The 57,671-nt window shown below is 69.7% G+C and carries 48 protein-coding genes (1 of these 48 running past the window's edge); 33 read left to right on the top strand and 15 right to left on the bottom strand.

Translation table 11 applies throughout. The annotated features are described in order from the left end of the window. Positions 1-533: 533 nt before the first annotated feature. Positions 534-1,874, bottom strand: coding sequence for an aminotransferase-like domain-containing protein (locus tag HPO96_RS13465; protein ID WP_171673778.1), 1,341 nt, complete (start codon positions 1,872-1,874; stop codon positions 534-536). Between the two features lie 66 nt (positions 1,875-1,940). On the opposite strand from HPO96_RS13465, the gene HPO96_RS13470 reads away from it, so the two are divergent. Then, complete coding sequence (locus tag HPO96_RS13470) at positions 1,941-3,134, top strand: MFS transporter (protein ID WP_337796626.1); 1,194 nt, start codon at positions 1,941-1,943, stop codon at positions 3,132-3,134. Then, on the top strand, positions 3,109-3,591 hold the full coding sequence (locus HPO96_RS13475; protein WP_171673780.1) for a GNAT family N-acetyltransferase: 483 nt from the start codon (positions 3,109-3,111) through the stop codon (positions 3,589-3,591). The genes HPO96_RS13470 and HPO96_RS13475 overlap by 26 nt, the downstream gene beginning before the upstream one ends. A 689-nt stretch (positions 3,592-4,280) precedes the next feature. Here HPO96_RS13475 and HPO96_RS13480 read toward each other — a convergent pair. Beyond that, positions 4,281-4,904, bottom strand: coding sequence for a hypothetical protein (locus HPO96_RS13480; protein ID WP_171673781.1), 624 nt, complete (start codon positions 4,902-4,904; stop codon positions 4,281-4,283). After that, the gene (locus HPO96_RS13485; protein WP_171673782.1) at positions 4,897-6,819 is read right to left on the bottom strand and encodes an acyl-CoA dehydrogenase family protein; all 1,923 of its coding nucleotides are present in this window, start codon (positions 6,817-6,819) and stop codon (positions 4,897-4,899) included. The genes HPO96_RS13480 and HPO96_RS13485 overlap by 8 nt, the downstream gene beginning before the upstream one ends. 110 nt (positions 6,820-6,929) lie before the next feature. Between HPO96_RS13485 and HPO96_RS13490 the strand changes: the two genes are divergently transcribed. The 12 genes from HPO96_RS13490 (at position 6,930) to HPO96_RS13545 (ending at position 22,206) form a co-directional block, all read left to right on the top strand. After that, positions 6,930-7,325, top strand: coding sequence for a TOBE domain-containing protein (locus HPO96_RS13490; protein WP_171673783.1), 396 nt, complete (start codon positions 6,930-6,932; stop codon positions 7,323-7,325). Further along, positions 7,325-8,098, top strand: a complete 774-nt coding sequence (gene modA / locus HPO96_RS13495; RefSeq protein ID WP_171673784.1) for a molybdate ABC transporter substrate-binding protein — start codon at positions 7,325-7,327, stop codon at positions 8,096-8,098. Before HPO96_RS13490 ends, modA begins: the two co-directional genes overlap by 1 nt. Before the next feature lie 38 nt (positions 8,099-8,136). Continuing rightward, entirely contained in the window at positions 8,137-8,901 is a 765-nt protein-coding gene (gene modB, locus HPO96_RS13500; RefSeq protein WP_337796627.1) for a molybdate ABC transporter permease subunit, read from the top strand. Beyond that, positions 8,898-9,959: an ABC transporter ATP-binding protein gene (locus HPO96_RS13505; protein ID WP_171673786.1), complete on the top strand. Its 1,062-nt coding sequence runs from the start codon at positions 8,898-8,900 to the stop codon at positions 9,957-9,959. The genes modB and HPO96_RS13505 overlap by 4 nt, the downstream gene beginning before the upstream one ends. Before the next feature lie 57 nt (positions 9,960-10,016). Next, a complete protein-coding gene (locus tag HPO96_RS13510) occupies positions 10,017-10,514 on the top strand; it encodes a hypothetical protein (protein WP_171673787.1) in 498 nt (165 codons plus the stop codon). Between the two features lie 36 nt (positions 10,515-10,550). Further along, entirely contained in the window at positions 10,551-12,545 is a 1,995-nt protein-coding gene (gene ligA / locus HPO96_RS13515) for an NAD-dependent DNA ligase LigA (RefSeq protein ID WP_171673788.1), read from the top strand. Positions 12,546-12,630: 85 nt separating this feature from the next. Further along, positions 12,631-13,665 (top strand): hypothetical protein, encoded by a 1,035-nt coding sequence (locus HPO96_RS13520; RefSeq protein WP_171673789.1) that lies wholly within the window; start codon positions 12,631-12,633, stop codon positions 13,663-13,665. Positions 13,666-13,919: 254 nt separating this feature from the next. Then, positions 13,920-16,505, top strand: a complete 2,586-nt coding sequence (gene lanKC / locus HPO96_RS13525; protein WP_171673790.1) for a class III lanthionine synthetase LanKC — start codon at positions 13,920-13,922, stop codon at positions 16,503-16,505. 3 nt (positions 16,506-16,508) lie between these two features. Next, positions 16,509-16,643 carry a SapB/AmfS family lanthipeptide gene (locus HPO96_RS13530; RefSeq protein WP_171673791.1) on the top strand — a complete coding sequence of 45 codons (135 nt, stop codon included), beginning with the start codon at positions 16,509-16,511 and terminating at the stop codon, positions 16,641-16,643. A 103-nt stretch (positions 16,644-16,746) separates the two neighbouring features. Continuing rightward, complete coding sequence (locus HPO96_RS13535; RefSeq protein WP_171673792.1) at positions 16,747-18,690, top strand: prolyl oligopeptidase family serine peptidase; 1,944 nt, start codon at positions 16,747-16,749, stop codon at positions 18,688-18,690. After that, on the top strand, positions 18,687-20,339 hold the full coding sequence (locus HPO96_RS13540; protein WP_171673793.1) for an ABC transporter ATP-binding protein: 1,653 nt from the start codon (positions 18,687-18,689) through the stop codon (positions 20,337-20,339). Before HPO96_RS13535 ends, HPO96_RS13540 begins: the two co-directional genes overlap by 4 nt. Positions 20,340-20,400: 61 nt before the next feature. Continuing rightward, positions 20,401-22,206 carry an ATP-binding cassette domain-containing protein gene (locus HPO96_RS13545; RefSeq protein ID WP_171673794.1) on the top strand — a complete coding sequence of 602 codons (1,806 nt, stop codon included), beginning with the start codon at positions 20,401-20,403 and terminating at the stop codon, positions 22,204-22,206. 83 nt (positions 22,207-22,289) lie between these two features. Here HPO96_RS13545 and HPO96_RS13550 read toward each other — a convergent pair whose 3' ends face one another. After that, positions 22,290-22,889 (bottom strand): response regulator transcription factor, encoded by a 600-nt coding sequence (locus HPO96_RS13550; protein ID WP_337796628.1) that lies wholly within the window; start codon positions 22,887-22,889, stop codon positions 22,290-22,292. A gap of 475 nt (positions 22,890-23,364) precedes the next feature. On the opposite strand from HPO96_RS13550, the gene HPO96_RS13555 reads away from it, so the two are divergent. Further along, positions 23,365-23,955: a transglycosylase family protein gene (locus HPO96_RS13555; protein ID WP_337796629.1), complete on the top strand. Its 591-nt coding sequence runs from the start codon at positions 23,365-23,367 to the stop codon at positions 23,953-23,955. An 87-nt stretch (positions 23,956-24,042) separates the two neighbouring features. Here HPO96_RS13555 and HPO96_RS13560 read toward each other — a convergent pair whose 3' ends face one another. Genes HPO96_RS13560 through HPO96_RS13570 form a run of 3 tightly spaced genes read right to left on the bottom strand, consistent with a single transcriptional unit; the run spans position 24,043 to position 25,943 of the window. Next, on the bottom strand, positions 24,043-24,687 hold the full coding sequence (locus tag HPO96_RS13560; protein ID WP_337796630.1) for a class I SAM-dependent methyltransferase: 645 nt from the start codon (positions 24,685-24,687) through the stop codon (positions 24,043-24,045). 10 nt (positions 24,688-24,697) lie between these two features. Continuing rightward, the gene (locus tag HPO96_RS13565) at positions 24,698-25,333 is read right to left on the bottom strand and encodes a Pr6Pr family membrane protein (protein WP_171673797.1); all 636 of its coding nucleotides are present in this window, start codon (positions 25,331-25,333) and stop codon (positions 24,698-24,700) included. Between the two features lie 40 nt (positions 25,334-25,373). After that, positions 25,374-25,943 (bottom strand): 2TM domain-containing protein, encoded by a 570-nt coding sequence (locus HPO96_RS13570; RefSeq protein ID WP_171673798.1) that lies wholly within the window; start codon positions 25,941-25,943, stop codon positions 25,374-25,376. A 76-nt stretch (positions 25,944-26,019) separates the two neighbouring features. Between HPO96_RS13570 and HPO96_RS13575 the strand changes: the two genes are divergently transcribed. Genes HPO96_RS13575 through HPO96_RS13585 form a run of 3 tightly spaced genes read left to right on the top strand, consistent with a single transcriptional unit; the run spans position 26,020 to position 29,366 of the window. Beyond that, positions 26,020-26,694, top strand: coding sequence for a TetR/AcrR family transcriptional regulator (locus tag HPO96_RS13575; RefSeq protein ID WP_171673799.1), 675 nt, complete (start codon positions 26,020-26,022; stop codon positions 26,692-26,694). Between the two features lie 30 nt (positions 26,695-26,724). Then, positions 26,725-27,237 carry a DEAD/DEAH box helicase family protein gene (locus tag HPO96_RS13580; protein WP_171673800.1) on the top strand — a complete coding sequence of 171 codons (513 nt, stop codon included), beginning with the start codon at positions 26,725-26,727 and terminating at the stop codon, positions 27,235-27,237. A 35-nt stretch (positions 27,238-27,272) separates the two neighbouring features. Next, positions 27,273-29,366, top strand: a complete 2,094-nt coding sequence (locus tag HPO96_RS13585) for a molybdopterin-dependent oxidoreductase (protein WP_171673801.1) — start codon at positions 27,273-27,275, stop codon at positions 29,364-29,366. Positions 29,367-29,416: 50 nt separating this feature from the next. On the opposite strand, the gene HPO96_RS13590 is transcribed toward HPO96_RS13585, so the two are convergent. Continuing rightward, entirely contained in the window at positions 29,417-30,487 is a 1,071-nt protein-coding gene (locus tag HPO96_RS13590; protein WP_171673802.1) for a substrate-binding domain-containing protein, read from the bottom strand. 294 nt (positions 30,488-30,781) lie between these two features. On the opposite strand from HPO96_RS13590, the gene HPO96_RS13595 reads away from it, so the two are divergent. From HPO96_RS13595 to HPO96_RS13625, 7 genes are all read left to right on the top strand, one after another. Next, positions 30,782-31,531: a sugar phosphate isomerase/epimerase family protein gene (locus HPO96_RS13595; RefSeq protein WP_171673803.1), complete on the top strand. Its 750-nt coding sequence runs from the start codon at positions 30,782-30,784 to the stop codon at positions 31,529-31,531. Continuing rightward, a complete protein-coding gene (locus HPO96_RS13600) occupies positions 31,528-32,622 on the top strand; it encodes a Gfo/Idh/MocA family protein (RefSeq protein ID WP_171673804.1) in 1,095 nt (364 codons plus the stop codon). The genes HPO96_RS13595 and HPO96_RS13600 overlap by 4 nt, the downstream gene beginning before the upstream one ends. Further along, positions 32,619-33,230, top strand: coding sequence for a GDSL-type esterase/lipase family protein (locus tag HPO96_RS13605; RefSeq protein ID WP_171673805.1), 612 nt, complete (start codon positions 32,619-32,621; stop codon positions 33,228-33,230). Before HPO96_RS13600 ends, HPO96_RS13605 begins: the two co-directional genes overlap by 4 nt. A 76-nt stretch (positions 33,231-33,306) precedes the next feature. Continuing rightward, positions 33,307-35,739, top strand: a complete 2,433-nt coding sequence (locus HPO96_RS13610; RefSeq protein WP_238355122.1) for a glycoside hydrolase family 2 protein — start codon at positions 33,307-33,309, stop codon at positions 35,737-35,739. Positions 35,740-35,974: 235 nt separating this feature from the next. After that, positions 35,975-36,649: a polysaccharide deacetylase family protein gene (locus tag HPO96_RS13615; RefSeq protein WP_171673806.1), complete on the top strand. Its 675-nt coding sequence runs from the start codon at positions 35,975-35,977 to the stop codon at positions 36,647-36,649. A gap of 39 nt (positions 36,650-36,688) precedes the next feature. Continuing rightward, positions 36,689-37,105 (top strand): hypothetical protein, encoded by a 417-nt coding sequence (locus HPO96_RS13620; RefSeq protein WP_238355123.1) that lies wholly within the window; start codon positions 36,689-36,691, stop codon positions 37,103-37,105. After that, the gene (locus HPO96_RS13625) at positions 37,105-38,325 is read left to right on the top strand and encodes a glutathionylspermidine synthase family protein (protein WP_171673808.1); all 1,221 of its coding nucleotides are present in this window, start codon (positions 37,105-37,107) and stop codon (positions 38,323-38,325) included. Before HPO96_RS13620 ends, HPO96_RS13625 begins: the two co-directional genes overlap by 1 nt. 166 nt (positions 38,326-38,491) lie before the next feature. Here HPO96_RS13625 and HPO96_RS13630 read toward each other — a convergent pair whose 3' ends face one another. Together HPO96_RS13630 and HPO96_RS13635 are read right to left on the bottom strand one after the other, a co-directional pair. After that, entirely contained in the window at positions 38,492-39,955 is a 1,464-nt protein-coding gene (locus HPO96_RS13630; RefSeq protein ID WP_171673809.1) for an NAD-dependent succinate-semialdehyde dehydrogenase, read from the bottom strand. A gap of 20 nt (positions 39,956-39,975) precedes the next feature. Continuing rightward, positions 39,976-41,049, bottom strand: a complete 1,074-nt coding sequence (locus HPO96_RS13635; RefSeq protein WP_171673810.1) for an MsnO8 family LLM class oxidoreductase — start codon at positions 41,047-41,049, stop codon at positions 39,976-39,978. Positions 41,050-41,468: 419 nt separating this feature from the next. On the opposite strand from HPO96_RS13635, the gene HPO96_RS13640 reads away from it, so the two are divergent. The 5 genes from HPO96_RS13640 (at position 41,469) to HPO96_RS13660 (ending at position 49,145) form a co-directional block, all read left to right on the top strand. Continuing rightward, positions 41,469-44,363 (top strand): type 2 lanthipeptide synthetase LanM, encoded by a 2,895-nt coding sequence (locus HPO96_RS13640; RefSeq protein WP_171673811.1) that lies wholly within the window; start codon positions 41,469-41,471, stop codon positions 44,361-44,363. A gap of 23 nt (positions 44,364-44,386) precedes the next feature. Beyond that, positions 44,387-44,587: a hypothetical protein gene (locus tag HPO96_RS13645; protein WP_171673812.1), complete on the top strand. Its 201-nt coding sequence runs from the start codon at positions 44,387-44,389 to the stop codon at positions 44,585-44,587. A gap of 17 nt (positions 44,588-44,604) precedes the next feature. After that, the gene (locus HPO96_RS13650; protein WP_171673813.1) at positions 44,605-44,796 is read left to right on the top strand and encodes a hypothetical protein; all 192 of its coding nucleotides are present in this window, start codon (positions 44,605-44,607) and stop codon (positions 44,794-44,796) included. A 94-nt stretch (positions 44,797-44,890) separates the two neighbouring features. Beyond that, the gene (locus HPO96_RS13655) at positions 44,891-47,815 is read left to right on the top strand and encodes an AAA family ATPase (RefSeq protein WP_171673814.1); all 2,925 of its coding nucleotides are present in this window, start codon (positions 44,891-44,893) and stop codon (positions 47,813-47,815) included. Positions 47,816-47,894: 79 nt separating this feature from the next. Further along, on the top strand, positions 47,895-49,145 hold the full coding sequence (locus HPO96_RS13660; protein WP_171673815.1) for an ROK family protein: 1,251 nt from the start codon (positions 47,895-47,897) through the stop codon (positions 49,143-49,145). On the opposite strand, the gene HPO96_RS13665 is transcribed toward HPO96_RS13660, so the two are convergent. Beyond that, complete coding sequence (locus HPO96_RS13665) at positions 49,138-49,866, bottom strand: alpha/beta fold hydrolase (RefSeq protein ID WP_171673816.1); 729 nt, start codon at positions 49,864-49,866, stop codon at positions 49,138-49,140. The two genes, HPO96_RS13660 and HPO96_RS13665, sit on opposite strands and share 8 nt — an antisense overlap. Continuing rightward, complete coding sequence (locus HPO96_RS13670) at positions 49,863-50,549, bottom strand: DUF998 domain-containing protein (RefSeq protein WP_171673817.1); 687 nt, start codon at positions 50,547-50,549, stop codon at positions 49,863-49,865. The genes HPO96_RS13665 and HPO96_RS13670 overlap by 4 nt, the downstream gene beginning before the upstream one ends. A gap of 109 nt (positions 50,550-50,658) precedes the next feature. Here HPO96_RS13670 and lysX point away from each other — a divergent pair, with 109 nt between their 5' ends. The 3 genes from lysX (at position 50,659) to HPO96_RS13685 (ending at position 55,898) form a co-directional block, all read left to right on the top strand. Next, positions 50,659-54,018, top strand: coding sequence for a bifunctional lysylphosphatidylglycerol synthetase/lysine--tRNA ligase LysX (gene lysX, locus HPO96_RS13675; protein WP_171673818.1), 3,360 nt, complete (start codon positions 50,659-50,661; stop codon positions 54,016-54,018). Positions 54,019-54,214: 196 nt separating this feature from the next. Then, positions 54,215-55,009 (top strand): hypothetical protein, encoded by a 795-nt coding sequence (locus tag HPO96_RS13680; RefSeq protein WP_171673819.1) that lies wholly within the window; start codon positions 54,215-54,217, stop codon positions 55,007-55,009. A 61-nt stretch (positions 55,010-55,070) separates the two neighbouring features. Continuing rightward, entirely contained in the window at positions 55,071-55,898 is an 828-nt protein-coding gene (locus HPO96_RS13685; protein ID WP_171673820.1) for an alpha/beta fold hydrolase, read from the top strand. Between the two features lie 4 nt (positions 55,899-55,902). Here HPO96_RS13685 and HPO96_RS13690 read toward each other — a convergent pair whose 3' ends face one another. The 3 genes in view from HPO96_RS13690 to HPO96_RS13700 are tightly spaced (at most 29 nt apart) and all read right to left on the bottom strand, a layout consistent with a single transcriptional unit that may run on beyond the window. Continuing rightward, entirely contained in the window at positions 55,903-56,337 is a 435-nt protein-coding gene (locus HPO96_RS13690) for a PIN domain-containing protein (RefSeq protein ID WP_171673821.1), read from the bottom strand. Further along, positions 56,337-56,570 carry a ribbon-helix-helix domain-containing protein gene (locus HPO96_RS13695; protein WP_171673822.1) on the bottom strand — a complete coding sequence of 78 codons (234 nt, stop codon included), beginning with the start codon at positions 56,568-56,570 and terminating at the stop codon, positions 56,337-56,339. The genes HPO96_RS13690 and HPO96_RS13695 overlap by 1 nt, the downstream gene beginning before the upstream one ends. A gap of 29 nt (positions 56,571-56,599) precedes the next feature. Further along, positions 56,600-57,671 carry the 3' portion of an L-serine ammonia-lyase gene (locus HPO96_RS13700; protein ID WP_171673823.1) on the bottom strand. The gene runs 302 nt beyond the window's last position, so the window shows 1,072 of its 1,374 coding nt (coding positions 303-1,374); the start codon falls outside the window, past its right edge — the gene reads right to left on this strand; its stop codon occupies positions 56,600-56,602.

Raw genomic sequence — 57,671 nt, forward strand, 5'->3', positions numbered from 1 at the left:
GTCACACCCGCGCCCGCACAAGAAACGCCGGCCGCGCCCGGTGTCGGTCGCCACCTCACTGGCGACCGGCACCGCATACGGCGCAGCCGGCGTCCTGCTGTTGCCCCGAGAGGGCAGTCGGCCCGAACAGCAGAGCGCGGTCGCAGGTCCCCAGTCACACCCGCGCCCGCACAAGAAACGCCGGCCGCGCCCGGTGTCGGTCGCCACCTCACTGGCGACCGGCACCGCATACGGCGCAGCCGGCGTCCTGCTGTTGCCCCGAGAGGGCAGTCGGCCCGAAGGAGGGCGGTCACCGTCTCATTCCGTAACCGGCAGGGGAGGTGCAGTCCGGTCGCGGACGGGAGTACAGCGATCCACCTGGAGCCTTTGTCAGCGACCCGTCCGTCGCCGACAACTGAACGTTGTCATGGGAGCACAGGGCGAGGCCATGATCGGCATCAAACATTTGCATTGCCTTTGAACAAGGCAACGCTGAGTACTTCTCCAACTACACAGCGTCGATAAGTTGCCTGCCGCAACAACTAGCCAAGTGGTCAGAGATTCCCAGCGGCCAGCGCAGCGGTCAATGCTGCCAGGGCTTGGCTCCACGCGTGCTGCGGCGGCGCGCCGTACCCGAGTACGAGCGCCGGCGGCAGCCCCGCACCGAAGCGCGACAACCCGTACGTGACGATATCGTGCGCGCCCAGCAGCTCCAGCGCCGAGCCCTCGTCCACAGTCGGCAGATCAAGCGTGAGCTGAAGCCCGGCGGCGATCCCGCGGACGGAGTGGTTGCCCAGAGCACGGATGAGGTCGTCCCGCCGCCGCCGATAGCGCAGCCGAGCGGCCCGCACATGCCGGTCGTACGCCCCGGAGTCGATCAACGCGGCGAGCGCCATCTGACTCAGCGAGTCACTGTGCCGATCACTCCACGTCTTCTCCTCGATCACCGCGTCCACCAGCCGCGGCGGCAGCACGAGCCACGCGAGCCGGAGTCCAGGCGCCAGCGTCTTACTGGCCGACCCGGCGTAGGCGACGACATCCGGCGCCAACCCTTGTAACGCACCGATCGGCTGCCGGTCGTACCGAAACTCACCGTCGTAGTCGTCCTCGAGAACGAACCCGCCACTCGCCCGCGCCCAAGCCAACACCTCGGTACGCCGATGCGGCGCCAACGGCACCCCGGTCGGAAACTGATGCGCCGGCGTCAACACCACGCCCGCGGCGTCACCCAACTCCCCAACCATCGCCCCACAAGCATCAACCGGAATCGCCCGCGCCTCCAGCCCAGCCCGCTGCAACTGCCGCGGAATGGCCGGCTGCCCAGGATGTTCATGCCCGAACGACGTCGCCCCCAACCTCGCCATCGCCCCCGCGACCAATGCCGAAGCCTGCCGAAACCCACTACACAGCACGATGTTCTCGGGTTGCGCCTGCACCCCACGCGCCCGATACAAGTACCCAGCGAGCACCTGCCGCGCGTACGCCGGACCCCGCGGCTCGTCGTACTGCAACGCCTCCGCGCGCCGCGACCCGAGCACCCGACGCACCGCCGCATTCCACGCCGGAACCGGGAAGCTCGAAATATCCGGCCGCCCCGGCCGCAGGTCGTGCACCACAGCCGCCTCGCCAACCCCGCCGGACGCCGGAGCCGCGGCCGGTGCGACCGCCGCCGTTCGCGTACCCGCGCCGCGCTCGCTGCTGAGGTACCCCTCCAGCACCAGCTGGCTGTAGACCTCGGCGACCGTGTTGCGCGCAACGCCGAGGTCGATCGCCAAGGCCCGCGAGGACGGCAGCCGCGTGCCCACCGGGAGCTCCCGGATCGCGGTCCGCAGTGCTCGCTCCACCCCGGCGCGGACTCCGCGACTGCGGTCGACGATCAGATGCAGTTCCGACATGGCCCACAATTCTAGGCGATACTTGGACCAAATCTCCGGGTCAAGTCGCGACTAGCGTTGACACACGTGAAGTACTCGACCTTGCTCCTGCTCGCTCTCGTCGGCCGCTGCGGGCTCGGCCTGACGGCGGGCCTGTCGGTGCTCTATCTGACCCAAGTCATCGGCCTGCCCGTCGCCGCCGTCGGCATCACGCTGACCGCCGCGGCCGCGGTCGCCGTCGTGGGCAGCATTTGGCTCGGTCATCTGGCCGACCGGCTCGGCGCTCGCGAGGTCTTTGCCGCGATGGCCGGCCTCCAGGCCCTCGCGACCGCCGGCACTCTGCTCGTACACGACCTCGCGGCGTACGCCGTCGTCGCGCTCACCCTCGCCTTGGCCGACCTCGGCTACCGCAGCGCGTACGGCGCGGTCGTGTTCGCCGTGGTCGAACCTGCCGAGCGACTCCCGATCCGGGCCAAGGCGCGGGTCGCCTCGAACGTCGGTTTCGCGGGCGGCGCCGGACTCGCGGGGCTCGCACTGGCCTCCGGCGCACCGATGGCGTACCGGATCGGGCTGATCGGTAGTGCGCTGCTGATCGCGGCTGCCGGTCTCCTCACATTCCGGCTGCCGCGGGTAGCCCGCGTTCACAGCCGGGCAGCCGGGCCGTGGGCGGTCCTGCGCGATCGTCCGTTCGTCAGCTTCGTCGGGCTGGACGGCGTCCTCAACATCCACAACTCGATGATCAAAGTCGGCATCCCGCTGTGGATGGTCACCCGCACCGACGCCCCGCACTGGCTCGTCTCGGTCATGCTGATCGTGAACAGCGCGGTCGTCATCGTCTTCCAGGTTCGCCTGAGCCGCGGCACCGACCACCTCGCCGGCGCTGCCCGCGCAGGCCGCCGCTCGGGCCTCCTGCTCAGCCTCGCCTGCGTCATCCTCGCCTGCACCACTCAAACCTCAGCCGCACTCACCATCGCGCTACTCCTCGCGGCAACGCTCTTCCACGTCGTCGGCGAGATCCTCGAGTCAGCCAGCGGCTGGGGTATCAGCTTCGCCCTCGCCCCACCCGGCCAAGTCGGCCAATACCAGGGCGCCCAAGCCATGGGCCGCGGCCTGGGCGACCTCATCGGCCCGGTCCTGATCACCACCGTGGCCCTCCCCCTAGGCCCCCTCGGCTGGCTACTCACCGCCGCCTTCTTCGCCCTCGCAGCCCTCCTCATTCCCGTCGTCCTACGCCCCGCACAAGGAGCCGCCACCCATGAACTCGCAGCCGCACGACTCTGACCACCAGATCGAGTTCCGTCCGGCCCTCGCGGACGAGACCGACCAGATACTCGAGTTCTGGGCCCGATCGGCCGAGGACGCCGACCGCCCGGCCGACACCCCCGCCGCCGTCCGCCGCCTCATCCTCCGCGATCCCGACGCCCTCGTCCTCGCTCTCGACGGCCCCGAGATCGTCGGCTCGATCATCGCCGGCTGGGACGGCTGGCGCTGCCACCTCTACCGCCTCGCCATCGCCCCCACCCACCGCCGCCGCGGTATCGCCGCCGCCCTCATCGCCGAAGCCCAGCACCGCCTCACCACCCTCGGCGGCACCCGAGCCGACGCCATGGTCCTCGACACCAACACCGAAGCCCACCCCACCTGGACCGCCGCCGGCTACACCCTCCAACCCACCTGGTCCCGCTGGACCAAACCCCTGCCCCCACCCCCCACCGCCCCAGGCGCCGCAATCTGGTAACCCCTCCCCAAGCACCACCCACGCGGACTCCCTGGCGTGAAGCGGCAACTGCGGCTGCGCCCACGCACCAGGTGTGAAGCCGAGCCAGGCGGTCGGCACGCCACACAACTGGAAGCAGACGGAGCCCGCCCGCCGGAGCGGACGACGCCGGCTACTGGGCTGTACAAGTAGGCGCAGGTGAACTGCCCGCGTACGGGGTGGAGCACCCCGGTTGCAGTGGGTGGACGCAGGTGGGACCGCCCGTGCGCTGGGAGGTGGGAGGCACCGGGTGGCGGGCTACCCGGACGAACGGGCAGCGCGGGCAGGGGTCGGTGGGACGGACGCGCAACTACCCGCTCACGGGGGTAGAGCACACCGGTTGTTGCAGCGGGTGGGCGCAGGTGGGACCGCCCGTGCGCTTGGAAGTGCACGGGGTGGGGGCAGCGGGTGGCGGGCTAACCGGACAAAGGGGCGGCGTGGGCTGGCCGCGCATCGGCGGGCAGGCGCGACGCCGAGTGGTTAGCAGCCGGACGAAGGGCTGTCAGGGATGGGGCTGGACGTGCGATTGGCCGCGCATCGGAGGGCGGGCGCGACGCGGGGTGGTTAGCAGCCGGGCGGAGGGGTGTTGGGGGTGGGGCTGGATGTGGGGTTGCCCGCGCATTGGGGTGCGCGGGCGGGGTGCGGCGGTTGGAGTGCGGGGGTGGGGTGGGTTAGTAGGGGTAGGTGTCGTCTCGGCGGGTGGGGTCCAGGTCCCAGAGGGAGAATTCGACGATTTTGTGGGATTCTTCGCCGCCGGCGGGGATGAGGCCGAACTGGTCGTAGTCCTTGGAGCCGAGGCCGTCGAGGTAGCAGAGGAGTTCGAAGGCGGACTGGGCGTCTTCGATGTCGTCGACGACTTCGTCGTTCTGGGCTTCGTGGGCCCGGGAGCGGACGTAGGCGATGAAGGCGTCGGGGTCGGTGACGACGTAGTCGTAGCGGGCCTGGTAGCTGAGGCGGACGCCGTCCTCGGGGAGGAGGGACTCCTCGAGCTCGAGGTCGTCGATGCTGCCGCCCTCGACGAGCTCGCGGTAGTCCTCGGGGTCGTCGAAGTCGTCGGGGCCGAGGGGGAGATCGTCCAGCTCGTCGGGATCGTAGGAGTCGATGCCGAGGAAGATGTCACCCCAGCCGCGCTCGTTGACGGCGTCGGCCAGGACGCGGGACTGGACCCGGACGTTCTCGATCGCGCTGGTGGCGCGCAGGTCGTGCAGGTCCAGAGCGTCGGCCTGCTCCAGCAGCACCCGGGCGAGTTCGCGGGCGGCGTCGGCTGCCGAGGCGGGTTCGATCGGCTCACTCATGCTGTGACCGTACAACCATGGGCACCTCGACCGCCGCGCCCGGTACGCCGAACGCGTCCACGAGCTCGACCGCGACCGGACGGACGACGGCGCACAGCTCGTTCACCAGGGCGGTGATCGCCTTCGACCGGCCCGGGGACAACCGGCCGTGCTCCAGGTACCAGGCCCGCTCACCCTCGATCGTGGCGAGCGCGTGCAGGTCGTAGACATCCTTCAGCACCTGCTGGATCTCCTCCGGCGCGGACTCGACCGCCGCCTGGAACGCTTCGAGGACGACGCGGTCCACATGCGCGCGCCCAGCCGCGATCACGTGATCCTGACAGCGGTTGAACACGTCGAACGCATCGTCCCCCGCGTCGATCCCCGCTTTCAGCCGGCGCGCGACACCGGACAGCATGTGCTGCTCGCGGAACCGCAGCAAACCCGAGTGGTACGCGTCGTCGCGCAGCCCCGCATCGGGGTCGGCGGCGTCGTTCCGATTCGGTACGGCGTCGCGCAGCCGCTCGATCAACGGGCGCAGCGCCGCCTTCTCGACGGCGACCTCGACCGCCTGCGCCGCGATGAACCGGGCCGTCCCGAGCGGGTCGAGTTTGCCGAAGGACTCGCGGTAGTCGGTCAGCAGCCCCTTCGCCACCAGCTGCAACAGGACGGTGTTGTCCCCCTCGAAGGTGGTGAAGACATCGGTATCGGCCTTCAGCGTGGCCAGCCGGTTCTCCGCGAGGTAGCCCGCACCGCCGCAGGCCTCGCGACACATCTGGATGGTCTCGGTCGCATGCCACGTCCCAAGGGCTTTGGTGCCGGCCGCCTGCGCCTCCAGCGCCCGCTGGTCGTGCTCGCTGCTGCGATCCGCGCTGACCCGGACGAACTCGTCGACCAGCGCACCCTGCGCGAAGTGCATCGCATACGTCCGCGCGAGCAGTGGCAGCAACCGGCGCTGATGCATCCGGTAGTCGAGCAGCACCGTCTCCTCGGCGGAGCCCGGCGCGCCGAACTGCCGCCGCTCCGCGCCGTACTTGATCGCGATCGCGAGCGCCACCTTGCTCGCGTTGATTGCCGCGCCGCCGACCGACACCCGGCCCTGCACCAGCGTGCCGAGCATGGTGAAGAAGCGCCGGTCCGGATTCTCGATCGCACTGAAATAGTTGCCCTCGGCATCAACCTGGGCATACCGGTCGAGCAGCGCCGACCGCGGCACCCGCACCTGGTCGAAGACGATCCGCCCGTTGTCCACCCCGTTCAGCCCGAGTTTCGGCCCGCAGTCCGACAGCGTCACCCCCGGCAACGCCTCCCCGCTCTCATCACGGATCGGGACCAGCAGACAGTGCACCCCGTGCCGCTCGCCGCCGACCACGAGCTGCGCGAAGACCGCCGCCAGCCGGCCATGTTGCGCGGCGTTGCCGATGTAGTCCTTCCGGGCGGCCGCATCCGGCGTGTGGACGACGAACTCCCCCGTCGCGACGTCGTACGTCGCGGTCGTGCCGAGGGCTTGGACATTCGAGCCGTGGCCGGTCTCGGTCATCGCGAAACAGCCGAGCAACCGGCCGCTGATCGCATCGGCCAGATACTCCTCGTGATGCCGCTCGGTGCCCAGATGCAGGATCGCGCCCGCGAACAACCCGAACTGCACCCCGGCCTTCACCATCAGCGAGAGGTCGCCGAACGCGAGCGTCTCGAACCCGGCGATGAAACCGCCGAGATCCCCACCGCCGCCGTACTCCTTGGGGAAGCCGCGGGCCGGATGCCCCTCGGCCGTGATCGCGCGCAACATCTCCAGCACGCTCTCCCGGTACTCCGCGCGCGGCTGCCGCACGGCGAACTCGAACAGCTCCGCGTTCGCCGCCAGGCCGGCGCGCACGACGTCGCGGGCCTGCTTGTGCGGCCCGTCCAGATAGTCCCGAATCCCCGATGCGCTCATACCTTCAACATATGCGGATTCACCCGCACTGTCTGTGACGGATTACGGCTTGTGGACAACCTGAGACAGACCTGGTCAACACCCGCACTTGCGGCGATATTCTGTCGACCGTGCCGAATTTGCGGATCAGTGAAGCGGCAGCGCTCCTCGGCGTCAGCGATGACACCGTCCGGCGCTGGATCGATCAGGGCCGGTTGGACGCCGTCCAGGACGGCGGCCGGATGGCGGTCGAGGGTCGCGCGCTGGCCGAACTCGCCCAGCAGCTGGCGGAGTCGCCGGAGCCGGGCAACACCACCGCGGCCTCGGCGCGGAACCGGATGCGCGGGATCGTCACCCGCGTCGTCAAGGACGGCGTGATGGCCCAGGTCGAGATGCAGGCCGGCCCGTTCCGGGTCGTGTCGCTGCTGAGCCGTGAGGCCGCCGACGAGCTCGGCCTGGAGCCGGGCGTCGTCGCGGTCGCCTCGATCAAGTCCACCCATGTCGTCGTCGAGATCCCGGAGGCCTGATGTTCCGCCGTACCGCGCTCGCCACGCTGGCCGCCGTCGCCACGCTGACCCTGGTCAGCTGCGGCAACGACCAGCCGGCCGCCTCGAACAACCCGAGTACGCCGACGCTCAGCGGGACGGTCACCGTCTTCGCGGCCGCGTCGCTGACCGGCTCGTTCACCCAACTGGGCAAGGACTTCGAAGCCGCGAACCCAGGCGCCAAGGTCGTGTTCAACTTCGCCGGCAGCTCGGCGCTCGCCCAGCAGATCAACCAGGGCGCCCCGGCCGACGTGTTCGCCTCCGCGGCGCCGAAGAACATGGACCAGGTGACCGACAAGGGCACCCCGACCACCTTCGCGCAGAACACGCTGGAGATCGCGGTGCCGAAGGGCAACCCGGGCAACATCACCGGCCTGAAGGACTTCACCGACCAGAACAAGAAGATCGCCCTTTGCGCCGCGCAGGTGCCTTGTGGCGCCGCAGCGGAGAAGGTCTTCAAGGCCGTCAGCCTCACCCCACAGCCCGACAGCCTGGAGCAGGACGTGAAGGCCGCGCTGACCAAGGTCAGCCTCGGCGAGGTCGACGCGGCCCTCGTTTACAAGACCGACGTGCTGGCCGCGAAGGACAAGGTCGACGGCATCGAGTTTCCCGAGGCGGACATGGCGATCAACGAGTACCCGATCGCCACGCTGACCAAGGGCGCCAACGCGGCCGGCGCGAAGGCCTTCGTCGACTACGTCCTGTCCGACAAGGGCAAGGCCGTCCTCACCGCCGCAGGTTTCGCCGCACCGTGAGCCGCCGGAGCAGGAGTACCACCGGGCGGTTGCCCCTGGTGCTCCTGCTGCCTGCCCTCCTCGGTCTGGCCTTCCTGCTCGTCCCACTGATCGGCCTGCTCGCCAAAGCGCCGTGGTCGACACTGCCGAGCAGACTGTTCAGCGCCGAGGTCTGGACGGCGCTCAGGCTGTCTCTGGTCTGTGCAACCGTCGCCACCCTCATCTGCCTACTCCTAGGCATTCCGCTGGCCTGGCTATTGGCCAGAGGCAACCTTCCTGGCCGAGGCCTACTGAGAGCGCTGGTGACAGTGCCGTTGGTGCTGCCCCCAGTAGTAGGTGGCGTCGCGCTGCTTCTGGTGCTCGGACGGCGCGGTTTGATCGGCCAGCACCTCGATGCCTGGTTCGGCATCTCACTACCGTTCACCACCGCCGGAGTGATCGTCGCCGAAGCCTTCGTCGCAATGCCGTTCCTGGTCATCTCCGTGGAAGGCGCACTGCGTGCCGCAGACCCGCGCTTCGAGGAGGCCGCCGCAACACTCGGCGCCAGTCGTTGGCTGACCTTCCGTCGCGTGACACTGCCGTCGATCGCGCCCGGCGTGGTGGCAGGCGCCGTACTGTGCTGGGCCCGCGCGCTGGGCGAGTTCGGCGCGACCATCACCTTCGCCGGCAACTTCCCCGGCCGGACGACAACCATGCCGCTCGCCGTCTACCTGGCTCTGGAGACCGACCCGGACGTCGCCGTCGTCCTGAGCATCGTGCTGCTGCTGGTCTCCGTCGTCGTACTGGCGTCGCTGCGCGAGCGCTGGCTGAGTGGGCTGCGATGACTCTGTACGCCGACCTCCAGGTGACCCGAGGCACCTTCGAACTCGACATCGACCTCACCATCGCCCCCGGCGAGGTGGTCGCTCTCCTCGGCCCCAACGGTGCCGGCAAGACCACCGCACTGCGCGCCATCGCCGGCCTCCTCCCCCTTAACGCCGGTCGCATCAGCCTGGACGACGACCGGTGGGACGAACCGCCGAAGACCTTCCGGACGCCGGACCGGCGTCCGATCGGCGTCGTCTTCCAGGACTACCTGCTCTTCGACCACCTCTCCTGTCTGGAGAACGTCGCTTTCGGACTCCGCGCCCGCGGCATCGACAAACACCTGGCCCGGACCGAGGCCGCCCGCTGGCTCGAGACCGTCGGCCTCGCCGAGTACGGACGCCGTCGCCCACGCTCGCTCTCCGGCGGCCAAGCCCAGCGGGTCGCCCTGGCGCGCGCGCTCGCGACCAGCCCCGACGTACTGCTCCTCGACGAGCCACTCGCCGCCCTGGACGCCAGTACGACGCTCCACGTGCGCGCCGAGCTCGGACAGCACCTCCAGCGGTTCACCGGCCGCACACTGCTCGTCACCCACGACCCACTCGACGCCATGGTGCTCGCCGACCGCCTCGTCATCATCGAGGCCGGTCGCATCGTCCAGGACGGCGCTCCGGCCGAGATCGCCCGTAGACCGCGCACCGAGTACGTCGCGCAACTCGTCGGCCTCAATCTGTACCGCGGCACCGCCACGGGCACCCGCGTCGCCCTCAGCGACGGCGGCACCATCACCCTGGCCGAACCAGCCGACGGCCCGGTCCACGTCGCCTTCCCACCCATTGCGGTCAGCCTCTACCCGGAGCCGCCGTCCGGCAGCCCCCGCAATACCTGGCCGGCCACCGTCACCGGAATCGAGCAGCACGCCCACACCGTCCGGCTGACCCTGGACGCCGCGCCGTCCGGTCCATCGACACTCCTCGCCGATATCACCCCCGCCGCTCTGGCCGATCTGCACCCCACACCGGGTCAGCTCCTGCACGCCACCCTCAAAGCCACCGAAGTCACCAGTTACCCCACCTGACTGCAACAACCTGCAAGTCGCCTTGCCGTGACCCTCTGTATATGGCTGGATGCATCTGTGAAGACACTGGGGGCGATTGTGCTGGCGGTCGGCTGTGTGACCGCCTGCTCATGGGGTGACGGTCCACTGCAGGTCGGCGACGGGCACATGACGGTCTGCCAGCCGCAGGCCGCGAAGAACGTCGACGCGACACTCGGCAACGACGTCATCACCAACACCGGTAAAGAAGCGATGGTGATCAAGAAGGTCAGCACAGTGGAGGCCATCGGCCTCAAGCTGGCCGATGCGGTCATCATGCCGATCCACGAGCAAACCCTGGTCGGAGTGGCGGGCAGCTGGCCACCGAAGCAGGCAGCCGGTTGGGGCGCCCAGCAGCCGGCCGTCGGGTACAGCGTGCCGCCGAAGAGCGAGATGAACCTGGTCGTGCACCTCGTCCGCGACCAGGCCGTCACCGAGGCGAGCCTCAAGGCGCTGCGCGTCGAGTACACCATCGGTCACCGTTCGTATCAGCTGGAAACCAACACCACGCTGAATCTGCGGCCGAGGTGCTCCTAGCCCGGAAATGTCCCCTACGGGCGGTAGCGTCTGCTTGTGGATGTTGGGGAGCGGATTCAAGAGCTGGCGGGGCGGATCGTCGAGTGGCGCGACTCCTACTACCGGGGTGAGCCGGTGGTGGCGGACGCGGAGTACGACGCCGTCGAGGACGAACTGCGCGAGCTGATCGCGGCGCACCCGGAGCTGACCCCAGTGCCGAACCCGCTGGACGCGGTCGGCGCCCCGGCGGTGCTGCACGCGCCGATCCGGCACTCCCGGCCGATGCTGTCGCTGGAGAAGGCCACCAAGCCCGAACAGGTGGAGGCCTTCTTCGCGCGCTTCCCCGGCCAGCCGGTCGTGGTGATGCCGAAGCTGGATGGGCTGTCGCTGGCGCTGGTCTACGAAGACGGTCGCTTCGCCCGGGCGATCACCCGTGGCGACGGAACCACCGGTGACGACGTGACGCCGCTGGTGCGCGCGCTGGCGGACGGCGTCCCCCAGAAACTGGATGCCCCCGGCCGAGTCGAGGTGCGCGGTGAGGCGGTCATGCTGCGCTCGACCTTCGCCGCCTACAACGAGGCCCACCCGGACAAGCCGCTGATCAACCCGCGCAACGCCGCTGCGGGCACACTGCGCGCCAAAGACCCGGCAACGGTCGCCGAACGGCGGCTGCAGTTCCTGGCCTTCGATCTGCAGACCGACCCGGACAGCACCGAGTCCGACCTGGAGCAGGGTCTCCAGGCCCTCGGCTTCACCGCAGCCGACATGCGGCACTGTGACGACGCCGCAGCGGCCCAAGAGGTCATCACAGCAATCGAGCAGCAGCGCAACGACCTCGACTACGACCTCGACGGCGCCGTGCTGCGGTTGGCGGATCGCGACGCGTTCGCCGCCGCGGGCACCCGCTCCAGCTCGCCGCGCGGCGCTCTGGCGTTCAAGTTCGCCGCCGAGGAGAAGACGACGATCCTGGCGGACGTCGTCTGGGACGTGGGCAAAACCGGCAAGATCGCCCCGGTCGCCTGGCTGGAGCCGGTGTTCGTCGGCGGTACGACGGTCACCCGCGCCACGCTGTCGAACCAGGAGGTGATCCGGGCTCGCGACGTCAAGATCGGTGACACCGTACTGGTCCGCCGCGCCGGTGATGTGATCCCGTTCGTCGCCGGAGTGCTCGACGCGTCCCGGCGTACCGGCGAAGAGCGCGACATCGTGCCGCCGACGCACTGCCCGTCCTGCAACGAGCCGCTGACCGAGCAGGGCAACAGCCGCGAGCTGTTCTGCACCAACGTCGCCTGCCCGGCGCAGACCGTCCGCCGACTCATCCACTGGGCCTCCCGGGCCGCCGCGGACATCGACGCGGTCGGCGGCGTCTGGATCGAGCGGCTCGCCGAGGCCGGCATCCTCGAACACCCGTCGGACTTCTACGGTCTGACCAAGGAGCGGCTGCTCGAGTTCGACCGGATCGGCGAGGTCTCCGCGACCCGCATGATCGAGTCGATCGACACCAGCCGCCAGGTCGGGCTCCGCCGCGCGCTGATCGGGCTCGCCATCCCGATGGCCTCCGAAGGCACCGCCAGCAGGCTCTGCCGGGCCGGCTTCGGCTCGCTGGAGGCCGTCCTGGAGTCAGGTGTGGACGGCGTCGTCGCAGTCGACGACATCGGCCCCAAGGTCGCCGCCTCCCTGATCGAGCACCTCACCCGCCTCGAACCCGAGCTGGAGCGCCTGCGGGCCGCAGGTGTCTCCCTCGACGTCCGCGAGGAAGACCTGCCCCCCGTCGTCGCAGCGGGTGCGCCGTTGGCCGGCAAGACGGTAGTGGTGACCGGCTCGATCAGCGACCCGCGGACCGGTGAGAAGGTCGCGCGTCCGGTCTTCCAGCGGCTCTGCGAGAAGGCCGGCGCGACGATCGCGTCGTCCGTCTCCGCGAGTACCGACATGCTCATCACCGGCGCGGATGTCGGCGCCGCGAAGATCACCAAGGCCGAGAAGCTCGAAGTGGCCGTGGTGGACCAGTCCGAGATCTGGTCCCAGCTGTTCGAAGCGGGGGTCACTCCCTAACGCTTGCGCCTGGATCGAACAGATTGCCGCCCACCCAGTCGAACGATCAGGCTCGACGCACTGTCGAACTGATCGGGGTGGATTTGTGCGCAAGACAGCAGTTCTGATCGCATTCGGGCTCGCAGCAACGACGCTGAGCGTTCCAGTGCATGCGGCTGCCAAACCGGCCGCGGATTGTGTGGCAACCGTCCTGCCGTTCCCACCGGGGATGCCCACCGGCAGCCGCACGGATGTGACCAAGGCCGACGACACGGGCCGGTACGTCGTCGGCCGCGTGCTCTCGGACGAGGGCACCTGGCCGGTGCTCTGGGCGGACGGCGTCGCCCGGCTCCTCGAGGACGCACCAGGATCGGACGCCAGCGTCGTCGACGTGAACAGCAGCGGCACAGTGCTCGGAGTGAGCCTGGCCAAGGACGGTACGACGCTGCCGTGGGTGTTCGCCAACGGCGTCTACAAAGAACTGGTCCAGCCGGACTACATGGGCGGTACGACCAGCCCTACGGCCATCAACAACCGGGGTGACGTCGTCGGCGCCGGTATGAGCACAGTCACCGATGCGCCCGCGTCCCTGCTCTGGCCGGCCGGCGGCCCGGCGCGGGTGCTGTACACGCCGGACGACGAGCCGTCGTTCGTCACCGATATCAACGACGCCGGTGTGGTGATCGGATCGACCAAGATCATCATCAACGGCAGGGACTACGACATCGGCATCCGCTGGACGGACTGGACCCAGGAGGGCGAGCGCGTCTACGGCCAGGACAAGAGCATCAGCCAGCTCACCGAGATCCGCGGCAACTACACCGGCGGCAACCAACGATCTCTGGACACCGGACTCTTCGGCGGTCTCATCTGGGACGACCTGCGGGAGCGATTCCACTCGGTCCCCACCGCCACCGGCGTGCTCAACAACAGTGGTGACGCCGTCGCGAGCACCGACGAGGGCGAGGACGTCGTGGTCGCCTTCGACGGGACCAAGCGCTGGGTGTTCCCGGAGCGCACCCGGATCGCGACGCTGATGGATCGCACCCGCGCGCTCGGCCCGCAGGCGGCCGGGACCAACGGCGGATTCAACGCCGAACGAGCCGTGCTCTGGCACGGTTGTAACGACGCGATGCGCTGACGCAAACGAATGAATCCACTGCTACGAGGCAGGTAAGGCGAAGTTACGGCTTGTGACGTCACTGCGACGGATTGACATCATGTCTCAGCCTGATTCGCGCTCAGAACGCTCGAAAACGTAACGAAGAGTGTTTACTTACCCACTCGTAGTATGTGGATTCTTCACACCAGAGTGATGACATCGTGCACTACGCCGCCCTCTCCCGAGGCCCCCAAGATGTTCCGGGGCAACCACGGAAGGGGGGTCGAACAGTTATGCGTGACGATGCGCAGAGTTACGAGTTTTACTGCCTGGCGGATCGGACGTTCTACGACACTCCGACCAACCGTGGCGCCGACCATCCCGACTTCGAGCCGGCCACCCGGCCGGTGCCGGCAGGCTGGCAGCACGCCCCCGGCGAGACCTGGATGCACTACGCGCCGGAGGGGCTGCAGCTGCCGCAGCAGGGCTGGAAGATCCACGTTTCGGCCCGCCTCGCGGATGTCGAGCGAACGCTGGAGACCGTCTGGGCGTACTGCGTCCCGCGCGGGATCGCGTTCAAGTTCCTCCGCAACGAGGCCGTCCTGGTGATGGCCAACTCCAAGGCCGCCCCGCGCGGCTCCAGCGGCAAGCTGGTCACGATCTACCCGGCCGACGAGGCCCAGCTGGAGCTCGTGCTCAAGGAGCTCGACGACCTGCTCGACGACGTCCGCGGGCCGTACATCCTGAGCGACCTGCGCTACGGCGAGGGCGCGCTCTTCGTCCGGTACGGCGCTTTCGTCAGCCGCTTCTGCCTGTCGCCGACCGGTGAGCGGGTGCTCGCGCTGGAGGACGACCACGGCCAGCTCGTCCCGGACCACCGCGGCCCGACGTTCAGCATGCCGCCGTGGGTGGCGCTGCCGACGTTCCTGCAACCGCATCTGGACGCGCGGAACGCCGTCACCACCAACGACCTGGCGTACTCGATCGAGAGCGTCATCCAGTTCTCCAACGGCGGCGGCGTGTACCTCGGCCACCACAACGAGACCGGCGATCGCGTCGTCCTCAAGGAGGGCCGGCCGCATGCCGGGCTGGACATCTCCGGCCGCGACGCCGTGGCCCGGATCGCCCACGAACACGAGATCCTCGAGCGCCTGCAGGGCCTCGACGTGGTCCCGAAGACCTACGAGCATCTCGAGCTCGGCGAGCACCACTTCCTCGTCCAGGAGCACATCGACTCGGTGTCGCTGCAGCGCGAGCTGGTGAGCCGCTATCCGCTCAGCCGTCCCGACGCGACCGAGGCCGACCGGGCCGCGTTCGCCGAATGGGCGACGCAGGCCGTCGAGCAGGTGACGAAGGCGGTCGGCCAGTTGCACGACCGCGGCGTCGTCTTCTGCGACCTGCATCCGGACAACGTCCTCCTGGACGCCGACGGCCGGATGGTGCTGATCGACTTCGAGGTCGCGACGCTCGCGAAGGACAAGGCGCGCTCCACCCTCGCCCATCCCGGGTACGCCGCACCGGCGGACCGCCAAGGGGTCGAGGTCGACCGCTACGCGCTCGCGTGCATCACGCTCGGCGTCTACGCGCCGCAGACGACCATCCTGCTGAACTTCCATCCCGGTAAGGCGTTCCAGCTTGCCGACATGATCACCGAAACCTTCCCGGTGCCGAGGGCAACGATCGACGCGGCGGTTCGCACGGTCGTCGGGCCCGAGGTGACGAGCGATCCGGAGCTGGCCGAGCTGGCCCTGCCCGGCAAGGCCGAGTGGGCCGATGTCCGCGCCGCGCTGACCAAGGCGATCACCGCCTCGGCAACGCCGGAGCGCACCGACCGGCTCTTCCCCGGCGACATCGCGCAGTTCCGCTCCGGCGGTGGTATCAACCTCGCGACCGGCGCCGCCGGCGTCCTGTACGCGCTGGCCAAGACCGATGCGGGCCGCTTTCCGGAGTACGAGGAGTGGCTGCGCAAGCAGAGCCTCGACACCGAGGCCGGCCCCGGCCTGTACGACGGTCTGCACGGCGTCGCCCACGTGCTCGACGAGCTCGGCCACCGGCAGGACGCGCTCGACCTCGTCGACCGCACACTCGCCGACGACTGGAGCACCCGTGAGCTCGGGTTGCACTCCGGTCTGTCCGGCATCGGTCTGAGCCTGCTGCATTTCGACACCGAGCCCGCCCTGCGGGCCCAGGCGGTCCGGGTCCTCGACCTGGTCGCCGAGCGGCTCGGCGATATCGACGACGTCCCGGAGCTCAGCGGCGGGCAGTTCCCGCGGGCCGGGCTGATGTACGGCTCCTCCGGCCCGGCGCTGCTCTTCCTGGAGGCCTTCGAGCGGCTCGGCGACACCGGCCTGCTCGACCTGGCCGAGATCGCCATCCGGCAGGACCTGCGGCGCTGTACGCCGACGCCGGAGGGGATGATCCAGGTCAACCAGGGCTGGCGGACGCTGCCGTACCTCGAAGAGGGCTCGGCCGGTATCGCCCTGGCGCTGCAGCGCTACCTGCGGCACCGGCCGAACGACGAGCTGGCCGCGATCCTCGCGCAGCTCGAGCGGGTCGCCCACTGTTCCTTCTACGTCCAGCCCGGCCTGTTCATGGGGCGCGCCGGTCTGCTCCTCACCGCCGCGGCACTCGGCGCGGAGCAGGCAACGGTCGACGACCTGGTGTACGGCCTCGGCTGGCACGCGATGCCGTACGCCGGCGGTCTCGCGTTTCCCGGTCAGCAGCTGCTCCGGCTGTCGATGGACCTGTCGACCGGATCAGCCGGCGTCCTGCTGGCCCTGGGATCGGCGCTGCACACAGCGCCCGCATCCCTCCCGTTCCTCGGACCTCCCCAGTGGTCCGAGTCTTCATCCCGACTATTCGCACCGAAGGAGGTGTAGACAATGGCACTTCTCGACCTTCAGGGCCTCGAGACCCCGGGTTACGGCGGCGGCCACCACCACGGCGGCTCCACGCTGACCGTGCTTGGCTGCGGTTCGCAGCGCCCGAGCAACCTGAGCCTTCTGCTCTGCCACTGATCGATTCCTGGGTAACCAGGTTCTCGAAGGCCCTGGGTGGGCGGCATACCCACCCAGGGCCGAACCTGTCTCCGGATCGGCACTCTCGACCGAAGGAGATGTGTTGTTCGATTCCGTGCAGTCCTATCCATGCGCCGAGCGGCTACCGCTCGTGGAGCAGGTGCACGGCCACAGCGTCGCGGATCCCTACCGCAGCCTCGAAGACGCCGGGTCCGACGCGACCCGGCAGTGGCTGGCGGCCCAGGACGAGCTCTGGCTGAATCACGCGGCCGGCCTGACCGGCCGGTTCCGCTTCCGCACGCGCGTCAAAGCCCTCTCGAACGTCGGCACCGTCTCCGCCCCGTCGTGGCGGGGCGACCGCTGTTTCACCCTCCGCCGCGAGCCGGGCCGGCAGCACCCGGTCCTGTACGCCGATCAGCGCGCGATCCTCGACCCGATGGCGATCGACCCGTCCGGCCGCACCACCCTGGACGCCTGGCAGCCCTCCCCCGACGGATCCCTGGTCGCCTACCAGCTGTCCCGCAGCGGTTCCGAGGACGCCGTCCTGCAGCTCCTCGACGTCGAGTCCGGTGAGCTGATCGGCGCGCCGATCGACGGCTGCCGCTACTCGCCTGTCGCCTGGCTCCCGGACGGGAAGTCCTTCTACTACGTGCGTTTCCGGCAGGTCCACCGCTACCACCTCGACCTGGCCGCCGACACCACAGTTCTCGCGACCGAGGCGTCGTACGGGCTGGAGATCAGCGCCGACGGCCGCTGGCTCACCATCTCCGCCGCGCGCGGTCCCGCGAACGACCTCTGGCTGCAGGATCTCGCGAGCGGTGAGCCGCCGCGGCCGATCCAGCAGAGTATCGACGCGCTGACGATCATGTCGGTCGGGCCCGACGGCCGCCTGTACATCGTCACCACCAAGGACGCGCCGACCGGCCGCGTCTGCGTCGGCGATCCGAACAACCCGCTCATCTGGCACGACCTCGTCACCCCGGAGTCGCCGCTCACCGGCCTCGCGATCCTAAGCGACGTCCTGCTCGTCGGCACTCTGCAGGGCATCGCCGTCCACGACCTCGGCAGCGGCGAACGCCTCGGCGCGGTCGAGCTGCCGGGCGTCGGCTCGGTGGGCGAGCTGACCACCCGCGCCGACGGCGGATCCCAAGCCTGGTTCAGTTACACGGACAGCGTGACCCCAGCTACCGTGTACTGCTACGACCACACCACCGGCCTGACGTCGCTCTGGTCGCAGCCGCCCGGCGTCGTCGCCGAGGCCGAGTCACACCAGCTCGTCACCACCAGCCCGGACGGCGCCGAGGTCCGACTGCTCGTGATCAGCAGGCCCGGCGAGACCGGCCCGCGGCCCGCGCTGCTCTACGGGTACGGCGGTTTCGGCCAGACCCTCACCCCGACGTACTCCGCGTTCGCGCTGGCCTGGGTCGAAGCGGGCGGCATCTTCGTCACCGCGACCCTGCGCGGCGGCGGCGAGCGGGGCGCGGAGTCCCACCACGCGGGCATCCTCGATCGTAAGCAGCGCGTCTTCGACGACTTCATCGCCGCGGCCGAACACTTGATCGCGACCGGCTGGACGACGTCCGAGCAGCTGTCCTTGTGCGGTGAGTCGAACGGCGGTCTGCTGGTCGCGGCTGCGCTGACCCAGCGGCCCGAGCTGTTCGCGGCCGCGGTCTGCTCGGCTCCGCTGACAGACATGGTTCGCTACGAGCACTCCGGGCTGGGTGAGCGTTGGGTGCCCGAGTTCGGCTCGGTGAGCGACCCGGCGCAGTTCGAGAGCCTGTTGGCCTACTCGCCGTACCACCGCGTCGCTGAAGGCGTGAAGTACCCGGCGGTGCTGCTGACGGCTTTCGGCAACGACACCCGGGTCGACCCGCTGCACGCGCGCAAGTTCTGCGCGGCGCTGCAGCATGCGACCGCCGGGCCGCGCCCCGTCGTCCTCCGGCTCGATCCGGACGCCGGCCATGCGAGCGGCTCTGCCGGTCAAGGGATAAGCCTCGCGGCCGACATGCTGGCCTTCCTGGCTGCCGAGACCGGGCTGACCGCATGACCACCTTCGGCGAGGTCGCCAAACGCGGTCGCGGCTGGCTGCCACTGATCGGGCTCAACGCGCTGATCGGCAGCGCGGTCACGCTGGCGCTGCCGACCGTCCTCGGCCGCTCGGTCGACTCGATCGTCGCGGGCTCCGACTACAGCCGCTGGCTGATCATCGCGGCGACGCTGATCGGGCTCGGCATCGTGGCGAGCATCATCGACGCCTTCGCGGGTGCTGCCTGTGTCGCCGAGACGACGGCCTGGCTGCGGCATCGGCTGGTCCGGCAGGTGGTGCACGGCGGTCCCGAGGGTGCGCGCGGGTTCGAGACCGGCGACCTGGTCACCCGGGTCTCTGCCAACGCGAACGACGCTGCGCAGGCTGGTCCGGCCGCCGTCACCGCGCTCGCCGCGATCGCCCCGCCGGTGGGCAGCCTGGTCTTGCTCGCGCTGATCGACGTCTGGCTCGCGGCCGCGTTCTTCGGCGGCGTCGTCCTGGTCATGCTGGTCCTGCTCGCGTTCGCGAAGCGGACGGCGGATATCAGCCTGGCCTACCAGGAGACGCAGGGCCAGATCGCCTCCCGGCTGGCCGAGTCGCTGACCGGTATCCGCACGATCGCGGCCGCCGGGACGACCGCGCGGGAGGAGCGCCGGATCCTCGGCCTGCTTCCCGAGCTGCACAAACACGGCGTGGTGACCTGGCGCATCCTGGCCCGCTCCGGCGCTCAGGCGGCCGTCGTCGGCCCGCTCGTCCTGGTCGCGGTCCTGGCCGTCGGCGGCGTGCAGCTGGTCGCGGGCAAGATCACCGCTGGTGAGCTGTTCGCCGCTTCGCAGTACGCCGTCCTCGGCGCCGGGCTCGGCACGTTGACCGGTGTGATCGGCGAGATCGCGCGCGCGAAGGCCGGCGTCCAGCGCGCCGCCGAAGTGCTGGCGATCGACGCCGTCCCGCACGGTTCGATGGCGCTCCCGGCCGGGGCCGGGCAGCTCACCTTCGACCATGTCACCGTAGTTGCTGATGGCAACGTGTTGCTCGATGACGTGAGCCTTGACCTGCCCGGCGGGCTGACGGTCGCGGTGGTCGGCCCGAGCGGCGCCGGCAAGTCGGTGCTGGCCGCGGTCGCCGCGCGGCTGCGCGATCCGTCCACGGGCCATGTCTCGCTGGACGGCGTACCGCTGCAGGCTGTCAGCCGGCATGCTTTGCGGCGCGCGGTCGGGTGTGCGTTCGAGCGTCCGCAGCTGGTCGGCCGGACGATCGGCGAGGCCATCGCGCCGGAGGCGGTCAGCCCGGTGCGGACGCTGGCCGCGGCCCGCGCCACCCACGCCCACGACTTCGTCAGCCGGCTGCCCGACGGTTACCTGACCTCGCTGCGCCGGGCGCCGATGTCGGGTGGCGAGCGTCAGCGCCTCGGGCTGGCCCGGGCCTGGCCCGCGCATCGCCTGCTGGTGCTGGACGACGCGACGTCGAGCCTCGACACCGCGACCGAGCGTCAGATCGGCCGCACGCTGACCGAGGATCGGCACCACCGCACCCGGCTGATCGTCACGCACCGCCCGGCCACCGCGGCCCGCGCCGATCTGGTCGTCTGGCTCGACCGCGGCCAGGTCCAGGCGGTTGCCCCGCATGCCGACCTGTGGCACAACACGTCGTACCGGGAGGTCTTCGGGTGAGCTGTCCCGTCTTCCTGCGAACCCGGCGCATCACGCGTCGGGTTCTTGGGGTGTGGGCGGGATGAAGCGCGAGCTGGCGTACGGCGCGCAGTCGTTGCGGAGTCGGGCGACGGTCAAGCTGGCGGCCTGGTCGGTGCCGGAGATCTTGCCGACCGCGATCTACGGCGTCGCGGTCGCGAAGGCGACCGACAGCTTCCTGGCCGGCCAGGTCTGGCAGGGCATCGGCTGGCTCGGCGGGTTGATCGCGGCGGCCGGGCTGGGCGCGGTCGGCGCTCGGCAGGTGTACGGGCGGCTCGGCGATCTGGTCGAGCCCGTGCGGGACGATCTGGTCCGCCGGGTGGTCGGCGGCGCGTTGCGGAGTGGGGACGAGAGCGCGGTCGCGCGGTTGAACCGGCAGGTCGAGATCGTGCGGGACACGTTCGCCGGGCTGGTGATGGTGATCCGGAGCTTCGGCGTCACGCTGTTCGGCGTACTGGCCGGGTTGTTGTCGCTCGCGCCGTTGGTCGCCGCGTTCGTCGTCCCGCCGTTCCTGCTCGGGTTCGCGCTCTCGCTCGCCGTTCTCGGGATGGCGGCCGATCGGGTGCGCGCATCGCTGCAGGCCGATGAGGAGCTGGCCGCTTCGGCGGGGATGGTGTTCGGCGGCGTCCGCGATCTCACCGCGACCGGCGCCGAGGAGTACGCCGAGCGGCTGGTCGGCGAGCCGATCGAGGCGCATGCGTCGGCCGAGCGGGCGCTGGCCAAGGTCGGGGCGCTGCGGACGCTGTGCTTCGCCGTCGGCGGGTGGCTGCCGTTGCTGATTCTGCTCGCGGCCGGTCCGTGGCTGATCGGGCGCGGGGTCAGCACGGGCACGCTGCTCGGCGGGCTGACCTACGTACTGATCGGGCTGCAGCCGGCGCTCGGCACGGTGATGGGCGCGCTGGGCGACAGCGGGCTGCGGTTCGTGATCACGCTCGGCCGGATCCTCGACGTCACCCAGCAGACCGAGCCGGAGCGACCACTCGACACCGCACACGGACACCGGGTCGAGACGCGCGGCCTGACCTTCGCATACGGCCCGAAGGCCGAGCCGGTGCTGGACCACCTCGACCTGAGCATCCCCGAGGGCGACCACCTGGCCGTCGTCGGCCCGAGCGGCATCGGCAAGTCGACCCTGGCCGCGCTGATCTGCGGCATGCTGACGCCAACCAGCGGTCAGCTCTCCCTGGGCGGCGTCGCCCCGACCGAGCTGAGCACCGCGGCCCTCGCCGAGACCCGCGTGCTGATCCCCCAGGAGGCCTACGTCTTCTCCGGAACCGTCCTGGAGAACCTGATCTACCTCCTCCCCGACGCCACCACCACCGAGGTGAGCGCAGCCATCGAGGCGATCGGCGCGGGCGCGCTCATCACCCGCATCGGCGGCCTCGAGGCGACCGTCAAACCCGCCGACCTCTCCGCCGGCGAACGCCAACTCCTCGCCCTCGTCCGCGCCTACCTCTCCCCCGCCCCCCTCGTCGTCCTCGACGAAGCCACCTGCTTCCTGGACGCCGAAGCCGAGCGCCAAGCCGAGGAAGCCTTCGCCCACCGCGGCGGCACCCTCATAGTCATCGCCCACCGCATCACCTCAGCCCTCCGAGCCCGCCGAATCCTCGTCCTCGACGGCACCCAAGCCACCCTCGGCACCCACCCCACCCTCCTCAAAACCTCCCCCCTCTACCAAGACCTCCACGGCAACTGGACCCCCACCCCACCAGCCCCGACGGCTGCACACCCCCAGCCGCCCGCCGGCACCCCGCCGACCGCCCCGCCCGCCGACCACACCCCACCAGCACCTACGGCGACCGAAGACACCTCGACCGCTTCACGCCACCACCTCGCGGCCGGTGGCTAGCCACACCAAGCAAACGACCCGGCCGCCTGCAGCAAACGCGGGGAAAGCTAGTTCCACCGACAGGCTGCGGGAACCGCGTGGGGTTAGATCCAGCCGGCGTCTTGAGATTTGCGGATGGCTTCGATGCGGGAGCGGGAGTTGGTTTTGGTGAGGATGCGGGAGAGGTAGTTGCGGACGGTGCCGGCGCTGAGGCTGAGGGTGCGGGCGATCTCTTGGGCGGTGGCGCCGGTGGTTACCTGGCGGAGGACTTCGCATTCGCGGTCGGTGAGGGGGTTGTCACCGGCTTTCAGGGCGGCGACGGCCAGGCGGACGTCGACCACCGGGAGGCCCTTGGCGACGTCGCGGACGGCCTGGACCAGCTGGTCGGTGGTGGAGTCGGTGGCGATCAGGCCGATCCGGGGGGCTTGTTTGACCAGGGCGAGGCTGGTGGCGGCGATCGCCTCGTGGTCGATCAGGACGAGGACGCCGCGGCCGGTGAGTTTGCGGCAGAGCTCCTCGACGCGGATCCGGCCGGGGAGCTGCGCATCCAGCAGGACGACGTGCGGCCGCCGGCCGGCCACCTGGAGAACCTCCTCCGAGCGGTCCAGCTCGGCCACCAGCTCCAGGTCGTTCTCTCTTGCCAGCACCGCGGCCAGTGCGCCTCGCACCATCGTGCCGCGGTGGCCGAGAGCCACTCGGATCACCGCATGCCCCCATCACATCCGTCGCCTCATCTGCCGGCCAGCCGCCGCCGCGACGGCAGTATCAGCTGCCGGACGGCGGTGCCCGTGCCTCCCTCAACGAGCGAACCCGGCCGAGGGCACGGGGATTACCGATCAACCTGGTTCCGGAACCGGAATCCACGCTCAAAAACCGATCAGTTTCCAGCTCTGAAAACCCCCGGAAACCGTTCTGTTGTTGGGCTTTCGGTACATCAAGGGGCAGAAAAATTCGGGGCAGATTCCGATCTGGCCTTGCGCTCCGGGCGTCGTTCGCACAGGATGACTCACGTCACGCCGTTACCATGGCGTGATCATCCGGATCTCATTTCGTGACCTGGTCCGGGTGCCCCCTCCCCTGCCTGGGGGGCTGGTGTGCTTCACCATGCCCAAGCTCACGAGGAGCGCCTTACCGATGTCCAAAGCCCGACATGCGCGCCCCCGGCGAAGTACTCGCCGGGTGGTTCGGACCCTCTCCGTCGCCGGTCTCGGCGCCGGGATCACCGTCGCCGCGACCGGAGCGGCCTTCGCCGCCGACTACAAGGTCAAAGCCGGTGACACCCTCTCCGAAATCGCTCAGGCCAACGGCGCCGACTGGCACCAGCTGGCCGAGCTGAACAACCTGAAGGACCCCGACCTCATTCTGATCGGTCAGACCCTGAAGCTCGACGGTGTGAAGACGGCCACCGCTCCGAAGCGGGTGACCCCGAAGAAGGTCGAGACGAAGAAGGTCCGCAAGGCCACCACCGAGCGCAAGGCGCGGACCAGCCGCTCCGCGGAGCGCCCGTCGTCGAACAACGGCGGCAGTGTGAGCATGAGCGCCGCCTGGCGCAAGGTCGCCCAGTGCGAGTCCAGCGGTAACCCGCGGGCGGTCAGCCCGAACGGCAAGTACTTCGGCCTGTTCCAGTTCGACAAGCAGACCTGGCGCAGCGTCGGCGGCACCGGCAGCCCGGCGAAGGCCTCGGCCGCCGAGCAGCTGATGCGCGCGAAGAAGCTGTACGCCCAGCGCGGCAACCAGCCGTGGCCGGTCTGCGGCCGCTTCCTCCCCTGATCCACCCCGGCCGGCGCGGCGGTAGACCGTCCTCCTGCCGCGCCGCCGGGCCCCTCAGCCCGCCAGACCCTCAGCCCGAACAGTCCCTCAGCTCCGGGTGATGACGAGCATCTCGTCCGCCCCGACCTGGAACTCGTACGGCACCTTGCGAATCTCCCACGTCACGCCGGCCAGCTCGTCGAGGATCTCCGGCAGGAACGGCACCGGCTCCCCGGCGCCCTGAACCACCAGCGGGAACACGCGAATCTCGGCGCTGCTGACGCGGATCAGTTCCCGCAGCGCGGCCAGATGCCAGGCCCGGTCGAACTTGTCGGCCCAGGTGAACAGCAGATGCGAGCAGAGCACCAGCTCGAACCGGCCGTCCTCGAAGGGCAGCTCCGGCAGGCTGCCCGCGACGTACCGCTCCGGCGTCTCGCCGATGTCCTGCAGAAAGCGGTCGGCGGCCTCGAGCCGCAGCTCGTCGCGCCGCTCCGGCGTGCCGTACCAGCTCCAGACGAATTTGGCCTCGTGGTCGTCGATGATCCCGGTCGTCGCCGGCAGGCTGCGCCGGACCGTGTCGACCAGCTCGGCCATCGACAACTCGTACGCCGGATCGACGGCGACGGCGTCCACACCGCGGGCGGCCGCCTCGGCGGTGAAACTCGAGCCGCCGGCCGAACAGTCCAGCACGGAATCGGGCAACGCGGTCAGGTCGAACATCGCTTCGTACTCGGCGTACGAGCGTGATGTCACCAGCAAGGTCTTACCTTTCGACGGTCGTCCGGATCCGGCGATCCAGGACGGTAGCCCCGGCCGCCAGAGCCAGGAACAGTACCGCGACCAACAGACAGTTCAGCAGCACCTGTCCATAACCGTGCTCGGTCACATTCACGAACGGATACGGATAGAAGCCGACGAACGCGCCGCGGACGAGCGTGAACCCCAGCCACAGCAGCGGAAACACGATCGACCAGCGCACGATCCGCCAGTCCGTCGCGCCGCGCGGCCCGAACGCCAGCCAGCCGAGGACGCCGAGCAGCGGCGCAGCCGTGTGCAACAAGAAGTTCGCGACCCAGGCCCACCCGGCCGGATCGTCGAGCCCCGCGAGCACCGCGTGGTAGACGATCCCGGTGACGGCGATACAGAGCACGCCGTTCAGCCGCAAGGTGCGGAACACCGTGCTCTGCGGTCGATCCGGCCGCAGCGCGAGCAGCAGCGCCGTCAGCCCGAGCAGCAGGTTCGATTGAATCGTGAAGTAGGCAAAGACATTCAGCACCCGCTCGGGATTGTCCGGGAAGAAGCCGCCTGCCCCGTTCGCGGTGACGGCGAGCTGGATCACGATCCCGGCCGCGACCGCGACCGCCGTACCCCAGGACCAGACCCGCCCGATCGTCGTCATGTTCGCAATCTACGACGACCGGGCAGCCCGGGCCGGGAGGTCAGGCGACCGAACGCAACCGCGTTGCCGGATCCTCCTGCTTCGGGTCCTCCTCGTCACCGTCGAACGTGTAGCTGAACGAGACGACCGCGTCGATGATCAGCACGATGGTCCACGACCAGGCCGGGCCGAGAAGCGCGTCGTACCCCTGGCCGGAGAGCAGGCCGAGCGCGAGCATGATGCCGACGCCGACGACGTACGCGAACAGGTGGCGGTACCAGCCGGCGCGCTCGCGGCGCGCCCGCTCCCGGCCGCCCTTGCGCGGTTTCACCGGCCGCGGCGCCCCCGCGAACTTGTACGCCGCCCAGCCGTCGGCCCACTTCAGGGTCTGGTGGCCGAATCCGACGCTGACCCCGATGAAGATCGCGGCCAGTGAGTGTTTGAACGATGGCTCCCCGCCGCGGTGGATGTCGATCACGCTGGCGGTCAGCATGATCACATCGACCAACGGCACCATCAGCAGCAGGACCATGCCGGCCTTCGGCATCCGGAGCAGGTAGCGCGTCGCCATGCCGGCGGCGAGCAGCACCCAGAAGCCGATTTCACACGCGGCGATCACAGCGAGCAGCACGATGTTTCCCTTCCTCGTTTTATTTAGTACGACCGTGTTGTGAACGAACATAACACAGGTGTGCTAAAAAGGACACATGCCCAAGATCGTTGATCACGACGCCCGCCGCGAGGAGATCGCCCAGGCCCTGTGGCGAGTGGTTCGCCGCGACGGCATCCGGGCCGCCTCGGTCCGCACCGTCGCCGCCGAGGCCGGCTGGTCCGCCGGCGCCGTGCGCTACTACTTCCCCGACCAGGACGGCCTGCTCAGCTTCGCCATGCAGCTGGTCTCCCGCCGGGTCGGCCAGCGCATCACCGCGCTCACCGAGCGCGGCGGCGCCAAAGGCAGCGCGACCGCGGTGGCGCTGCGCTATCTGGAGGAGGCACTCCCCCTCGACGAGGAGCGGATGGCCGAGTTCGACATCTGGCTGTCGTTCATGGCCCAGGCACAGGCCGAATCCGGCGTCGGGACCCTGCACGACACGGTCGAGGACGTGCACAACGGCCTGCGCGAGCTGTGCGCGGAGTTGATGCACGCGCTCTACTACGCCGGCTCGGTCCGCGAAGGTCTGGAGCTGAATCGCGAGGTGGAGCGTTTGCATGCATTGATCGACGGCCTCGCACTGCACGCCGCCATCCAGCCCGCACACACCACTCCGGCCCGGGCGCGGCAGCTGCTGAGGTACCACATCGACTCGCTGCTGACCGAAAGTGCCTTACAAACCAGGGATTTCGCAGCTATTGACCGACAAGTTCACCAGAAACCTGACTAAAACTTGGTCTGTGGTGGCACGATCACACCCATGGAATCCGAGGGCGTGATCGTCGTCAGCGGAATCATGGCGGCCGGGAAGACCGCGGTCTCCCATCTGCTGGCCGAGCGGTTCCAGTACGGCGTCCATCTGCCGGGCAGCCTGTTCCGCCGGATGATCGTCAGCGGCCTGGCCTCGATGGCCGAGGATCCGGTCGCCGCGCAGCGCCAGATGCAGCTCGGGTTCCGGCTCGCCTGCACGGCCGCCGACCAGTACGCCGAGGCCGGTTTCACCGTCGTCCTGCAGGATGTCGTGATCGGCGAGCTGCTCCGCGAGTTCCTCGACGGCATCCGGACCCGCCCGCGCTACCTCGTCGTCCTGACCCCGCGGCCGGAGGTCGTCTCCGGCCGGCTCGGCGGCTCGCACCATCTGGTCGACGAGCTCGACTACGAGCTGCACGCGTTCAGCCCGCGCCGCGGCCTCTGGCTGGACAACTCCGACCTGTCCGCGGCCGAGACCGTCGACGCGATCCTCGGCCGGCTCGACGAGGCGCGCTTCGAGTAATGGCGGGCCACGCTACCCGGGGGTAGTTTGGCTGGATGGCGACCACAGTACGGCGGACCTCGTGCAACCTGTGTGAAGCGATCTGCGGCGTGCTGGTGACCGTCGAGGACGGCCAGGTCACCGACATCCGCGGTGACGAGTCCGATCCGCTGTCGCGCGGGCACATCTGCCCGAAGGCGGTCGCGCTCCGCGACCTGCAGGAGGACCCGGACCGGCTGCGCACTCCGGTACGCCGAACCGCGGACGGCTGGGAGCCGATCGGCTGGGCGGCGGCGTACGCGCTGATCGTCCAGAAGCTGACCGCGGTCCAGCGCGAGCACGGGCGGAACTCGGTGGGCGTCTACCTCGGCAACCCGAACGTGCACAGCCTGGGCGCGTTGACGCATATGCCGACGCTCGTCCGGCAGCTGCGAACCCGGAACAAATTCAGCGCGACGTCGATCGATCAGCTGCCGCAGATGCTCGCGTCGTACCAGCTGTACGGGCATCAGCTGATGATCGCCGTCCCGGATATCGACCGGACGGCGTACCTGCTGATGCTCGGCGCGAACCCGCTCGCCTCGAACGGGAGCATGATGACGGCGCCCGGGTTCGCCCGGCGGCTGAAGGACGTGCGTAAGCGCGGCGGCAAGGTGGTCGTGATCGACCCGCGGCGGACGGAGACCGCGGCGGTCGCCGACGAGCATCACTTCGTGCGGCCGGGGACGGACGCGGCGTTCCTGCTCGCGCTGATCCGCGAGGTGATCGCGGAGGGGCACGCACGGCCGGCGGCGTACGTCGATGGGCTCGCGGCGGTGGAGGCCGCGGTCGAGGAGTGGACGCCGGAGCGCGCGGCGGCGGTGACCGGGATCGACGCGGCGGTGATCCGGCGGATCGCGCGGGAGTACGCGACGGCCGGGCGGGCCGCGGTGTACGGGCGGGTCGGGGTGTCGACGCAGCAGTTCGGCGCGTTGTGTCAGTGGGCGATCCAGGTGCTGAACCTCATCACCGGGAATCTGGATCGGCCGGGCGGGACCATGTTCGCGCGGCCGGCGGTGAACACGCTGCTCGGGTTGGGGCGTGGGCATATCGGGGCCTGGTCGAGCCGGGTGCGCGGCCTGCCGGAGTTCGGCGGGGAGCTGCCGGTGTCGGTGATGGCGGAGGAGATCCTGACGCCGGGCGACGGGCAGATCCGGGCGATGGTGACGATCGCGGGTAATCCGGTGCTGTCGACGCCGGACGGGCGGCGGCTCGACGAGGCCTTCGAGTCGCTGGAGTTCATGGTCGCGATCGATCCGTACCTGAACGAGACCACCCGGCATGCGGATGTGATCCTCCCGCCGGCGCCACCGCTCGAGCGTGAGCACTACGACGTCGTCTTCCACCAGCTCGCCGTCCGCAACACGGCCCGGTGGAACGACGCCGTGCTGCCGAAGCCGGCCGATGCCCGGCACGACTGGGAGATCTTCCGCGACCTCGGGATCGCGCTCGCCCGCCGTACGCCGCTCAGCCGCAAGCGGCTCCTGACCGAAGCGCGGCTGCGCGTGCCGCCCCGCCGGGTCGTGGACGCCGGTCTCCGGATCGGCCCCTACAAGCTTTCACTCCGGAAGCTTCGCAAGACCCCTGGCGGAGTCGACCTCGGGCCGCTCCAGCCGGCTCTCCCCCAAGCTCTCTTCCACAAGTCCAAACGGATCAACCTCGACCAGCCCCTGATCCTGGCCGACCTCCCCCGGCTCGCCGCCCTCCCCACCCCCGCCGACGGCGAACTCCTCCTGATCGGCCGCCGTCACCTCCGCAACAACAACTCCTGGATGCACAACTCCACCCGCCTCACCAAGGGCAAACCCCGCCACCACCTCCTCATGCACCCCGCCGACCTGGCCGCCCGCGATCTCACCACCGGCCAGCTCGTCACCATCACCTCCGCCGCCGGCGCCCTCTCCGTAGAAGTTGCCTCTAGCAACGACATGATGCGCGGCGTGGTCTCTCTCCCGCACGGCTTCGGCCACCAGCGCGACGGCGTCCAACTCCAGATAGCCAGCCGCCTGGCCGGCATCAGCGCCAACGACCTCACCGACGCCGGCCTGACGGACGCAGTAGCCGGCACCGCCGCCGTGAACGGCGTCCCGGTAACCGTCACCGCCTCCTGAGAGGCGGCTGCCCCTCTCGCTCCACCTGTGGCGAGAGGGGCAGCGCCCGGTCAGGGGGTGTGGTGCGGGCGGGGAGCGTAGCGGGGTGGGCGGTCGCAGCGGGTTGGGCGGACGGCGGGTGGGCCGGAGGACTCGCGGACGACCAGGAGTCTTGTGGAGTAGAGGTGGGATTCGGGGGGTGCGCCGTCCAGGAGGGACAGCAGGCGGTGGGTGACTTCGGCGCCGTAGCCGATGATGTTGTGGGACATGGCGGTGAGGCGCGGGTGGGTGATTCGGCAGAGGGTGGAGTCGTCCCAGGCGACCAGGGTGAGGTCGTCGGGGACGACGGCGCCCAGGCCTTGGGCAACCGACAGGCCGGCTACGGCCATCAGGTCGTTGTCGTAGATGACGGCGGTCGGGCGAGGGTCGGCGGCGAGTAGGTCGCGAGTGGCGGCCGCGCCTTGGTCGGCCGAGTAGTCGGTGTGGACGAGGGTGAGGTCGAGGCCGAGGGAACGGCCGGCGTTGAAGAAGGCGCGGTCGCGGATCCAGACGTCGCCGTACTCCGGCGGCCCGGCGACGCGGGCGACGCGGCGGTGCCCCAGTGCTGCCACGTGTCCGAGGGCCGCGTTCATCGCGGCGGCGGCGTCGGTCCAGACGCAGGGCAGGCCGTCGGCCAGCTGCGGGTCGCCGACCAGGACGGCGGGCAGGCCGAGTTTGCGCAGCAGCGCGATCCGCGGGTCGGCCATCCGCAGGTCGACCACGATGACGCCGTCCACGCGCCGCTCGGCAGCCCATTTCCGGTACGTCGCGAGCTCCTCGTCCAAGCTGGACACCACCTGAAGGGCCAGCGCGTACGAGCGATCCGCGAGTACGGACTCCACGCCGCCGACGAAGCCCAGGTAGAACGGCTCCTCGGTCAGCGTCTGCGCCGTCCGGGCCAGGACCAGCCCGAACGTCTCACTGCGCGCCGCCGACAGCTGCCGGGCGGCGCGATTCGGTACCCACTCCAGTTCTTCGGCGACTCTGAGAACCCGCGCACGGGTAGCCGCGGACACTCCGGGCTGATTGTTCAGCGCGTACGACACCGCGCCTTTGGAGACGCCGGCGCGGCGTGCGATCTCCTTGATGGTGACTCGGGGCACAACAAACTCCTCACGGGCGGCCGGACCGCTGACGGTCGGTCCGGAATCCTCTAGTGTGCGCCGATTACCACACCGTGTCACCAAGTGGGAGCAGAAAGTGACTTTTTTGATCACATATCGGAACTCGCCGGTTCCGGTCGCGATCGGCCGAGGTGTGGGCGGACCCTAGTCGAGGCGGTTCCGCGTGGGATACGGTTGCCGCTGTTACTTAACCGGTTCGGCAAGCAGGCCGGCGACGGTTCCCAAGGGCAGCGGGAGCGCCGCCGGTCACCACAACACCTCATGGAGAACACCATGGTCGCAGTGGACAACCTGTCCCTCCAGTTGTACACGGTCCGCTACAAGCTCGAGGAGGACTTCGACGCCACCCTGGCCCGGATCGCCGAGATCGGCTTCACGAAGGTCGAACCCTTCGGTGTGCCGGGCGCGGCGGAGAAGCTGGCCGAGGCGCTGCCCAAGCACGGTCTGACCGCCCCCACCACGCACGCGGGCCTGCTCCGCGAGGACGCGGCCCCGATCTACGCCGCCGCCAAGCAGCTCGGTATCGGCACCGTCATCGAGCCCTACATCGACCCGGCCCGCTGGACGTCCGCGGACGACGTCAAGGCCACCGCCGAAGCCCTCAACCAGGCCTCGGTCGAGGCGGCCGAGCACGGCATCACGGTCGGCTACCACAACCACCACTTCGAGTTCGAGAACAAGATCGACGGCGTGCACGCGCTGGAGATCTTCGTCGACCACCTGAACGACGACGTGATCCTCGAGGTGGACACCTACTGGGCCGTGGTCGGCGGCGCCGATGTCCCGGCGATCCTGGCCAAGTGGGGCAACCGCGTCCAGGCGCTGCACGTCAAGGACGGCGACGGCACGCTGAACAATAAGGCCCAGGTCGGCGTCGGCAACGGCGAGATCGCCGTCCGGGACATCCTGGCCGCCGCTCCGCAGGCGTTGCGCGTCGTCGAGCTGGACGACTACGAGGGCGAGATCTTCGACGCCGTCGAGGCCAGCTTCAAGTTCCTGACCGGAGAGGACGCACCCGCATGACGGTCGGCGTAGGTGTGATCGGCGCCGGGGTCATCTCCGACGCGTACATCAAGAGTATGCAGAGCTTCCCGGACCTGAAGGTCGTCGCGATCGGCGACCTGCGCCCGGAGGCCGCCAAGGACAAGGCGAGCGAGTACGGTATCGAGGCCCACGGCGGCCCCGAGACCGTGCTGAACCACCCGGACGTCGAGATCGTGGTCAACCTGACCATCCCGATCGCGCACGTCGAGGTGGCTCTGGCAGCCGTTGCCGCCGGCAAGCATGTGTGGAGCGAGAAGCCCTTCTCGCTGGACCAGGACAGCGGCCGCAAGCTGCTGGCGACCGCCCAGGACGCCGGCCTGCGCCTCGGCTGCGCCCCGGACACCATCCTCGGCCCGGGCCTGCAGGAGTCGCGCCGCATCATCGAGCGCGGTGACATCGGTACGCCGTTGACCGCTCTCACCCTGATGCAGTCGCCCGGCCCCGAGTCCTGGCACCCGAACCCGGCGTTCCTGTTCCAGGAGGGCGCGGGCCCGCTCTGGGACATCGGCCCGTACTACCTGACCACGCTGGTCCAGCTGTTCGGCCCGGTCGCGGCGGTCGCCGGCATCGGCTCGAAGTCGCGGGAGAAGCGCACGATCGGCTCGGGGCCGCTGGCCGGCACCGACTTCGACGTGACCGTGCCGACCCATGTCAGCGCGATCGCGCGGTTCGAGTCGGGGCAGTCGTCGCAGAGCATCTTCAGCTTCGACTCGCCGCTGTCGCGGGCCGGGTTCGTCGAGATCACCGGCTCCGAGGCGACCCTCGCCGTCCCGGACCCGAACGCGTTCGACGGCGACATCAAGATCCGCCGCCGCGGCGCCGAGGACTGGGAGACGCTGACCACGACGAAGGCGACCGCCCAGCGCGGCACCGGCGTCCTGGAGATGGCGCGCGCCATCCGCGCGGACCGGCCGCACCGGGCCAGCGGAGCGCTCGCGTTCCACGTCGTCGACGTGATGGCCTCCATCACCGACTCGATCGACACCGGCGCGTTCGTGGACGTGACCAGCACTGTCGACGTCCCGCCGGTCCTGCCGGAGGACTGGGACGTGCACGCGGCCACGCTGTGACGACCAAGCTCACCCTGGATCCCCGGTGGACCGTCGTGTTCGCCGGGGACTCCGTCACCGACTGCGGACGCCGGGACGACCCGGCGCAGCTCGGTGACGGCTACGTCCGCGACCTGTACGACGGCTTCGGCGCCGACCGGCCGCGGGTCGTCAACGCCGGGATCAGCGGCCACCGCACGGTCGACCTGGCCGCGCGGTGGCCGACCGACGTCCTGGCACACCAACCCGACCTGGTCTCGATCCTGATCGGGATCAACGACACCTGGCGGCGATACGACGAGGACGACCCGACGACGCCGGAGTCGTTCGAGGCGTCGTACCGGGAGCTGTTGGCCCCGCTGACCTGCCCGGTGGTGCTGATCGAGCCGTTCGTCCTCCCGGTCAAGCCCAGCCAGGTCATGTGGTCGGAGGATCTCGACCCGAAACTCGAGATCGTCCGCAAACTCGCCGCGGAGTTCAACGCCGTCCTGGTGCCGGCGTTCACCGAGCTCACCCGGCAGGCGCTGACCGTCGGCGCGGACACCCTCGCGGACGACGGCGTCCACCCGACGGCAGCCGGCCACCGCGCCCTCGCCGACCTGTGGCGCGCAACCGTTCTCGAAGCCTGAACTGCAGCTCCCCTCACCTCACGGGGGAGCTGTAGTTTGTCCTGACTAAACCGGTTCACGCTCTCTGGAGACTCCGTTGAACACTCTTTCGCTGACCACCGAGGGCGGCGCCGCCTGGACCCTGCAGGCCGTCGCCGGGCCGGTGCCCGCCGGCGACAGCGCGCTGCTGAGTACGCCGATCGCCGCGACCGTGCCCGGCGAGGTGCACACCGATCTGCTCGCGGCCGGCGCGATCCCGGACCCGTTCGACGGGGACAACGAGAGCAAGCTGGCCTGGATCGGCAGCACCGACTGGGTCTACCGGACGACGTTCGACTGGGCCCCGGACGGGCAGGCCGTCCAGGAGCTGGTGACCGAGGGGCTGGACACCGCGGCCACCGTGACGCTGAACGGGACGCAGCTCGCCCAGACCTGCAACCAGCACCGCACCTACCGGTTCGATGTCACCGATCGATTGGTTGCTACCGGCAATGAGTTGGTGATCGAGTTCGCTTCGCCGGTCGAGACGGCGAAGAAGCTCGCCGAGACGCTCGGACTCTGGCCGCACACCAACAAGCACGCCTACAACGCGATCCGGAAGATGGCCAGCAACTACGGCTGGGACTGGGGCCCGGATCTCGCGACAGCGGGGATCTGGAAGCCGATCCGGATCGAGTCCTGGTCCGGCGTCCGGATCGCAAGCGTCCGCCCGCTGGCCGCCGGCGACGGCACTCTCACCACCCATGTCGCGCTGGCGTGGTCGGACGGCGCACCCGATACGACCGTGACGGTCGAGGTCGGTGGCGCGACCGCCGGCGAGACGGTTGCCCCTGGCACAACTGAAGTGACCTTGCTGGCAACAGTTGCCGACGTCAACCTCTGGTGGCCGCGCGGCTACGGCGACCAGCCGCTGTACGACGTCACCGTGACAGTTGCCGAGGACAATTGGACCGGCCGGGTCGGCTTCCGCGACATCACGCTGGACGTTGCCCCCGACAAGGACGGCGGCCCGTTCGTGCTGTCGGTGAACGGCCGGCCGATCTACGTCCACGGCGCGAACTGGATCCCGGACGACGCGTTCGTCACCCGGCTGAACCGGGCGACGTACGAGACCAGCATCCAGGACGCGATCGACGCCGGGATGAACCTCCTGCGGGTCTGGGGCGGCGGGATCTACGAGACCGACGACTTCTACGACATCTGCGACGAACAGGGCATCCTGGTCTGGCAGGACTTCCTGTTCGCGTGCGCGGCGTACTCCGAGGACGAGCCGCTGTGGAGCGAGGTCGAGGCCGAGGCCCGGGACGCCGTCACCCGGTTGAGCAAGCACACCAGCCTGGCCGTCTGGAACGGAAACAACGAGAACATCTGGGGTTACGTCGAGTGGGGCTGGCGCGCGCCGCTGGCCGGGCGCAAGTGGGGCGAGGGCTACTACTTCGACCTGCTGCCGAAGATCGTCGCCTCGCTCGACCCGCGGACGCCGTACTCGCAGGGCAGCCCCTACTCGTACGACCACTTCATCCACCCCAACGACGAGCGCAACGGGACGATGCACGTCTGGGACGTGTGGAACCAGGTCGACTACTCGACGTACCGCAAGTACAAGCCGCGGTTCGTGTCGGAGTTCGGCTTCCAGGGGCCACCGGCCTGGTCGACGCTCACCTCGGTCGTGCACGACGTGCCGCTCGATCCGTACGGCGAGCAGATGCTCGTGCACCAGAAGGCGTACGAGGGCAACCTCAAGCTGGAGCGCGGTCTGGGCGACCATCTCCCGCTCTGGAAGAACATCGACGACTGGCACTGGACGACGCAGCTCAACCAGGCGCGCGCAATCGGCTACGGCATCGAGCACTTCCGCAGTCTGTTCCCGCTGAACACCGGTGCGATCATCTGGCAGCTCAACGACAACTGGCCGGTGGTCTCGTGGGCGGCTGTCGACGGCCACGGCATCCGTAAGCCGCTCTGGTTCGCCCTGAAGCGGGTGTACGCCGACCGCCTGCTCTCCGTGCAGCCGCGGGAGGACGGCCTGGTCGTAGCCGCCCACAACGACTCCGACGAGGTCTGGACGACGCAGCTGCTGCTGGCGCGCCGTGCGACCGGCCAAGGCGGTGAGACCTTCGCCCGCGAAAGCATCACCCTGGAGGTGCCCGCCCGGTCGGCGGTCACGCTTCCCGTGCCGGCGTCGCTCGTCTCCCTCGACTCGACGCACGAGTACCTCGAAGTCCGCGGCGGCGACGGATCCACCGCGTTCTGGTACTTCGTCGAGGACACTGCGCTCCTGTTGGCAGCGGATGCGTACACCTCGGTCGTGACGCCGACCGACGATGGCTACGACGTCACGGTCACGGCAACCGCGTTGGCCAAGGACTTGGCCCTCTTCCCGGACCGCCTCGACCCGGCGGCCCGTGTGGACTCATGTCTGGTCACCCTGGCCGCCGGTGAGCAGCACACGTTCCACGTCACCGGAGCGGCTGCTCCGACCGAGGTCGGCGTACCGGTCCTGCGGTCGGCCAACGACCTGGTGAGCTGAGCAGAAGGCATACTGGTCCCCTGTGACTGGGGCACGGGGGACAGCGCTGCTACTGGCAGCTGTAGTGGTGATGGCCGGCTGCGGGCAGCAGGAGCCGTCAACCGGGGTAGTCACCCAGTCTGCGCCGACTCCCACACCGACGACGGTGACCACTCCGCCACCGCCTCCCAGCACGGCGACCCCGGTGCCCTCGACTCCGCCCGCTCGCCCGGGACAGTCGGACAACCAGAACTTGATGCCGGTCATCGACCACGGACCGCGGGACAAGAAGCTGGTCGCGCTGACCTTCGACGCCGATCTGACCGCGGCGATGCGGAAGCGGCTGCTCAGCGGCAAGGTGACGTCGTACTACAACACCGCTCTGATCGCGGAGCTGCGCAAACTGCAGGTTCCGGCGACCCTGTTCCTCACTGGGATGTGGATGGAGCAGTACCCCGAGGTCACGCGCGAACTGGCGGCTGACCCGCTCTTCGAGCTCGGCACACACAGCTACGACCACAAGGCCTTCACGAAGAGGTGCTACACGCTGGGAACCGTCCCCCGGGCAGACATGCGGTCCGACGTCCAGCGAGCGGTTGTGAAACTCGACCAGCTGGACCCGCAGGCCACGCGCTGGTTCCGGTTCCCCGGCGGCTGCTACGACGGTACGGCGCTGCACGAGCTCGCACCGACCGGAGTGACCGCGGTAGGGCTCGACTGTCCGGGCGCCGACGGTTTCGCGAAGTCGCCGAAGCCCATCGTCAAACAGGTGCTGTCGACGGTGCAGAACGGGTCGATCGTCGTGCTGCACATGCACGGTGGTGACAACGCGCCGTACACGGATGAGGCGGTCGGGCCGATCGTGAAAGAGCTGCGGGCGCGTGGCTATCAGCTGGTGACAGTGACACAGCTCATGCACGGGAACCGCTGACTTGACTTCAGCGTCAGCCAACACATGAACAACAGGCGGATGCGCAGCGCTGGCATCACGCTCGGCCTGACGGCACTGGTCGCGGCAGCCTTCACCGGCTGCTCCAGCGACGACGACCAACCCGACTACGCGGCTATCTGCGTCGAACCGCAGACACAGACCCGAGTCGATGACGACGAGTGCAAGGACGAGCGCGACTACCAGGGCTCGGGGGCGGGCTTCTTCTGGTTCTACATGGCCACCCGGAGCGGTGCGCACGTACCGGCGGTGGGTGCCCGCTACACGATGAGCCAGGGCACCTACACGACACCACAGCGGCGTGACGAGTCGTCTGGTGGCGGTAGTGGTGGTTCGCCGTCCATTCAGCGTGGCGGGCTCAGCAAGAGCGGTGGGGACATCGGTACGATCAGCCGCGGCGGCTTCGGTCACTCCGGCAAGGGGAGCTCTGGCGGTTGATGTGGCGGCATGCGATCAAACCTCGTGACGACTGGCGTCAGAAGGTCGTCGAGCAGGGCCTCGTCTTTCCGATGACCGACATGCCGGACGGCTCGGAGCGTCCGTACTGGAACGAAAGCGCCTGGTACGAGGTGACCATGGACGAGGTGCTGCACCTCGAACAGGTCACCGAGGAGCTCTACGAGATGTGCCGGCACGCCGCCCGCGTCATGGCGACCGGCGGCAACTTCTCGGACGCCGAACTCGGACTGGCGCCCGGCACACTCGCACTGGTCCAGCAGTCGCTGCGCCGCGACGACCTTTCCGTGTACGCCCGTTTCGACCTGGTGTGGAGTGGCGCCGAGCCCAAGATGCTGGAGATCAACGGCGACACCCCGACCGGCCTGGTCGAGTCCGCAGTGATCCAGTGGAACTGGCTGGAGGATGTCTTTCCGGACGCCGACCAGTGGAACTCGGTGCACGACCGCCTGGTCCAGTGGTGGAGTCAGCAGCTGGCAGCGGGCCGCTTCCCGGGGAACGAGGCGCACTTCTTCAACTCCGGCCAGGAGCGGTCCGGCGAGGAGGAGATGACGGTCGCGTACCTGCGCGACACGGCGGCCATGGCTGGGCTGGCGACGTACGGGCACGAAATCGAGGACGTCGGCTGGGAGTCGACGCAACGCGCTTTCGTCGACTGGGGCCGGCGTCCGATCCGGACGGCGTTCAAGCTGTACCCGTGGGAGGACATGCTCGACGAGGCGTTCGGCAAGCTCATCCTGGCCGGCACCGAGCGGCAGCCGGTGCAGTGGATCGAGCCGGTCTGGAAGACCATGCTGTCCACCAAGGCGATTCTCCCGGTGCTCTGGGAGCTCTACCCCGAACACCCGAACCTGCTCCCGGCGTACTTCGGCCACCCCGGCGACCTGACCGAGTGGGTCGCCAAACCGCTGCACGGCCGCGAGGGCAGCAACATCGTCATCCACACCGACGACCACGACCACACCCAGGACGGCCCCTACGACACGGACACCATGGTCTACCAGCAGTGGTGCCCACTCCCGTCGTACGACGGCAACCAGGCCGTGATCGGCAGCTGGATCGTCGACGGCTCGGCCGCCGGCATGATGGTCCGCGAGTCCGACGGCCCGATCACCGACTACTACGCCCGCTTCGTCCCGCATGCCATCGGCACCAGCCCCCGCCCGGACGCCGAAACCGTCCAGCGCTGGCTGGCCGAGTAGCTAGGGCGTGTCTCCCAATTCCGCGCCGTAGCGAGGAGGTGCCCGGTGCGGTAGCTCGGCGCGCGGGGGCGGAGGGTTCGATGTGGTTGCATCGTGCCCTTCGGCGCCGTGCGGCGAGGTGCCGTGCCGGGTGCCCCGCAGTAGGCGTGGGATTGGGAGACACGCCCTATACGTTGATGGCGACGTACTTGACGTCCAGGTACTCGTCGATGCCGACGGCGCCGCCTTCGCGGCCGAGGCCGGACTGTTTGACGCCGCCGAAGGGGGCCGCGGGGTTGGAGACGATGCCCTGGTTGAGGCCGATCATGCCGGTTTCAAGGCGTTCGGAGATGCGCAGGGCTCGGGTCAGGTCGTTGGTGAACAGGTAGGAGACCAGGCCGTACTCGGTGTCGTTCGCCATCCGGACCGCCTCGTCCTCGGTGTCGAAGGCAGTCAGCGGCGCTACCGGGCCGAAGATCTCCTCCTTCTGCAGGCGGGCATCGTGCGGGACGTCGGCGAGGACGGTCGGCGGGTAGAAGTAGCCGTTGCCATCAGCAACTGATCCGCCCACCAGGGCGCGGGCGCCGCGGGCCAAGGCGTCGTCGACCAGCTCGGCGACCTTGCCACGCTGGGCGGCGTCGATCAGCGGGCCGACGTCGACGCCGTCCTCGGTGCCACGGCCGACTGTCAGCGCGGCCATCCGTTCGCTGAGCCGCCGGGAGAACTCGTCCAGCACCGGACGCTCGACGTAGATCCGGTTGGCCGCGGTGCAGGCCTCGCCGCCGTTGCGCATCTTGGCCAGCATCGCGCCTTCGACCGCCTGGTCGAGATTCGCGTCGGCGAAGACGAGCAGCGGCGCGTTGCCGCCCAACTCCATGCTGGTCCGCAGGACCTGGTCGGCGGCCTGTTCGATCAGCTTGCGGCCGACCTGGGTGGAGCCGGTGAAGGACAGCTTGCGGGCGCGGCCGTCGCGGATCAGCGGCTCCATCACGCCGCCGGAGTCGCTGGTGGTGATGACGTTCAGGACGCCGGCCGGCAGCCCGGCCTCGGTCATGAGCTCGGCCAGCTTGAGCATCGACAGCGGCGTCTGCGCGGCGGGCTTGATCACCATCGTGCAGCCGGCCGCGACCGCCGGGCCGATCTTGCGCGCGCCCATCGCGGCTGGGAAGTTCCAGGGCGTGATCAGCAGACAGGGCCCGACCGGCTGCCGCATCACCAGGAAGCGGCCTTTGCCGTTCGGCGCGACCTGGTAGCTGCCCTCGATCCGGACCGCCTCCTCGGCGAACCAGCGGAAGAACTCGGCGGCGTACGCGATCTCGCCCTTGGACTCGGCGACCGGCTTGCCCATCTCGAGCGTCATCAGCAGCGCCAGCTCGTCGACCCGCTCGGTCATCAGCTCGTATGTCCGGCGCAGGATCTCCCCGCGTTCCCGGGGCGCGGTCGCGGCCCACTCGGCCTGTGCTGCGACGGCGGCGTCCAGCGCGGCCTTGCCGTCGGCCGGGCTGGCGTCAGCCACCTGGGCGAACGTCGTACCGGTGGACGGATCCTCGACGCCGAGCGTGCGGCCACCCTCGGCTGCCTGCCATGTGCCCCCGATGAAGAGGTCGGTCGGGCACCCCTCGACGACTGCCTGCTCGCGCTGCTGGTCCATATGACCACCATAGGTCGCCGTCAGGCGGTGGCAATGAGCGGCGGAGCGTGCCGCGGGACTGTGCGGATCGTGCGGGTCAGGCCGGCTGCGATGGTCCGCAGGATCGACGAGCGGACGAGGCCGTCGAAGGCAAGCGGTACGAGCATGACCTCATCCGCTGTCGTCTCTGCGACCAGTTCGCCGAGTGCTGACACCACTGAGGTCCGGGAGCCGACGATGTGGCCAGGGTCGTCCAGAAGTCGCTCCGCACGGCCACGCTCGCGGCCGGTGAGCGGCGGATCCAGCAGCGCCATCAGCTCCGCAGTGGTCGCGCGCGGTGGCGCAACCCGCAGCCGGCTCTTGACTCGGACGTACTCCGCGAAGCGCACGATCGCCTCCGCCTCGGTATCCGCAGCGACCACTCCAACCGTCACCGCGAGGTAGGGCTTCACAGTCGGCCCGCTGGCCTCGAACTGATCCCGGTACGCCGCTACTGCCGCGCTGGTCATCGCAGTCGCGGTGTGGTGTTGCACTACGACGGGCAACCCACGCATGGCCGCGATCGACGCCGCACCGGGGTGGTCGGCCACCACGAGCACTGGCGGCGGCAGTCCGGCCAGTGACAGCCGCACCTCACCGACCGGCGCGCGGCCGGGCATTCCGTCGCGCAGGAACCCGCACAGCTCGTCGAGCCGCTGCGGGAACGTGTCCCGGGCACTGCCGCCAAGTGCGGCCGCCGTACTGGGTGCGTGGTTGAACTGCTGGCCGACGCCAAGGTCGATGCGACTCGGGTACGCCGCCGCCAGCGCAGCGAACTGCTCGGCGATCACCAGCGGCTGGTGGTTGGTCAGCAGGACGCCGCCGGCGCCCAGCCGGATCCGGTCGGTGCGGGCGGCGAGTACTGCCGCGAGTACGGCGGGCGCCGCGCTGCCGACGCCTCGGACGCCGTGCTGCTCCCCCAACCAGAACCGGCGGAAACCGAGGTCGTCGGCAGCCTGTGCGACCTCTGCCGTCTCCCGGAGTGCGGCCGCAGCCGACTGACCGGGCAGCTGCGGAACGGTGTCGAGCACCGAATGCGCCGATACCGGCAGACCAGGAGAGACAGGCGATAGCACCCGTTCACCGTCGCAGCGCCGCCCGCGCCGCACATGGGGGTGGAACCCCCATGTTTTCGTCGGGGTGCCCCCATGGTTCAAGCCCTCGATCACCGCCGGAATTTGGGTAATCGGAGCCCTTGCCGCGTCCCCGCGGCGTCCGGCATCGTTCCCGGCGTTCCTTCCAGATTTCGCGGACAGAGGAGGCCGAAGACGAGTGCACACCATGAGCTGGGAGCCGTAGCGCTCCCCACCTGAGCCGGTTCGGGCTTCCACCAAAGACCGCACCGGCCGGGCGTTGCTGCCGCGGGTCGATCAACCCCCAGTCGTCGTCCCGCGGCAGCTACCCCTGCGTGCACCACCCTGCCCATGACCCGGTCGAGAAATATGGGGGCTTCATACCCATGTGGGGGACCACGGGCCGATGGCAGCCTGATCGCGTGCTCAACTCACTGACCTCCGGACCGCCCCGGACCGCCCAGCGCGCAGCCGCCGCCTGGTGGTCCGCAGCGCTGCGTCCGGGCGAGCGGCCGGATGTCACGCCGCACTGGGCACAGTACGTCGACCGCGGCCGGTCGATCCGCCTGAACCCGCCTGCCGCCGGCCCCGACAGTGACTGGCGGCAGGCGTTCATGCGGTGCTTCGAACCGCTGCTCGCCGTCGCCCGGGCCGACCTGGCCGTCGCTGGGCACACCGGCGTGCTGACCGAGCAGTTCCTGCAGCGGCTCGGACTGCGGCTCGTCCGGCTCGCCTCGCGCACCCTGGTGCTGGAACTGGCCCGCTCCCGCGACCGCGGCGAGCTGACCAGCGGCACCTCAGCCGCACGTTTTCTGGACTTCACCCACCGGCTCGACGGAGGGAGCGAGCTGGCGGGGTTCTTGGCCGCATATCCGGTGCTGGCCCGGGTCCTGGGCGAGTCGTGCCGACAGAGCGTCGAGGGACACCTCGAACTGCTGGCACGGCTCGCCGAGGACCGTGAGTCGCTCGTGACCGGACTGTTCGACGGCCGCGACCCCGGTGAGCTGACCGCCGTGGACCCCGGGGGCGACCCCCACCGGGGCGGGCGCTGTACAGCGATCCTCACCTTCGCCGACGGGCGGCAGGTGGTCTACAAGCCACGGCCGCTCGACCTGCACGGACACTTCAACGGTTTCGTCGGTTGGCTGAACGGCAAAACCGGTCTGGACCTGCGAACGGTCCAGCTCCTCCTCCGCCGCGAATACGGCTGGATGGAGCACATCACCGCCGAGCCGTGCGCCGACCTGAGCGCCGTCCGCCGCTTCTACCACCGGCAAGGCGCGCTGCTGGCCCTGCTGTACGTACTCGACGGCACCGACGTGCACTTCGAGAACCTGATCGCCGTCGGCGAGCAGCCGGTCCTCGTCGACGTCGAGACGCTGTTCCACCCGACGCATCTCCCCCCGGGCAGTCTGAGCCGCGACCCGGCGTACCGGACCCTGATGAGCTCGGTCTACCGCACGGCGTTGCTGCCACTGCTGGTCGCCGGCGAGCACGGCGTCGCGGATATGTCGGGCCTCGGCGGGGACGCCGATGAGACGACCCCGATCGACGTCGTCGACTGGGAGGACTGTGGCCTGGACACCATGCACCTGGTCCGCCGGCCCGGTACTACCCGCGGCGGGCAGAACCGGCCACGGTTGACCGACGTCGTCGTCGAACCGCGGGATCACGAGCTCGCCGTCCTGACCGGGTTCCAGGCCGCGTATGAGGCGATCTCCTGGCACCGGAACGAGCTGCTCGGGCCGGACGGTCTGCTGGCTCGCTGCGCGGATGCCACTGTGCGCTTCGTACCGCGAAACACCAACCTGTACACGGGTTTGCTGGACGAAGCGACGCACCCGGACGCACTGCGCGACGCCGCCGGCCGCAGCAGTCTGCTCGACCTGCTGTGGGAGGCCGACGAAACCCTGAACACACTGGTCCCGCACGAGCTGGACGACCTGTGGGCCGGCGACGTACCGCTCTTCACCGTTCGCCCGAACAGCCGGGACGCATGGGCATCCGACGGGTCGCGCATCCCTGGAGTGCTCGCTACCGAAGGACTGCGCACCGTCGAGGCCAAGCTGCGCGCGCTGAGCGACGTCGACGCGCACCGGCAGAAGTGGCTGATCTCCGCGACGCTGGCGACCCGTCCGGAGCAGATCGCGCACCTCAGTACCGCCAGCCGGCCCGGCCTCAGCACTGCGGACGCCGACCCCAGCAGCCTGCTCGCCGCCGCAACCGACATCGCCGACGAGATCGTGGCGCAGGTGATCAGCGCGCCGGACGGCGCCGCCAACTGGCTCGGCCTGGAGCTGCTCGACGACCACTACTGGGCCGTCCGGCCGATGGGCGGCGGTCTCAGCAACGGCTACCTCGGTACGGCGCTCTTCCTGGCGCAGGTCGGCAACCTGACCGGCGAGACCAAGTACTGCGAGCTCGCGTGGGATGCCATCCGTCCGATCCCCAATCTGTTGACGGCCCTGGCCTCAGACCCCGAATCGACCGGTTTGGTCGGTCCCGGCTTCCACGGGCTCGGTGGCATCAGCTACGGCCTGCACCGCCTCTCCGGTCTGCTCAACGACAGCGCAATCACCGGCTGGTTGCACAGCGCGCTGGAGCTGCTGTCCGGGATCAAGACCAACCCTGCTGACTTCCCGGCGTACGCCGAGGGCGCAGCCGGCGGGCTGGCCGCGATGCGGTCCATGGAAGGCATTCCGGCTGCCGCAGCGATCGCGCAGCGGTACGCCGACGAGCTGGTACTGGCCGTCGAGCAGGGTGTCCGCACCTGCCGCTCGGCGAAACACTCCGGCTTCGCCCGCGGCTACCAGGGCATCGCGTGGGCCCTCGGCCGGTACGGCGTCCCGGGCGACAAGTACCTGGACGCCGCGCGGGTAGCATCCGATCTGGACCGGAACGGCCACTCGGCCGGCCACAGCTGGTGTTCCGGCGATGCCGGCACCGCACTGGCCCGGCTGGCCGCCGGAGTCCCCGCGGACCTCGACTCCTACCTGAGGGCCGCAGCAGAACGTCCGGTGCTCGCAGACCTGAGTCTGTGTCATGGCGAGCTCGGCGCGGTGGAGCCACTGACGTGGCTCGCCGACAGCGATCACGAAGCTGTTGAGGGGGTTCGGCAACGCCGGACCCGGCTCGTGGTCGCCGCAGTAAGGCAGTACGGACCACAGTGCGGCACACCCCGTGCGGTTCCATCTCCAGGTCTGCTGACCGGTCTGGCGGGAATCGGCTACGGCTTGCTCCGGCTGGCGTTCCCCGAACGCGTTCCGTCCGTGCTGTTGCTCGAAACAACCACCGGGGGGAAGCGCGTTCCGCGCTGACCACAGCACAGGGGAGAAACACCATGACCGCCCAGCACCACGACGACCAGCACAGCCCGCCCACCGAAGCCTGTCCGGATCCGCTCGGCCCGATTACGCTGCCCAAGCGCAGCAAGATCGGCGCCCGGGCCTTCGCACTGGTCGGCTCCCTCGGCATGACCGCCTTCGCGGTCGCCGCCGTGGCGAACGACCACTGCAGCACCTGGCCGACGATCGAGTCTTGAGAGCCGGGGGAGAAATCATGAAGCACGAAGAGCCGAACACCCAGCAGGACCTGAACGCCACGGACCCGCTCGGTCCGATCGCGTTGCCGAAGCGCAGCAAGATCGGGGCCCGCGCACTGGCCCTGGTCGGCACTGTTGGCATGGGCACCTTTGCCCTCGCGGTGGCCGTCGAGGACACCTGCAGCACCTGGCCGACCATCCACCACTAAAGGTCGCTCCAGCGAGCGTTTGATCGGCGCGGTCCGCAGTACTGGCCGCGCCGATCCGCTGCGCACTCAGCAATCCGTAGTTACAGTTGCGCCTATGCAGACCCGTTCGCCCAAAGTGGTCGGCAGAGACGGGGAGATCGACGGACTCCACCGCCTGCTCACCTCGACCCGATCGGGGCGCGGTGGTGCGATTTTTCTGGTCGGTGAGCCAGGAATCGGCAAGAGCAGGCTCGCCGCCGTAGCGACCGCGCAGGCCCAGGACGACGGGCTCGCAACCCTCCGTGGCCGGGTCGGTGCGCTCGGTGCAAGTGTAGCCTTCCGGCCGCTCACCGAGGCCCTGTTGTCGTTGATCCGGCGCGGCGAGATGCCCGCGCCCGAGAGCCTCGGCCCCTACCAGCAAGTGCTCGGCCGGCTCGTCCCCGATTGGGACGACGGCCGATCGCACGACACCGCGACGTCTGCCGTCGTGCTGGGTGAGGCCGTACTGCGGCTGCTCGCCCTCGTCGGCGCCGACCGCGGCTGTCTGCTCGTTCTGGAAGACCTGCACGGTTCCGACCCTGAAACGCTCGCAGTCCTCGAGTACCTGCTCGACAACCTCGAAGATCAACCGATTGCACTGGTCATCACCGTCCGGTCGGAGAGCAGCGCGGCGCTGGAGCTGGCCCGGCTGTCCGCCCAGCGCGGTACTGCGGGCCTGATCGATCTCCAGCCGCTCAACCACGCCCAGGTGGGTGAGCTGGCCGCCGGATGTCTTGAAGTACCGACCAACAGCGTGCCGCCGACACTGGTCGACCGGCTCTGGCAGGACAGCGCCGGCATCCCTTTCATCGTCGAGGAGTTGCTGCAGGAGGCCAGCCGCACCGGTCAGCTGATGTCCAAGGAGGACGGCAGCGTCCAAGTCGTCGACGGCCTGCACACCAACGTCCCGGCCGCCGTGGTCCGCAGCATCAGCAGCCGGACCAACCAGCTCGGCCCGGAGTCCCGCGACCTGCTCGTGCTGGCCGCCGTGATCGGCCACCGGTTCCCGCTGAGCGTCGTCCGCAAGGCCACCGGCACCGACGAACGGTTGCTGTTGGCCACTTTGCGCGCCGGCCTCACGGCCCAGCTGGTCGGCCCCGACGAACCCGTGCCGGACTGGTACGCCTTCCGGCACCCGCTGACCGCCGATGCGTTGCTGGCCGGTCTGACGCCGCCCGAGCGGGCGACACTGGCCAGGCGCTGCGCTGATGCGATCGAAGAGCTACACCCGGGTCTGCCCGGCGAGTGGTGCCCGATGGTGGCCGAGCTGGCCGAAACCGGCGGCGACCACACCCGCGCCGGTCGGCTGTTCGCCGAGTCCGGACGGCGTTCGTTCGACGAGGGCTCGATGGCGTCGGCAGTCAGCCTGCTGCGGCGGGCGAACGGGCTGCTGAGCGGTGAACCGGACACGGCGTATCGGGCCGAGGTTCTGGGCTCGCTGCTGATCTGCCTGAGCGAGACCGGCCAGTTCGAAGGCAGCGCGGAGCACCTCCAGACAATCGAGGAGATGGCCGACCGCGGGCTCGACAGCCGCAAGGTCGCCGCGCTGCACGTCCAGCTGGCCAACCTGGAGCACATGGCCGGTCGCTGGTCGGCCGCGCTCACGCATGTCGCCACCGCGCGTTCGCTGCTCGGCGTGGACGCCGGTGACGCCGACCTCGCCCCGGTCGACGCGATCGCCGCCCACCTGGAGCTGGCCCGCTCCAGCCCGGGCCGGCTGCGCGCCGCGACCGAGCTGGCCACCCGAGCCGCAGCGGCCGCCGAGCGAGCCAAACTGCCGGCCGTCGCCTGTGATTCCCTGCAACTGCTGGGAATTCTGGCCCGTGAGCACGACCTCGATCAGTCGATCGATTACTTCCATCGGGCCCGGCTGGTCGCCGAAGAGCATCAGATGACCTTCTTGCGCGTCTGCTCACACATCTACCAAGCCGGCACGATCTGCCTGGCCACCGGCAGCATCACCGAGCTGGAGCGGGCCCGCCAGCAGGCGCTGCGGATCGGTGCGATCCCGCTGATGTACGAGGTGGACGGCATCCTCGGCCAGCAGGCCATCCTGCGCAGCGAGTACGGCCGGGCCGCGACCCTCATCGACGAATGTCTGGAAGTGACCCGCCGCCTCCGGCTCGGCCGCTCGACGTCGTACTTTCTGGCCACCAAGGCGATCCTCGAAGCGCATCAGGGCCGGCGGGCCGCGATGGAGCAGACGCTGGCCGAGGTGGCCCGGCTAGCCGGCGAGCGCGCGTCGTACGAGCTGCCGTACTCCTACGGCCTGGCCCGGACGTTCTGCGCACTGCTGGAGGAGAACCGCGAGCTGGCGGACTCCGACCTCGCACAGGCGCTGGCCTTCGACGCGCAGAACCCGACCACGTTCCACACCTCCGGCAAGCACGGTCTGGCGCTGCTGCTCGGCGTACTGTCCGGGCGGAACGGCTGGGCGCACTTCGAGGCGATCGTCACCACCGCCGCGGCCGGCATGCGCTGGAACCGGCAGTTCGTTCAGATGGCCCATGCGATCCTGCTGGGTCGCGACGGCCAGCACGACGCGGCCAACGCGAAGATGACCGAAGCGATGGAGTCGGCGTCGCTGTACCCGATGGCGCGGCATCTGGGCATGCGGCTGGTCGCCGAGCCCGCGCATGCCGACGGCTGGGGCGATCCGATCGCTTGGCTGCGCCAGGCCGAGGACTACTTCCACAACGCGGAGATCCCGGCGGTCGCCGGGGTCTGCCGGAGCCTGCTGCGGCAGCTCGGCGCGACCGTCTCCCAGCGCCGCACCGGCAGCGACCAGGTGCCCGCCCACCTGCGTCAGCTCGGCATCACGACCCGCGAGTACGAGGTCTGCCGCCTGCTCGTGGACCGGATCGGCAACAAGTCGATCGCGTCCCGGCTGCACATCTCGCCGCGGACCGTCGAGAAGCACGTGGCCAGCCTGATGACGAAAACACAGCAGCCCGACCGGGAGGCGTTGAGCAGTTTCGCCCGCACGGTGCTGCAAGACTGACCCCTACGATCCCGGCGGTCCGAAACGAGACGCGCAGGGGAAGCAATTTATGAACACTCGCTCTGTATATATTGGGCGGGTGGCAGGCAAGGGGTCGGACATGGGCAAGGGAACGGTCGGCGGCGGCGGTACGACGATGCTGCGCCGGATCAACGTGGCCGCGGTCCTGGACGCGGTCCGCCGCTCCGCGCCCGCGCCGCTGCGCGTCGCCGAGCTGGTCGAGCGCACCGGGCTGGCCAGACCGACCGTCGCGCAGGCTGTCGACGAGCTGCTGGATGCCGGCTGGCTGCAGCAACACGGGCCGGACTCCGCGGATCGCTCACTCGGCCGGCCGGCCATCCGGGTCTCGCTGCGCGGCCGCGCCGCGCCCGTCCTCGGGCTGGACGTCGGCCCGCACCGGGTCACCGTCGGCGTCTCCGACCTGGCCGGCCGCAAGCTGGCGCTGGTCCGCCGGTCCGGCCCGGGCTGGACCGCCCAGGAGCTGCTCGGCGTCATCAGCGAGGTGATCACCGAGGCGCTCGCGGAGGCCGAGGTTCCGGCCGACGACATCGCGGCCGCCGTCGCCGCCAGCCCCGGCATCGTGGACGAGCACACCGGCCGGGTCCAGCTGGTCCCGAGTGTGCCGGGCTGGTCCGCGGTCGACCTGATCAAGCATGTCCGGAGCCTGCTCGACTGCCCGGTCATCCTCGACAACGACGCCAACCTGGCCGCCCTGGCCATCGCCGCGGCCCGTGGCGGCACGGGCACGCTGCTGGCCGTCCAGTGGGGTGAGCGGCTCGGCGCCGGCATCGTGATCGACGGCCGGCTGCACCGCGGGACGGGCGCCGCCGGTGAGATCGGCTTCATCGCCACCGCTCCGGACGACGTGATCAACCCCGAGGACAGCCGTGGCCCGCTGGAGCGCGCGGTCGGCTCGGAGGCGATCGCCACCCTCGGCCGCCAGGCCGCGCTCGACCACCCGGAGTCGCGGCTGGCCGAGCTCGGCGGCGACCAGCTCGACACCGCCGATGTCTTCGCCGCGGCCGCCGAGCGGGATCCGGTCGCGCAGGCCGTCGTCCAGCAGGTCGCCCGCGACTTCGCCCGCGCCCTCGCCCCGGCCGTCCTGGTTCTGGACCCGACCGCCGTCGTCATCGGCGGCGGCGTCGCCCGGGCCGGCGCCGTCCTGCTCGACGCGATCTCCGATCAGCTCCGGCTGCTGACGCTGAACCACCCGAAGCTGGAGCTGTCCGCCCTGGCCGAGGACGCCGTCGTCACCGGCGCGATGCGGATGGCCCTGGACGAGGTCTGGCAGCGCAAACTCCCGACCCCGGCACTGACCAGCACTACCTGATCGCGGCGGCGATCGCGTCGGGCCGGTCGAGGTGCACGAGGTGCGCCGAGTCCGCCAGCACCTCGACCCGGCCGCCCAAGGTGCCGGCGAGCTCGCGCTGACCGGCGAGCCAGCTGTCGGCGCCGGCCCGCGAGCCGCCGCCGACGGCGACCAGCACGACGGAATCAGGGCCCTGGGCAAGTAATTTTCCGACCTGCTCGGCAGCTACCCAGCTGGCCGCGAGCTCGTCCCAGAACTGTTGCCAGGAAGACGAAACGCCGTACCGGCGCTTAATAATTGCCTTCGACAACGGATCGCGCTTGGTGACACTGCCGACCCGGACACTCGTCCGGCGGATGACCGGACCGAGTAGCCACGGCAGGCCCGTCCAGCCGAGGGCCCCGAGGAAGCCGCGAACGATTCGGTCGGCCCGCGTCCCGGGGTAGAACCGGCGGTGACCGGTCTCGGACGGCAGCGTGCTGTCGACCAGCACCAGCCGCTCGACCTCACCCGGCCGGCTCAGCGCCCAGCGCAGCGCGGCCAGCCCGCCGATCGAGTGCCCGATCAGGCCGATACCGACCTCGGCCGGGACGCCGGCGGCAGCCCGCAGTACGGCGGGATCGGCGTTCACCGGCGTCACCCACGGGTCGATCACCCGGACGTCAGCCCCCGGCACGAGCTCGAGCACCGGGCCGAACTCCTCAGGCGTCTCGGTCATCCCCGGCAGCAGGATCCAGATCATCGCTGAAACCCCTTCCGCAGGCCGGGGAGCAGCGCGCCGAGCAGCAGGCAGACCAGCAGGATCGCGACCCGCTGCAGGATGCCCGGCGGGTGCAGATCGTTGCCGCTGAGCACCTCCAGCCCGGTCTCCACTCCCAGCCAGGCGTTCGTGACGGCGACCCCGGCGGCCAGCACCGCGACCACCCGGCCCCAGAACCCGCCCCACCCGATCCGGCGCAGCACCAGGACGGCGAACACGCCCATCGCGATCGTCCCGATCCCGGCCATCGTCGACGTCACCTCGTGCAGGACGAGCGCCGTCCCCTCGTGCCCGTTCGCCTCGGCGGCCCGGCAGGCGGCACTCGCCGACGGCGCGCAGTCCATCGGGAAGAACGAGTCGAACAGCGTGCCGACGCCGAAGACCGCCGCGCTGAGCATGAGGCCCTGGACGTCGCGGTGCATCCGCGCCGCCGGCCGGGCCAGCACGAACGCGAGCAGCACCAGCACGCTCGCCCCCAGATCCATCGCCCGCGCCGCCAGGCTGGTCGCCTGGTCGCGGGCGCCGAGCTCGCTGAGGAACGAGGTGTGGATGTCCAGCGGGTAGCCCGCGACGGCCTCCAGCAGCAGGCTGCAGTAGAGGATTCCGGCGGCGATCATCACGTTGCGGGTCAGTCGGTACGGGAACCCGGCGGGTACGGCGGACATGACGCCAACCCTCGCATATCGACCAAGGGGTTGGCTGTCGCCTCAGGTATACCCCTTTGGTGGAGCTAGCCCGACCGAAAGTCGGCGCGGGGAGTGGGATGATCGCAAGGTGTCCTCCGAACAAACGAAGGTGATTCCCGCCTGGCAGCAGCGTGCGGCCGTCTGGGTCGGCCGGGTCGTGGTGCTCGCGGCGGTCTGGTCCTTTGTTGCGATTCCGTTGCATCTGGCCGCGCCGACGTTCGTGAAACGGATCGACCAGGGTTTCGACTTCTTCGGGATCCCGGCCGGGCACACGTTCTTCCCGGCGGTCTACCTGGCCGTCGTCGGCAGCGCGCTGCTGCGCGGGAAACGCGCCGCGCTGCTGTGGGTGCTGTGGGTCTTCGAAGGGCTCTGGCTGCTCGGCCTGATCGCGTTCGTCGCGTTCAGCAGCGTGCAGCTGAGCAACCCGGAGTCCGCGCTGGTCGACGACCTGGACCGGATCACGGTCAAGGATCTCGAGTTCGGCATCCTGCAGGTCGTCGTGGTGACCGCGCTGATCGTGCTGCTGTGGAAGATCCGCGGCGCGTTCCCGGCCCGGCTCGCCCTGGGCAGCCGGCGGCTCGCGATCGGCACGCTGGTCAGCGGCATGCTGCTCTCGGTTGCCGTCAGCATCACGCTCACGCAGATCTTCCCGAAGACGCTGACCGGCCAGCGGCAGAAGATCGGCTGGGCGGTCGGCGCCGCGTTCGGGCAGCCGCACAACAAGATGGACGGGCACGGCGGACACGCCTGGGTCGGCCTGATCGTGAGCGCGATCTCGGCCGCCTCGCTGATCATCGCGTTCGCGATCTTCCTCCGGTCGGCGCGCCGGGTCCGCTATCTGACCCAGTCCGAGGAGCTCGGCGTGCGCCGGTTGCTGCTGGAGCACGGCGAGCGTGACTCGCTCGGCTACTTCGCGACCCGGCGCGACAAAGCGGTCATCTTCAGCAAGGAGCAGGACGCCGCGATCGCCTACCGGGTGGTCAACGGCGTCAGCCTGGCCAGCGGTGATCCCTTGGGCGATCCGGCCGCCTGGCCCGGTGCGATCGAGGCATGGCTGGCCGAAACCCGGACGTACGGCTGGTCGCCAGCCGTCCTGTCGGCCAGCGAGGAGGCGGCGCGCGCGTACGTCGACGCCGGCCTGCGGGCGCTGGCGATGGGCGACGAGGCGATCATCGACGTCGCGGACTTCAGCCTTGAGGGCCGGACGATGCGCCCGGTTCGGCAGGCCGTCACCCGGGCGCAGCGCGCGGGTTATCGCGCCGAGGTGGTGCGGCACGGCGATCTCGCGCCGGCCGAGCTGGCGAAGTACGTCGACCTGGCGGAGAAATGGCGCGGCGCGCAGACCGAGCGCGGTTTCTCGATGGCGCTCGGCCGGCTCGGCGATCCGGCCGACGGCCGCTGCGTGATGGTGATTGCCCGGGACAACGACGGCGAGGTCCGCGGCCTGCTGTCGTTCGCGCCGTGGGGTCTGCGCGGCGTCTCGCTCGATCTGATGCGCCGCGACCCGGAGTCCGTGAACGGTCTGATGGAGTTCATGGTCGCGTCGCTGGTCGAGGCCTGCGGCGACCTCGGCGTGCACCGGATCTCGCTGAACTTCGCCATGTTCCGGGAGATCTTCAGCGACGCCGAGCGGGTCGGCGCCGGGCCGGTGCTGCGGCTGACGAACGCGCTGCTGACCGCGGCGTCCCGGTTCTGGCAGCTGGAGAGCCTGTACCAGTCGAACGAGAAGTACTTGCCGCGCTGGTCGCCGCGGCTGATGTGTTACTCCCGCGGGGCATCGCTGGCGCAGGTGGTGCTGGCCGCCGGCACGGCGGAGGGCTTCCTGCCCGCGCCCCGGCCGTGGACACGCGTCGACAGCGCCGAGCGCGATCCGCACGGGATGCACGTGATCCACGCGAGCGACGGTGCGACGTTCGCGGCCGCCGTCCACGCGCAGGAGGACGAGCTGCTGCGGCCGGCGCTGCCGGAGCGCAGTCTCACCGAGCAGGAGCGGATCCGCCGGACCAAGCTGGTCGAGCTCGTTGCCGCTGGCATCGATCCGTACCCGGTCTCGGTACCGCGGACCGAAACGCTGGAACGGGTCCGCGAGCTGCACCAGAACCTGCCCGCCGATCACCGCACCGGCCACACGGTCTCTGTCACCGGTCGAGTCATGCGGATGCGCAGCCACGGCGGCCTGGCGTTCGCCCAACTGCAGGACGGGCTGGTCCAGCTGCAGGTGATGCTGACCGCCGAGGCCTGCAGCGAGACCGCGTTGAAGCACTGGCGGCATCTCGTCGATATCGGCGATCACGTCAGCATCACCGGTGAGGTCGTGACGAGTAGGCGCGGTGAGTTGTCGATCGCCGCAACCGAGTGGGCCATGGCGGCCAAGTGCCTGCACCCGTTGCCGGACAAGCGCAAGGGTTTCACCGACCCCGAGTCCCGGGTCCGGCAGCGGCACCTCGACCTCGTGATGAACCCCGACTCCTTGCGGATGATGCGGCACCGCAGCGCCGCCGTCCGGGCCATGCGCAACGGTTTCGAGAGCCGCGGCTTCATCGAGGTCGAGACTCCGATGCTGCAGGCCGTGCACGGCGGCGCGAACGCGCGACCGTTCCAGACCCATATCAACGCCTACGACACCGACCTGTTCCTGCGGATCGCGCCCGAGCTGTTCCTGAAGCGGCTGAGCGTCGGCGGACTGGGAAAGATCTTCGAGCTGAACCGCAACTTCCGCAACGAGGGCGCCGACGCGACCCACAACCCGGAGTTCACCTCGGTCGAGGCCTACCAGCCGTACGCCGACTATCACGTGATGCGCGAGCTGACCCGGGAGCTGCTGATCGAGGCCGCGACCGCCGTCTTCGGCAAGCCGGTCGTGCAGCGGCCGGACGGCGAGATCGACATCTCCGGTGACTGGCCGGTGGTGACCGTGCACGACGCGGTCGCGCGGGCGGCCGGCGTACCGGTCGATCCCGACACGTCGACCGAGGCGCTGCGCGAGCTGTGCGCGAAACACGGCGTCCACACCCGGATGGACATGTCCGCCGGTGAGCTGGTGCTGGAGCTGTACGACGAGCTGGTCGAGCCGCACACCACGTTGCCGACGTTCTACACCGACTTCCCGCTGGAGACGTCGCCGCTGACCCGGACGCACCGCACCGAGCCGCGCCTGGCCGAGCGTTGGGACCTGGTCGCGTTCGGCGCCGAGATCGGTACGGCGTACTCCGAGCTCGTCGACCCGGTCGAGCAGCGGCGCCGCCTCACCGAGCAGTCGCTGAAGGCCGCGGCCGGCGACCCGGAGGCGATGTCACTCGACGAGGACTTCCTCAGCGCGCTCGAGTACGCGATGCCGCCGACCGGCGGTCTCGGCATCGGCGTCGACCGGGTGATGATGATGCTGACCGGCCAGAACATCCGGTCCACGCTGGCGTTCCCGTTCGTCCGCCCGGCCCCGCGGAGCTGATTCTTAACGTAGAGCTGGTTCATTTCTCGGTGGCTCCGCCCGTACCTTTGGAGGGCGCGGGGTTGGGGCTACTGGGGTGGGTGGATCGGTGCGGCTCGGGGTGGTTGCGGTGTTGCTGTGCGTGCTCATTGGGTGCACGCCGGCTCCGGTTGCGGGCGGGCGTGAGCCGACGCCTACGCAGGGTACGGCGAGTGCGGTGTCGGCACCGGCACGCGGACCGCTGGACCAGGCGGCGTACCAGGCCGAGCTGGCGAAGGTCGAGAAGGGCCTCGGCGGGAACCTGCGCGCGCTGGCCCGGGCGCAGACGGCCGAGGGGCTGGCCGAGGCGATGCGCGATCTGTCGACCGCGCTGAACAAGGCGTCGGCGCAGCTGGCCGCGATCACGGTCGCGGCGCGACTGAGCGGCGTCCATCAGCTGTTGCAGGATCGGATCGGGGTCGCGGCGTACCGGTTGGCGGATTCGGAGCAGGCCGAGCTGGATGCGCGGTGTGGTGGCGGCGCGTACACGTCGAAGAAGGTGCAGCGGCAGTTGCGGGTCGACCTGCAGCCGGCGTTCGCCGCGTTGACTCAGCGCGAGCTGGTGTTCGGCGGTAGCCTGCCGAACCCGGGGAAGGCGCCGGAGGCCGAACGGCCGGCGAACGGCGAGACCGTCGTCCGGCGGGGCGAGGCCGGGATCGGGCGGCTGGAGATCACCAACGGGACGTCGAAGGATGTGGCGATCTCGGTCGTCCCGGATGGGAAACCGCCGCGGGAGCCGCACGTGATGACCTACATCCGGGCGGGGAAGGCGGCCGCGATCACGCGGATCGGCGGGCCTTACCACCTGTATTACAAGAGCGGCGCGGAGTGGAGCTCGGAGCGGCGGCAGTTCGCGACCGGGTGCTCGTTCCAGAAGTTCGAGCAGGCCTTCGGGGCGGACAAGTCGTGGAAGATCGACCTGCAGCGCACGGTGTCGGGTAATGCGCCGACCAAGTCGGTGGAGGCTTATTAGGGTTATGTGACATCGGCCATGTCACGATGACAGAACGCCGTACCGCGGTCACGATGAGGTCATGAGCGCAACCGCGACGGTCACCGTGGCCGGGGTTCCTGGAGTCGAGGTCGCCTACCACCGCCAGGGTGCCGGCGAGCCGCTGGTGTTGCTGCACGGCATCGGCCACCACTGGCAGGCCTACGACCCGGTCCTCGACGAGCTGGCCGAGCATCACGACGTGATCGCGCTCGACTTCCCCGGGTTCGGCGCGTCGCCCGACATCCCGGACGGCGTCCCCGACGAGCTCGACAGCCTCGCCTACACCGTCGACGCGCTCTGCAAGGCCCTCGACGTCGATCGCCCACACGTCGTCGGCAACTCACTCGGCGGCCTGGTCGCGCTCCGCCTCGGCCAGCTCGAACTGGTCCGCACGGTCACCGCGCTCTCCCCGGCCGGCTTCTGGTCACCCCGCGAGAACCGCTGGGCCCTCGGCCTGCTCACCAACCTGCGCCGCGTCGCCCGCCGTACCCCCGAACCGACCGTCCGCCGGCTCTCCCGCACCCCCGCCGGCCGCCGCGTCCTCACCGGCACCATCTACCACCGCCCGGCCCGCCGCGCCCCCGAAGCCGTCGTCGCCGAATCCCGCGCCCTCCGCGACGCCCCCGCCTTCGACCGCGTCGCCGCCCACGCCCGCCGCGGCGCCACCTTCGAAGGTGACGTCCCCGCCGTCCCCGTCACCATCGCCTGGGGCACCCACGACCGCATCCTCCTCCCCGTCCAAGCCGCCCGAGCCCACCTCCAACTCCCCCAGGCCCGCTCCGTCCCCCTCCTCAACTGCGGCCACGTCCCCATGAACGACGACCCACCCCTCATCACCCGAACCATCCTGCAAACGACGAAGGGCTGAGGAATCACAGGTCGTCGGGCAACAGCCGGAACGCTTTGTGCGGAGTGAGCGGCTGCACGGCCCGGAAGTCGCGCCGATCGAGCGTCAGCACGGCGTCCGTCCGATAGTCCGCCGCGAGACAGACACTCACGGCATCGGCCAGGTCCAGATCCAGGTCGGCGTACCGGCGGATGACGCTCAACGCCGTACCGAACGTCTCGGCGCCGACGTCAGGGATCTGAAACCTGAGCTTCGCGACCTGGTCGTGCAACAGGTCGAGAATCGTCGCCCGAGCGCGGCTCCCCAGTCTGACCCGGGCGAGATGATCGACCTCCGCCAGCACCAACGGCGACAGGACAACCGTCCCGGCCTCTTGCAGGAGCCGCCGGCAGTCTGCGCTCTCCGGGGCGTTGCGGTCGAACGCGGCGATGATTCCGGAGGTGTCGGCGATCAGGATCATCAGGCAGAACGCCGAGCGACCTCGGCCCGGACCTCGGCCTTCGTCACCGGCTCACCGCTGCCGTCAAAGGTCGGCCAATCGAGCGGCTCGTCCCAGACCCGGTTGGCCATCGCGGCCAGATGGATCCCCTCGCGGATGATCTCCGCCTCGGGAATGCCCCGTCGGCGCGCGGCCTCCTTGATCAACGCCAGATCCTCAGGATCGGCGTAGACGTTGGTCCGCTTCATTGACATGTACCAACGCTAACACATGTACTGCACGGTCAGCATTCGATGACGTTGACGGCGAGGCCGCCGCGGGAGGTCTCCTTGTACTTGATCTTCATGTCGGCGCCGGTTTCGCGCATGGTCTTGATGACCTTGTCGAGGGTGACGACGTGGACGCCGTCGCCGTGCATGGCCATCCGGGCGGCGTTGATGGCTTTGACCGACGCCATCGCGTTGCGCTCGATACAGGGGATCTGGACCAGGCCGCCGACCGGGTCGCAGGTGAGGCCGAGGTTGTGCTCCATGGCGATCTCGGCGGCGTTCTCGACCTGTTCGGGGGTGCCGCCGAGGACTTCGCAGAGGCCGGCGGCGGCCATCGAGCAGGCCGAGCCGACCTCGCCCTGGCAGCCGACCTCGGCGCCGGAGATGGAGGCGTTCTCCTTGTAGAGGACGCCGATCGCGGCGGCGGCGAGCAGGAAGCGGACGACGCCGTCCTCGGTCGCGCCCGGCACGAAGCGGCGGTAGTAGTGCAGGACGGCGGGGATGATGCCGGCGGCGCCGTTGGTGGGGGCGGTGACGATGCGGCCGCCGGAGGCGTTCTGCTCGTTGACGGCGAGAGCGAACAGGTTCACCCAGTCCATCACCTTGAGCGGGTCGACCGACCAGGGGTCGCGGGTGAGCTTGGTGTGCAGCAGGTGCGCGCGCCGCGGCACCTTGAGCCCGCCGGGCAGCACGCCCTCGGTCTCACAGCCCTCCTGAACGCAGTCCTGCATGACCTGCCAGATGTGCAGCAGGCCGCTGCGGATCTCCGCCTCCGTCCGCCAGGCCAGCTCGTTGGCGAGCATCACCTCGCTGATCGACAGGCCGGACTCGCGGCAGCGGTCGAGCAGCTCGGCGCCGGTCCGGAACGGGTATTTCAGCACGGTCGTGTCCGGGACGATCCGGTCGCCGGCGGCGGCGTTCTCGTCGACGACGAAACCGCCGCCGACCGAGTAGTACGTCCGCTCCCGCAGGACGGCGCCGTCGGCCCCGCGGGCCAGGAACGACATCCCGTTCGGGTGGTACGGCAGGGCTTTCCGCCGATGCATGATCAGGTCGGTGTTGTCGTCGTACGCGATCTCGTGCGTC

Origin of the sequence: Kribbella sandramycini (assembly GCF_013131805.1) — a bacterium.
Classification (GTDB): domain Bacteria; phylum Actinomycetota; class Actinomycetes; order Propionibacteriales; family Kribbellaceae; genus Kribbella; species Kribbella sandramycini.

What these genes read in the sequence shown, in the direction of transcription:
- modA (WP_171673784.1), top strand. Translation starts at nt 7,325, where the DNA reads ATGTTCCGCCGTACCGCGCTCGCCACGCTGGCCGCCGTCGCCACGCTG.
- HPO96_RS13485 (WP_171673782.1), bottom strand. Translation starts at nt 6,819, where the DNA reads ATGAGCGCATCGGGGATTCGGGACTATCTGGACGGGCCGCACAAGCAG.
- lanKC (WP_171673790.1), top strand. Translation starts at nt 13,920, where the DNA reads ATGCGTGACGATGCGCAGAGTTACGAGTTTTACTGCCTGGCGGATCGG.
- HPO96_RS13530 (WP_171673791.1), top strand. Translation starts at nt 16,509, where the DNA reads ATGGCACTTCTCGACCTTCAGGGCCTCGAGACCCCGGGTTACGGCGGC.
- HPO96_RS13465 (WP_171673778.1), bottom strand. Translation starts at nt 1,874, where the DNA reads ATGTCGGAACTGCATCTGATCGTCGACCGCAGTCGCGGAGTCCGCGCC.
- HPO96_RS13565 (WP_171673797.1), bottom strand. Translation starts at nt 25,333, where the DNA reads ATGACGACGATCGGGCGGGTCTGGTCCTGGGGTACGGCGGTCGCGGTC.
- HPO96_RS13695 (WP_171673822.1), bottom strand. Translation starts at nt 56,570, where the DNA reads ATGTCAATGAAGCGGACCAACGTCTACGCCGATCCTGAGGATCTGGCG.
- HPO96_RS13615 (WP_171673806.1), top strand. Translation starts at nt 35,975, where the DNA reads ATGCCGGTCATCGACCACGGACCGCGGGACAAGAAGCTGGTCGCGCTG.
- HPO96_RS13630 (WP_171673809.1), bottom strand. Translation starts at nt 39,955, where the DNA reads ATGGACCAGCAGCGCGAGCAGGCAGTCGTCGAGGGGTGCCCGACCGAC.
- HPO96_RS13645 (WP_171673812.1), top strand. Translation starts at nt 44,387, where the DNA reads ATGACCGCCCAGCACCACGACGACCAGCACAGCCCGCCCACCGAAGCC.
- HPO96_RS13670 (WP_171673817.1), bottom strand. Translation starts at nt 50,549, where the DNA reads ATGTCCGCCGTACCCGCCGGGTTCCCGTACCGACTGACCCGCAACGTG.
- HPO96_RS13685 (WP_171673820.1), top strand. Translation starts at nt 55,071, where the DNA reads ATGAGCGCAACCGCGACGGTCACCGTGGCCGGGGTTCCTGGAGTCGAG.
- HPO96_RS13575 (WP_171673799.1), top strand. Translation starts at nt 26,020, where the DNA reads ATGCCCAAGATCGTTGATCACGACGCCCGCCGCGAGGAGATCGCCCAG.
- HPO96_RS13580 (WP_171673800.1), top strand. Translation starts at nt 26,725, where the DNA reads ATGGAATCCGAGGGCGTGATCGTCGTCAGCGGAATCATGGCGGCCGGG.
- HPO96_RS13650 (WP_171673813.1), top strand. Translation starts at nt 44,605, where the DNA reads ATGAAGCACGAAGAGCCGAACACCCAGCAGGACCTGAACGCCACGGAC.
- HPO96_RS13505 (WP_171673786.1), top strand. Translation starts at nt 8,898, where the DNA reads ATGACTCTGTACGCCGACCTCCAGGTGACCCGAGGCACCTTCGAACTC.
- HPO96_RS13540 (WP_171673793.1), top strand. Translation starts at nt 18,687, where the DNA reads ATGACCACCTTCGGCGAGGTCGCCAAACGCGGTCGCGGCTGGCTGCCA.
- HPO96_RS13625 (WP_171673808.1), top strand. Translation starts at nt 37,105, where the DNA reads ATGTGGCGGCATGCGATCAAACCTCGTGACGACTGGCGTCAGAAGGTC.
- HPO96_RS13545 (WP_171673794.1), top strand. Translation starts at nt 20,401, where the DNA reads ATGAAGCGCGAGCTGGCGTACGGCGCGCAGTCGTTGCGGAGTCGGGCG.
- HPO96_RS13665 (WP_171673816.1), bottom strand. Translation starts at nt 49,866, where the DNA reads ATGATCTGGATCCTGCTGCCGGGGATGACCGAGACGCCTGAGGAGTTC.
- HPO96_RS13600 (WP_171673804.1), top strand. Translation starts at nt 31,528, where the DNA reads ATGACGGTCGGCGTAGGTGTGATCGGCGCCGGGGTCATCTCCGACGCG.
- HPO96_RS13690 (WP_171673821.1), bottom strand. Translation starts at nt 56,337, where the DNA reads ATGATCCTGATCGCCGACACCTCCGGAATCATCGCCGCGTTCGACCGC.
- HPO96_RS13585 (WP_171673801.1), top strand. Translation starts at nt 27,273, where the DNA reads ATGGCGACCACAGTACGGCGGACCTCGTGCAACCTGTGTGAAGCGATC.
- HPO96_RS13595 (WP_171673803.1), top strand. Translation starts at nt 30,782, where the DNA reads ATGGTCGCAGTGGACAACCTGTCCCTCCAGTTGTACACGGTCCGCTAC.
- HPO96_RS13475 (WP_171673780.1), top strand. Translation starts at nt 3,109, where the DNA reads ATGAACTCGCAGCCGCACGACTCTGACCACCAGATCGAGTTCCGTCCG.
- HPO96_RS13480 (WP_171673781.1), bottom strand. Translation starts at nt 4,904, where the DNA reads ATGAGTGAGCCGATCGAACCCGCCTCGGCAGCCGACGCCGCCCGCGAA.
- HPO96_RS13620 (WP_238355123.1), top strand. Translation starts at nt 36,689, where the DNA reads ATGCGCAGCGCTGGCATCACGCTCGGCCTGACGGCACTGGTCGCGGCA.
- HPO96_RS13655 (WP_171673814.1), top strand. Translation starts at nt 44,891, where the DNA reads ATGCAGACCCGTTCGCCCAAAGTGGTCGGCAGAGACGGGGAGATCGAC.